The organism is Klebsiella sp. 141240, from assembly GCF_050600805.1.
Classification (GTDB): Bacteria; Pseudomonadota; Gammaproteobacteria; order Enterobacterales; family Enterobacteriaceae; genus Klebsiella; species Klebsiella aerogenes.
Genome location: NZ_JAQIRK010000013.1, coordinates 1 through 57405 on the forward strand (window position 1 = coordinate 1; position 57405 = coordinate 57405).

General features: G+C 55.1%; 52 protein-coding genes, 1 rRNA gene and 1 riboswitch (1 of these 54 only partly in view). Of the genes, 33 read left to right on the forward strand and 20 right to left on the reverse strand.

Annotated features, from left to right (window positions below; all coding sequences use genetic code 11):
* The first annotated feature begins 166 nt into the window (after window positions 1-166).
* The 5 genes from rrf to aceK all read left to right on the forward strand — a co-directional run bounded on the left by rrf (window position 167) and on the right by aceK (window position 6633).
* Window positions 167-282, forward strand: a 5S ribosomal RNA gene (gene rrf / locus PGQ95_RS19750).
* A 338-nt stretch (window positions 283-620) separates the two neighbouring features.
* On the forward strand, window positions 621-1550 hold the full coding sequence (metA, locus tag PGQ95_RS19755; protein WP_045396850.1) for a homoserine O-acetyltransferase MetA: 930 nt from the start codon (window positions 621-623) through the stop codon (window positions 1548-1550).
* A 260-nt stretch (window positions 1551-1810) separates the two neighbouring features.
* Complete coding sequence (gene aceB, locus PGQ95_RS19760; protein WP_087859663.1) at window positions 1811-3412, forward strand: malate synthase A; 1602 nt, start codon at window positions 1811-1813, stop codon at window positions 3410-3412.
* Window positions 3413-3443: 31 nt separating this feature from the next.
* The gene (aceA, locus tag PGQ95_RS19765; protein ID WP_430919100.1) at window positions 3444-4748 is read left to right on the forward strand and encodes an isocitrate lyase; all 1305 of its coding nucleotides are present in this window, start codon (window positions 3444-3446) and stop codon (window positions 4746-4748) included.
* 100 nt (window positions 4749-4848) lie between these two features.
* Complete coding sequence (gene aceK, locus PGQ95_RS19770; protein WP_430919102.1) at window positions 4849-6633, forward strand: bifunctional isocitrate dehydrogenase kinase/phosphatase; 1785 nt, start codon at window positions 4849-4851, stop codon at window positions 6631-6633.
* Between the two features lie 51 nt (window positions 6634-6684).
* Here the strand turns inward: aceK and iclR are convergent, their stop codons facing one another.
* Window positions 6685-7515: a glyoxylate bypass operon transcriptional repressor IclR gene (gene iclR, locus PGQ95_RS19775; RefSeq protein ID WP_020079887.1), complete on the reverse strand. Its 831-nt coding sequence runs from the start codon at window positions 7513-7515 to the stop codon at window positions 6685-6687.
* 195 nt (window positions 7516-7710) lie between these two features.
* On the opposite strand from iclR, the gene metH reads away from it, so the two are divergent.
* Window positions 7711-11394, forward strand: coding sequence for a methionine synthase (gene metH, locus PGQ95_RS19780; protein ID WP_411326038.1), 3684 nt, complete (start codon window positions 7711-7713; stop codon window positions 11392-11394).
* A 294-nt stretch (window positions 11395-11688) separates the two neighbouring features.
* A complete protein-coding gene (locus tag PGQ95_RS19785) occupies window positions 11689-13320 on the forward strand; it encodes a Na/Pi cotransporter family protein (RefSeq protein ID WP_015368796.1) in 1632 nt (543 codons plus the stop codon).
* Window positions 13321-13389: 69 nt separating this feature from the next.
* Here the strand turns inward: PGQ95_RS19785 and pepE are convergent, their stop codons facing one another.
* Window positions 13390-14079, reverse strand: a complete 690-nt coding sequence (pepE, locus tag PGQ95_RS19790; protein WP_047046472.1) for a dipeptidase PepE — start codon at window positions 14077-14079, stop codon at window positions 13390-13392.
* A 146-nt stretch (window positions 14080-14225) separates the two neighbouring features.
* On the opposite strand from pepE, the gene PGQ95_RS19795 reads away from it, so the two are divergent.
* Window positions 14226-14471 carry a YmjA family protein gene (locus tag PGQ95_RS19795; RefSeq protein WP_020079884.1) on the forward strand — a complete coding sequence of 82 codons (246 nt, stop codon included), beginning with the start codon at window positions 14226-14228 and terminating at the stop codon, window positions 14469-14471.
* A gap of 61 nt (window positions 14472-14532) precedes the next feature.
* Window positions 14533-15408 (forward strand): 23S rRNA pseudouridine(2604) synthase RluF, encoded by an 876-nt coding sequence (rluF, locus tag PGQ95_RS19800; protein ID WP_213317898.1) that lies wholly within the window; start codon window positions 14533-14535, stop codon window positions 15406-15408.
* On the opposite strand, the gene PGQ95_RS19805 is transcribed toward rluF, so the two are convergent.
* From PGQ95_RS19805 to lysC, 3 genes are all read right to left on the reverse strand, one after another.
* Window positions 15405-15677, reverse strand: coding sequence for a DUF3811 domain-containing protein (locus tag PGQ95_RS19805; protein ID WP_020079883.1), 273 nt, complete (start codon window positions 15675-15677; stop codon window positions 15405-15407). The genes rluF and PGQ95_RS19805 overlap by 4 nt on opposite strands.
* A gap of 124 nt (window positions 15678-15801) precedes the next feature.
* Window positions 15802-16731 carry a ketopantoate/pantoate/pantothenate transporter PanS gene (gene panS, locus PGQ95_RS19810; protein WP_048229785.1) on the reverse strand — a complete coding sequence of 310 codons (930 nt, stop codon included), beginning with the start codon at window positions 16729-16731 and terminating at the stop codon, window positions 15802-15804.
* Window positions 16732-16828: 97 nt separating this feature from the next.
* Window positions 16829-18178, reverse strand: a complete 1350-nt coding sequence (gene lysC / locus PGQ95_RS19815) for a lysine-sensitive aspartokinase 3 (RefSeq protein WP_087858850.1) — start codon at window positions 18176-18178, stop codon at window positions 16829-16831.
* A 183-nt stretch (window positions 18179-18361) separates the two neighbouring features.
* Window positions 18362-18595: riboswitch (Lysine riboswitch) on the reverse strand.
* 340 nt (window positions 18596-18935) lie between these two features.
* On the opposite strand from lysC, the gene pgi reads away from it, so the two are divergent.
* Window positions 18936-20585, forward strand: a complete 1650-nt coding sequence (pgi, locus tag PGQ95_RS19820; protein ID WP_020079879.1) for a glucose-6-phosphate isomerase — start codon at window positions 18936-18938, stop codon at window positions 20583-20585.
* 49 nt (window positions 20586-20634) lie between these two features.
* On the opposite strand, the gene PGQ95_RS19825 is transcribed toward pgi, so the two are convergent.
* The 4 genes from PGQ95_RS19825 to PGQ95_RS19840 form a co-directional block, all read right to left on the reverse strand.
* Window positions 20635-21114, reverse strand: coding sequence for an acyltransferase (locus PGQ95_RS19825; protein ID WP_259925762.1), 480 nt, complete (start codon window positions 21112-21114; stop codon window positions 20635-20637).
* Window positions 21115-21233: 119 nt separating this feature from the next.
* The gene (locus PGQ95_RS19830) at window positions 21234-21569 is read right to left on the reverse strand and encodes an AzlD domain-containing protein (protein ID WP_430919105.1); all 336 of its coding nucleotides are present in this window, start codon (window positions 21567-21569) and stop codon (window positions 21234-21236) included.
* Entirely contained in the window at window positions 21562-22302 is a 741-nt protein-coding gene (locus tag PGQ95_RS19835) for an AzlC family ABC transporter permease (RefSeq protein WP_015368777.1), read from the reverse strand. Before PGQ95_RS19835 ends, PGQ95_RS19830 begins: the two co-directional genes overlap by 8 nt.
* 83 nt (window positions 22303-22385) lie before the next feature.
* The gene (locus PGQ95_RS19840) at window positions 22386-23663 is read right to left on the reverse strand and encodes a serine dehydratase subunit alpha family protein (RefSeq protein WP_430919108.1); all 1278 of its coding nucleotides are present in this window, start codon (window positions 23661-23663) and stop codon (window positions 22386-22388) included.
* A gap of 364 nt (window positions 23664-24027) precedes the next feature.
* Here PGQ95_RS19840 and psiE point away from each other — a divergent pair, with 364 nt between their 5' ends.
* Window positions 24028-24438, forward strand: coding sequence for a phosphate-starvation-inducible protein PsiE (gene psiE / locus PGQ95_RS19845; RefSeq protein WP_015368775.1), 411 nt, complete (start codon window positions 24028-24030; stop codon window positions 24436-24438).
* A 193-nt stretch (window positions 24439-24631) separates the two neighbouring features.
* Here the strand turns inward: psiE and malG are convergent, their stop codons facing one another.
* From malG to malE, 3 genes are all read right to left on the reverse strand, one after another.
* Window positions 24632-25522 carry a maltose ABC transporter permease MalG gene (gene malG / locus PGQ95_RS19850; RefSeq protein WP_015368774.1) on the reverse strand — a complete coding sequence of 297 codons (891 nt, stop codon included), beginning with the start codon at window positions 25520-25522 and terminating at the stop codon, window positions 24632-24634.
* Between the two features lie 14 nt (window positions 25523-25536).
* Window positions 25537-27081 (reverse strand): maltose ABC transporter permease MalF, encoded by a 1545-nt coding sequence (malF, locus tag PGQ95_RS19855; RefSeq protein ID WP_113374990.1) that lies wholly within the window; start codon window positions 27079-27081, stop codon window positions 25537-25539.
* Window positions 27082-27210: 129 nt separating this feature from the next.
* A complete protein-coding gene (malE, locus tag PGQ95_RS19860) occupies window positions 27211-28401 on the reverse strand; it encodes a maltose/maltodextrin ABC transporter substrate-binding protein MalE (protein WP_087858845.1) in 1191 nt (396 codons plus the stop codon).
* A gap of 27 nt (window positions 28402-28428) precedes the next feature.
* Here malE and PGQ95_RS19865 point away from each other — a divergent pair, with 27 nt between their 5' ends.
* The 6 genes from PGQ95_RS19865 (at window position 28429) to ubiA (ending at window position 33901) form a co-directional block, all read left to right on the forward strand.
* Window positions 28429-28605 (forward strand): hypothetical protein, encoded by a 177-nt coding sequence (locus PGQ95_RS19865; RefSeq protein WP_015368771.1) that lies wholly within the window; start codon window positions 28429-28431, stop codon window positions 28603-28605.
* 166 nt (window positions 28606-28771) lie between these two features.
* Window positions 28772-29881 (forward strand): maltose/maltodextrin ABC transporter ATP-binding protein MalK, encoded by a 1110-nt coding sequence (gene malK, locus PGQ95_RS19870; RefSeq protein ID WP_015368770.1) that lies wholly within the window; start codon window positions 28772-28774, stop codon window positions 29879-29881.
* Between the two features lie 99 nt (window positions 29882-29980).
* Window positions 29981-31279, forward strand: a complete 1299-nt coding sequence (locus PGQ95_RS19875; RefSeq protein WP_015368769.1) for a maltoporin — start codon at window positions 29981-29983, stop codon at window positions 31277-31279.
* Window positions 31280-31385: 106 nt separating this feature from the next.
* Entirely contained in the window at window positions 31386-32333 is a 948-nt protein-coding gene (malM, locus tag PGQ95_RS19880; protein WP_047066997.1) for a maltose operon protein MalM, read from the forward strand.
* Window positions 32334-32521: 188 nt separating this feature from the next.
* Entirely contained in the window at window positions 32522-33019 is a 498-nt protein-coding gene (gene ubiC, locus PGQ95_RS19885; RefSeq protein ID WP_087858843.1) for a chorismate lyase, read from the forward strand.
* A gap of 12 nt (window positions 33020-33031) precedes the next feature.
* Window positions 33032-33901 carry a 4-hydroxybenzoate octaprenyltransferase gene (gene ubiA, locus PGQ95_RS19890; protein WP_045396790.1) on the forward strand — a complete coding sequence of 290 codons (870 nt, stop codon included), beginning with the start codon at window positions 33032-33034 and terminating at the stop codon, window positions 33899-33901.
* Window positions 33902-33952: 51 nt separating this feature from the next.
* Here ubiA and plsB read toward each other — a convergent pair whose 3' ends face one another.
* Entirely contained in the window at window positions 33953-36376 is a 2424-nt protein-coding gene (gene plsB / locus PGQ95_RS19895; RefSeq protein ID WP_087858842.1) for a glycerol-3-phosphate 1-O-acyltransferase PlsB, read from the reverse strand.
* A gap of 130 nt (window positions 36377-36506) precedes the next feature.
* On the opposite strand from plsB, the gene PGQ95_RS19900 reads away from it, so the two are divergent.
* The 4 genes from PGQ95_RS19900 to PGQ95_RS19915 all read left to right on the forward strand — a co-directional run bounded on the left by PGQ95_RS19900 (window position 36507) and on the right by PGQ95_RS19915 (window position 39387).
* Entirely contained in the window at window positions 36507-36875 is a 369-nt protein-coding gene (locus PGQ95_RS19900) for a diacylglycerol kinase (RefSeq protein WP_087858841.1), read from the forward strand.
* A 122-nt stretch (window positions 36876-36997) separates the two neighbouring features.
* Complete coding sequence (lexA, locus tag PGQ95_RS19905) at window positions 36998-37606, forward strand: transcriptional repressor LexA (protein WP_015704040.1); 609 nt, start codon at window positions 36998-37000, stop codon at window positions 37604-37606.
* A 70-nt stretch (window positions 37607-37676) separates the two neighbouring features.
* On the forward strand, window positions 37677-39002 hold the full coding sequence (dinF, locus tag PGQ95_RS19910; RefSeq protein WP_430919110.1) for an MATE family efflux transporter DinF: 1326 nt from the start codon (window positions 37677-37679) through the stop codon (window positions 39000-39002).
* A 175-nt stretch (window positions 39003-39177) separates the two neighbouring features.
* Window positions 39178-39387 (forward strand): CsbD family protein, encoded by a 210-nt coding sequence (locus PGQ95_RS19915; RefSeq protein WP_015704042.1) that lies wholly within the window; start codon window positions 39178-39180, stop codon window positions 39385-39387.
* 80 nt (window positions 39388-39467) lie between these two features.
* On the opposite strand, the gene zur is transcribed toward PGQ95_RS19915, so the two are convergent.
* On the reverse strand, window positions 39468-39983 hold the full coding sequence (gene zur / locus PGQ95_RS19920) for a zinc uptake transcriptional repressor Zur (RefSeq protein WP_045379090.1): 516 nt from the start codon (window positions 39981-39983) through the stop codon (window positions 39468-39470).
* A gap of 114 nt (window positions 39984-40097) precedes the next feature.
* Here zur and PGQ95_RS19925 point away from each other — a divergent pair, with 114 nt between their 5' ends.
* From PGQ95_RS19925 to pspG, 3 genes are all read left to right on the forward strand, one after another.
* Entirely contained in the window at window positions 40098-40586 is a 489-nt protein-coding gene (locus tag PGQ95_RS19925; protein ID WP_430919113.1) for a cupin domain-containing protein, read from the forward strand.
* Between the two features lie 102 nt (window positions 40587-40688).
* Window positions 40689-41687, forward strand: a complete 999-nt coding sequence (gene dusA, locus PGQ95_RS19930; RefSeq protein WP_087858839.1) for a tRNA dihydrouridine(20/20a) synthase DusA — start codon at window positions 40689-40691, stop codon at window positions 41685-41687.
* 141 nt (window positions 41688-41828) lie between these two features.
* The gene (gene pspG, locus PGQ95_RS19935; RefSeq protein WP_045396775.1) at window positions 41829-42071 is read left to right on the forward strand and encodes an envelope stress response protein PspG; all 243 of its coding nucleotides are present in this window, start codon (window positions 41829-41831) and stop codon (window positions 42069-42071) included.
* Between the two features lie 193 nt (window positions 42072-42264).
* Here pspG and PGQ95_RS19940 read toward each other — a convergent pair whose 3' ends face one another.
* Entirely contained in the window at window positions 42265-43248 is a 984-nt protein-coding gene (locus PGQ95_RS19940; protein WP_213794922.1) for a quinone oxidoreductase, read from the reverse strand.
* Between the two features lie 432 nt (window positions 43249-43680).
* Between PGQ95_RS19940 and dnaB the strand changes: the two genes are divergently transcribed.
* The 6 genes from dnaB (at window position 43681) to PGQ95_RS19970 (ending at window position 49455) form a co-directional block, all read left to right on the forward strand.
* Complete coding sequence (dnaB, locus tag PGQ95_RS19945) at window positions 43681-45096, forward strand: replicative DNA helicase (protein WP_015368755.1); 1416 nt, start codon at window positions 43681-43683, stop codon at window positions 45094-45096.
* Between the two features lie 31 nt (window positions 45097-45127).
* Entirely contained in the window at window positions 45128-46207 is a 1080-nt protein-coding gene (gene alr, locus PGQ95_RS19950; RefSeq protein WP_430919115.1) for an alanine racemase, read from the forward strand.
* 184 nt (window positions 46208-46391) lie between these two features.
* Entirely contained in the window at window positions 46392-47585 is a 1194-nt protein-coding gene (gene tyrB / locus PGQ95_RS19955; RefSeq protein ID WP_430919117.1) for an aromatic amino acid transaminase, read from the forward strand.
* A 240-nt stretch (window positions 47586-47825) separates the two neighbouring features.
* Window positions 47826-48539 (forward strand): acid phosphatase AphA, encoded by a 714-nt coding sequence (gene aphA, locus PGQ95_RS19960; RefSeq protein ID WP_015368752.1) that lies wholly within the window; start codon window positions 47826-47828, stop codon window positions 48537-48539.
* Between the two features lie 142 nt (window positions 48540-48681).
* On the forward strand, window positions 48682-49098 hold the full coding sequence (locus tag PGQ95_RS19965) for a secondary thiamine-phosphate synthase enzyme YjbQ (protein ID WP_271032794.1): 417 nt from the start codon (window positions 48682-48684) through the stop codon (window positions 49096-49098).
* A gap of 3 nt (window positions 49099-49101) precedes the next feature.
* Window positions 49102-49455 (forward strand): MmcQ/YjbR family DNA-binding protein, encoded by a 354-nt coding sequence (locus PGQ95_RS19970; protein WP_087858835.1) that lies wholly within the window; start codon window positions 49102-49104, stop codon window positions 49453-49455.
* Window position 49456: 1 nt separating this feature from the next.
* Here the strand turns inward: PGQ95_RS19970 and PGQ95_RS19975 are convergent, their stop codons facing one another.
* From PGQ95_RS19975 to uvrA, 3 genes are all read right to left on the reverse strand, one after another.
* Window positions 49457-49774: a hypothetical protein gene (locus PGQ95_RS19975; RefSeq protein ID WP_430919119.1), complete on the reverse strand. Its 318-nt coding sequence runs from the start codon at window positions 49772-49774 to the stop codon at window positions 49457-49459.
* Entirely contained in the window at window positions 49774-50181 is a 408-nt protein-coding gene (locus PGQ95_RS19980; RefSeq protein WP_430919121.1) for a hypothetical protein, read from the reverse strand. The genes PGQ95_RS19975 and PGQ95_RS19980 overlap by 1 nt, the downstream gene beginning before the upstream one ends.
* A 142-nt stretch (window positions 50182-50323) precedes the next feature.
* Window positions 50324-53149, reverse strand: a complete 2826-nt coding sequence (gene uvrA / locus PGQ95_RS19985) for an excinuclease ABC subunit UvrA (protein WP_045396741.1) — start codon at window positions 53147-53149, stop codon at window positions 50324-50326.
* 254 nt (window positions 53150-53403) lie between these two features.
* Here uvrA and ssb1 point away from each other — a divergent pair, with 254 nt between their 5' ends.
* The gene (gene ssb1, locus PGQ95_RS19990; RefSeq protein WP_015368746.1) at window positions 53404-53928 is read left to right on the forward strand and encodes a single-stranded DNA-binding protein SSB1; all 525 of its coding nucleotides are present in this window, start codon (window positions 53404-53406) and stop codon (window positions 53926-53928) included.
* 80 nt (window positions 53929-54008) lie between these two features.
* On the opposite strand, the gene PGQ95_RS19995 is transcribed toward ssb1, so the two are convergent.
* Window positions 54009-55589 (reverse strand): transglycosylase SLT domain-containing protein, encoded by a 1581-nt coding sequence (locus PGQ95_RS19995; RefSeq protein WP_430919123.1) that lies wholly within the window; start codon window positions 55587-55589, stop codon window positions 54009-54011.
* 451 nt (window positions 55590-56040) lie between these two features.
* Here PGQ95_RS19995 and iraM point away from each other — a divergent pair, with 451 nt between their 5' ends.
* Window positions 56041-56400 carry an anti-adapter protein IraM gene (gene iraM, locus PGQ95_RS20000; protein WP_213317916.1) on the forward strand — a complete coding sequence of 120 codons (360 nt, stop codon included), beginning with the start codon at window positions 56041-56043 and terminating at the stop codon, window positions 56398-56400.
* 64 nt (window positions 56401-56464) lie between these two features.
* Here the strand turns inward: iraM and PGQ95_RS20005 are convergent, their stop codons facing one another.
* Entirely contained in the window at window positions 56465-56746 is a 282-nt protein-coding gene (locus PGQ95_RS20005) for a YjcB family protein (protein ID WP_015704055.1), read from the reverse strand.
* A gap of 550 nt (window positions 56747-57296) precedes the next feature.
* On the opposite strand from PGQ95_RS20005, the gene PGQ95_RS20010 reads away from it, so the two are divergent.
* Window positions 57297-57405, forward strand: the beginning of a protein-coding gene (locus PGQ95_RS20010; RefSeq protein ID WP_113375004.1) for an EAL domain-containing protein. 1496 nt of this gene lie beyond the right edge of the window; only the first 109 of its 1605 coding nucleotides appear in the window; the start codon lies at window positions 57297-57299; its stop codon lies off the right edge, out of view.

The following is a 57405-nucleotide window of genomic DNA, read 5'->3' on the forward strand; positions in this document are numbered from 1 at the left end:
TGATAGGTCGGGTGTGTAAGCGTAGCGATACGTTGAGCTAACCGATACTAATGAACCGTGAGGCTTAACCTTACAACGCCGAAGATGTTTTGGCGATTTGAGATGATTTTCAGCCTGATACAGATTAATCAGTGCGTCGTTATGACGGGCTGGTAAACAGAATTTGCCTGGCGGCGATAGCGCGGTGGTCCCACCTGACCCCATGCCGAACTCAGAAGTGAAACGCCGTAGCGCCGATGGTAGTGTGGGGTCTCCCCATGTGAGAGTAGGGAACTGCCAGGCATCAAATAAAACGAAAGGCTCAGTCGGAAGACTGGGCCTTTTGTTTTTGTGTTTTGCGGCCAGACGCGCCGCCATCTCCCCGGTGGCGCTGCGCTTACCGGGGCTACAGACCGCGTAGCAACCAGTAGCCCGGGAAAGGCGCCTCGCGCCGCCCCCGGGGAAAGCGACCATATCAATACTTCCCCGGCCTGCACTGCCTGCGTGAGATCCAACCTTTTAAATCCTCCTTGAAACTTTCTCACCTTCCACTTGCAGACTCGACATTTTGCTTATTCCTGGTTATTGTCAGCTATCTGGATGTCTAAACGTTTATACGTATGTAATGGGGTGATACAGCTATGCCAATTCGGGTGCAGGACGAGCTACCGGCCGTCAATTTCTTGCGCGATGAAAACGTCTTCGTGATGACGACATCGCGTGCCACCACTCAGGAAATCCGCCCGCTGAAGGTGTTAATTCTCAATCTAATGCCAAAGAAGATCGAGACGGAGAATCAGTTCCTGCGGCTGCTGTCGAACTCGCCGCTACAGGTCGATATCCAACTGCTACGCATCGATGCGCGTGAGTCGCGTAATACGCCGACGGAGCATCTGAATAACTTTTACTGCAACTTTGACGACATTCGCGAGCAGAACTTCGATGGTCTTATTGTTACCGGCGCGCCGTTGGGGCTGGTTGAATTTAACGATGTCGCCTACTGGCCACAGATCAAACAGGTACTGGAGTGGGCTAAGGATCACGTCACGTCAACACTATTTGTCTGTTGGGCGGTACAGGCGGCGCTGAATATTCTTTATGGTATCCCCAAGCAAACTCGTACCGAAAAGATCTCTGGCGTTTATGAACACCATATTTTGCACCCGCATGCGCTGCTGACTCGCGGGTTTGATGACACCTTCCTTGCGCCTCATTCGCGCTATGCCGACTTCCCGGCCGGGCTGATTCGTGATTACACCGACCTCGACATTCTTGCTGAAACCGAAGATGGCGATGCCTATCTTTTCGCCAGCAAAGATAAACGTATCGCTTTTGTTACCGGTCACCCTGAATACGATCCGCATACCCTGGCAAGTGAATACTTCCGCGATCTGGAGGCTGGTTTAGCGCCACAGCTTCCGGACAACTACTTCCCGAATAACGATCCAAACAATAAACCGCGGGCGACCTGGCGCAGCCATGGCAATCTCCTATTTGCTAACTGGCTTAACTATTACGTCTACCAAATCACACCATACGATCTGCGTCATATGAATCCAACGCTGGATTAATCTACCAGCGCGTACGATCCTAAAGCGTTTCAGCATCTCGCCTCAGGCACCTTAGGGTGCCTTTTTTATTTCCGAAAATCACTTCCCCTTCTATTTAAACTTTAATTTCTTTGTTATCAAAGTGTTGAATTGATTTTAAATTAAAAATGGAAATTGTTTTTGATTTTGAAAAATTCTTGAGTAGTCTTAATTGTGCTGAGCGAAAAGCAGACAACGATCTTTCGCTCGCGCTACCAGGATCAACCAAGAGGAGCTGCACAATGACGCACCAGGCGACAATGACCGATGAACTGGCCTTCAGCCAGCCTTATGGCGAGCAGGAGAAGCAAATTCTGACTGCGGAAGCGGTGGAGTTCCTGACGGAACTGGTGAGCCGTTTTATGCCTGAGCGTAATCAGCTGTTGGCGGCACGCGTCCTGCAACAGCAGGCCATTGATGGTGGTAATCTTCCTGATTTTATTTCGGAAACGGCTTCCATTCGTAATGGTGACTGGAAGATACGCGGTATTCCGGCCGATTTGCAGGACCGCCGCGTAGAAATCACCGGTCCGGTTGAACGCAAGATGGTAATTAACGCCCTGAATGCTAACGTTAAAGTCTTTATGGCTGATTTCGAAGACTCGCTGGCGCCGGATTGGCACAAAGTGATTGATGGCCAAATCAATCTGCGCGATGCGGTCAATGGCACCATCAGCTACACCAACGAAGCGGGGAAAATTTATCAGTTGCAGCCCGATCCCGCGGTACTGGTCTGCCGCGTTCGCGGCCTGCATCTGCCGGAGAAGCACGTTACCTGGCGTGGTGAGGCGATTCCCGGCAGTTTGTTCGATTTTGCGCTCTATTTCTTCCACAACTACCAGGCGCTACTGGCGAAAGGGAGCGGCCCCTATTTCTATCTGCCGAAAACCCAGTCCTGGCAAGAGGCGGCATGGTGGAGCAAAGTCTTCAGTTTCACCGAGGATCGTTTTGAGCTGCCGCGGGGCACCATTAAGGCCACGTTGCTGATTGAGACGCTGCCGGCAGTATTCCAGATGGATGAAATCCTGCATGCGCTGCGCGACCATATTGTTGGCCTGAACTGCGGGCGCTGGGACTATATCTTCAGTTATATCAAGACGCTGAAAAATCACCCCGACCGTGTCCTGCCGGATCGCCAGGTGGTGACGATGGATAAACCTTTCCTGAGCGCCTATTCACGCCTGCTGATTAAGACTTGCCATAAGCGCGGCGCCTTCGCGATGGGCGGTATGGCGGCGTTTATCCCGAGCAAAGATGCCGAACGCAATCGTCAGGTGCTAAATAAAGTCACCGCCGATAAAGAGCTGGAGGCCAACAATGGCCACGATGGCACCTGGATTGCGCATCCGGGCCTTGCGGATACGGCGATGAACGTCTTTAACCGCGTACTGGGTGAACATCCTAACCAGCTGTTTGTTACCCGCAATGACGACGCGCCGATTACAGCCGAGCAGCTGCTGGCTCCCTGCGAGGGCGAGCGTACTGAAGCCGGCATGCGCGCCAATATCCGCGTAGCGGTGCAGTACATTGAGGCCTGGATCTCCGGCAACGGTTGCGTACCGATTTACGGCCTGATGGAAGATGCGGCGACGGCTGAGATTTCGCGTACCTCTATCTGGCAGTGGATCCATCACCAGAAAACCCTGAATGACGGCACACCGGTTACCAAGGCGCTGTTCCGCCAGTGGCTGGCTGAAGAGCTGATGGTGATTCAGGAAGAGTTGGGGGAACACCGCTTCAGCCACGGTCGCTTTGACGATGCGGCGCGGCTGATGGAGCAAATCACCACTTCCGACGAACTGATCGACTTCCTGACTCTGCCAGGTTACCGCCTGTTGGCGTAATTCACCCCATCACAATATGGAGCATCTGCACATGAAAACCCGTACCCAACAAATCGAAGAATTAAATAAAGAGTGGACGAACCCGCGCTGGGAAGGCATTACCCGCCCATACAGCGCGGAAGAGGTGGTGAAGTTACGCGGCTCGGTGAACCCGGAATGCACGCTGGCGCAGCTTGGCGCGGCGAAAATGTGGCGTCTGCTGCATGGTGAAGCGAAAAAGGGTTATATCAACAGCCTTGGCGCGTTAACCGGCGGTCAGGCGCTGCAGCAGGCGAAGGCGGGCATTGAAGCCATCTACTTGTCTGGCTGGCAGGTCGCCGCCGACGCCAACCTGGCCTCCAGTATGTACCCGGATCAATCGTTGTACCCGGCTAACTCGGTGCCGTCGGTGGTTGATCGGATCAATAACACCTTCCGTCGCGCCGATCAGATCCAGTGGGCGGCGGGGATTGAGCCGCACGATCCGCGTTTTATCGACTATTTCCTGCCGATCGTCGCCGATGCGGAAGCCGGTTTTGGCGGCGTGCTGAACGCCTTTGAGCTGATGAAATCGATGATTGCGGCCGGTGCAGCGGCCGTGCATTTCGAAGATCAGCTGGCGTCGGTGAAGAAGTGCGGACATATGGGCGGCAAGGTGCTGGTGCCGACACAAGAGGCGATTCAGAAGCTGGTCGCCGCGCGCCTGGCGGCGGATGTGATGGGCGTGCCGACGCTGCTTATCGCCCGTACCGACGCCGATGCCGCTGACCTGATTACCTCGGATTGCGATCCTTACGATCGCGAGTTTATCTCCGGCGATCGCACCAGCGAAGGTTTTTATCGCACCCATGCCGGAATCGAACAGGCAATCAGCCGCGGCCTGGCCTACGCCCCTTACGCTGACCTGGTATGGTGTGAAACCTCCAAACCGGACATTGAACAGGCACGCCGTTTTGCCGAGGCGATCCACGCCCGCTTCCCGGGCAAGCTGCTGGCCTATAACTGCTCGCCATCTTTTAACTGGAAGAAAAATCTCGACGATAAAACCATCGCCAGCTTCCAGCAGCAGCTGTCGGATATGGGCTATAAATTCCAGTTCATTACCCTGGCGGGTATCCACAGCATGTGGTTCAACATGTTCGACCTGGCTCACGCCTACGCGCAGGGCGAAGGCATGCGTCACTATGTCGAAAAGGTTCAGCAGCCGGAGTTTGCCGCCGGGCCGGAAGGCTACACCTTCGTCTCGCATCAGCAGGAAGTGGGCACCGGGTACTTCGACAAAGTGACCACCATTATCCAGGGGGGGACCTCGTCGGTAACGGCGCTGACCGGCTCGACCGAAGAATCACAGTTTTAAGCAATGCCCGGTGGCGCTGCGCTTACCGGGCCTACAAAAGTGTAGGCCGGATAAGCTAACGCGCCATCCGGCATGATGTTGTGCCGGATGGGGGAAAGCGATGACGCGTGGCCTGGAACTACTGATTGCCCAAACCATTTTACAGGGATTCGACGCCCAGTACGGGCGTTTTCTGGAAGTCACTTCCGGCGCACAGCAGCGCTTCGAACAAGCGGACTGGCACGCCGTGCAGCAGGCGATGAAGCAGCGTATCCACCTCTACGATCACCACGTGGGTCTGGTGGTAGAACAGCTGCGCTGCATTACCGAAGGGAAAAGTACCGACGTCGATTTTCTTCTGCGGGTGAAACAGCAGTACACCCAACTGTTGCCGGATTACCCTCGCTTTGAAATTGCGGAGAGCTTTTTCAACTCGGTCTACTGCCGACTGTTTGACCACCGCTCGCTGACCCCCGAGCGGCTCTTTATTTTTAGCTCCCAGCCGGAACGTCGTTTTCGCACGATTTCGCGACCGCTGGCGAAGGACTTTTATCCCGAACGCGGCTGGGAATACCTGATGCATAACCTGCTTGCCGATTTGCCGCTGCGCCTGCCGTGGCAAAACAAAGGGCGTGATATCGGTTATATCGTCAGTCATTTACGTGAAGCTCTCGGTGGAGAACTGTTGTCGCAGTCGCATCTGCAGGTGGCGAATGAGCTGTTTTATCGTAATAAAGCCGCCTGGCTGGTAGGTAAACTGGTTACGCCGATGGCGACGCTGCCGTTCCTGCTGCCGATACATCGTAGCGATGACGGAGAGCTATTTGTTGATACCTGCCTGACGACCCACGCCGAGGCGAGTATCGTCTTTGGTTTCGCCCGCTCCTATTTCATGGTCTACGCGCCGCTGCCCGCGGCGCTGGTTGAATGGCTGCGCGAGATTCTGCCGGGAAAAACTACCGCCGAGCTGTATATGGCGATTGGCTGTCAGAAGCATGCTAAAACGGAAAGTTATCGCGAGTACCTGCACTATGTTACCCGCAGCGATGAGCAGTTTATCGAAGCGCCGGGCATCCGTGGGATGGTGATGTTGGTCTTTACCCTGCCGGGATTCGACCGGGTATTTAAGGTGATTAAAGACCGCTTTTCGCCGCAAAAAGAGATGACCGCCGCCCACGTTCGTGCCTGCTATCAGCTGGTCAAAGAACACGACCGCGTCGGGCGAATGGCGGATACTCAGGAATTTGAAAACTTTGTGCTCGATAAGCGACAAATTGCGCCCGAGCTGATGGCGCTGTTGCAGGCGGAAGCGGGGAATAAGTTGACCGACCTCGGCGATCGCATTGCCATCAGTCATCTTTATATTGAACGACGGATGGTGCCGCTCAATATCTGGCTGGAGCAGGTGGAAGGCCAGGCGCTGCGCGACGCGGTAGAAGAGTACGGTAATGCCATTCGCCAACTGGCGGCCGCCAATATCTTCCCCGGCGACATGCTGTTCAAAAACTTCGGCGTCACGCGCCACGGACGGGTGGTATTCTACGATTACGATGAAATTTGCTATATGACCGAGGTGAATTTCCGCGACATTCCGCCGCCGCGCTATCCGGAAGATGAGCTGGCCAGTGAACCCTGGTATAGCGTGTCCCCAGGCGATGTCTTCCCGGAAGAGTTTCGCCACTGGCTGTGCGCCGATCCGCGAATCGGGCCGCTACTGGAGGAGATGCACGCGGATTTGCTGCGTGCCGATTACTGGCGCGAATTACAGACGCGAATTAAAAACGGGCACGTGGAAGATGTTTACGCTTATCGGCGTAAGCAGCGTTTTAGCGTGCGCTATGGCGCCGACAGTAGGCCGGATAAGGCGTTTACGCCGCCATCCGGCAAGGTGCGCCGATCTGCCTGATGGCGCTACGCTTATCAGGCCTACTTAAAATGCCCCTCTGGGGCATTTTTATTATTTAACCCCGCCGTATGCCAACGTGACTTCCTTGGCGGCCTTAATGACAAGCGCGCCAAGCTCGGTCACCCGATCATCGGTCATGCGTGAAATCGGCCCGGAGATGGAGATTGCGGCGAACGGCTCGCGGTGTTCGTCGTAAATGCAGGAAGCGATACAGCGCAGCCCCAGCGCATGTTCTTCATCATCAAATGAATAGCCGCGTTTACGCGTCTGGGCCAAATCCTCTTTTAAATGTACCGGAGAAACCAGGGTGGCGTGGGTGTAAGCATGCAGCCCTTTCCGATGTAGCAGCGTGGTGACCTCTTCTTCGCTCAACTGCGACAGAAACGCTTTTCCGGCGCCTGACGCGTGCATCGGCAATTTGCCGCCAATCGGCGCCGACATGCGCATCAGCTGCGTACATTGCACCTGGTCGATGATAATCGCCTGATGATCGCTTTTATCCAGTACCGCCAGGTTGACCGTTTCGCCGGAATCTTCCATCAGCTGGCGCAGAATAGGATGGACGATGGCCAGCAGATTGCGGCTTTGCAGGAAGCTGCTGCCGACGACAAACGCATGCGCGCCAATCGCCCAGTGCCCCAGCTCGCCGACCTGGCGCACAAAACCGAGCTGCTGCATGGTGGTAAGCAGACGATGGGTGGTGGAGTTAGGTAGCCCCGCCTGCTGCGCCAGTTCGGTGAGCGCGACGCTGCTATGCGATTCAGAAATCCATTCAAGCAGTTTCAGACCGCGGGTAAGCGACTGCACTTGCCCGCCAGCCTGAGCTGCAGGGGCGGCAGCGGCGGGTTTTCTGCCGCGTTTGGCGGGAACCGGGGTAGCCATGATGAACTCCTTTTTTCTGTATCGTGGAAATGATTTTCGTTTTATTTGGCGATAATGCAATCACAACCAGACTGATCGGAGGAGTGAAGTTGAACTTGTCTCATGTTGCTGCAGGTTTCCTTTTCCGGCAGGTTGGTTTATGCCAGTATGGTTTGTTGGCTTTTTGGTCTGAGTTGAGCGCTGTCGGGAGTCTGTGTGAGTAACAAAGTAGAACAATTACATCAGCAGTTAAGAGAACGCATTCTGGTTCTGGACGGGGGCATGGGCACCATGATCCAGGGCTATCGTCTGAGTGAGCAGGATTTCCGCGGCGAACGCTTTGCCGATTGGCCGTGCGACCTGAAAGGCAATAACGACCTGCTGGTGCTCAGCAAGCCTGAGGTCATCCGCGAGATCCACGACGCCTATTTCGCCGCCGGCGCGGACATTATCGAGACCAACACCTTCAACTCGACAACCATCGCGATGGCGGATTACCAGATGGAATCCCTGTCGGCAGAAATCAACTTTGCCGCCGCGAAGTTGGCTCGCGCCAGCGCCGATGCATGGACCGCGCGTACGCCGGAAAAACCGCGCTATGTGGCGGGGGTGCTCGGGCCGACCAACCGCACCGCTTCTATTTCTCCGGACGTCAACGATCCGGCATTTCGGAATATTACGTTCGATCAGCTGGTGGCCGCCTATCGTGAATCCACCAAAGCACTGGTGGAAGGCGGCTCGGATCTCATTCTGATTGAAACGGTCTTTGACACCCTGAACGCCAAAGCGGCGATTTTCGCGGTCAAAGAAGAATTTGAGGCGCTTGGCGTCGAGCTGCCGATTATGATTTCCGGCACTATCACCGATGCCTCCGGACGTACACTGTCCGGGCAGACGACCGAAGCGTTCTATAATTCGCTGCGCCACGCCGATGCCCTGACCTTCGGCCTGAACTGCGCGCTGGGGCCAGATGAGCTGCGCCAGTACGTGCAGGAGCTTTCGCGGATCGCCGAATGCTACGTTACCGCGCACCCGAACGCCGGCCTGCCGAACGCCTTCGGCGAATATGATTTGGATGCCGACACCATGGCGGCGCAAATTCGCGAATGGGCGCAGGCAGGTTTCCTTAATATTGTCGGCGGCTGTTGCGGCACCACCCCGGAACATATCGCCGCCATGAGCCGGGCGGTAGAGGGCTTGCCGCCGCGCCAGCTGCCTGAACTCCCGGTTGCCTGCCGTCTGTCGGGCCTGGAGCCGCTGAACATCGGCGACGATAGTTTGTTCGTCAACGTGGGCGAGCGGACCAACGTTACCGGCTCCGCTAAATTTAAGCGCTTAATCAAAGAAGAGAAATACAGCGAAGCGCTGGACGTGGCGCGTCAGCAGGTGGAAAGCGGCGCGCAGATTATCGATATCAACATGGATGAGGGGATGCTCGATGCCGAAGCGGCGATGGTGCGTTTCCTCAACCTGATAGCGGGTGAACCGGATATTGCCCGCGTGCCGATTATGATCGACTCCTCCAAGTGGGAAGTCATCGAAAAAGGGCTCAAGTGTATTCAGGGCAAGGGCATCGTTAACTCGATCTCGATGAAAGAGGGCGTCGAACTCTTTATTCATCACGCTAAGCTGGTTCGCCGCTACGGCGCGGCAATGGTGGTCATGGCCTTTGATGAAGTGGGCCAGGCCGATACCCGCGAGCGCAAAATCGAAATTTGCCGTCGCGCCTACAAAATCCTCACCGAAGAGGTCGGCTTCCCGCCGGAAGATATTATCTTCGACCCCAACATTTTTGCCGTCGCCACCGGTATTGAAGAGCACAATAACTACGCTCAGGACTTTATCGGCGCCTGCGAAGACATTAAACGCGAGCTGCCGCATGCGCTGATTTCCGGCGGCGTCTCCAACGTGTCGTTCTCGTTCCGCGGTAACGATCCGGTACGTGAAGCGATCCACGCCGTCTTCCTCTACTACGCTATCCGCAACGGTATGGACATGGGCATCGTCAATGCTGGCCAACTGGCGATATACGACGATCTGCCGGGCGAGCTGCGCGACGCGGTTGAAGATGTGATTCTTAACCGCCGCGATGACAGCACCGAAAGATTGCTTGAGCTGGCGGAAAAATATCGCGGCAGCAAAGTGGACGACGGCGCTAACGCTCAGCAGGCGGAATGGCGCAGCTGGGACGTGAAAAAACGTCTTGAATACTCGCTGGTCAAAGGGATTACCGAATTTATCGAGCAGGATACGGAAGAGGCGCGCCAGCAGGCCGAACGGCCGATTGAGGTGATTGAAGGGCCGCTGATGGACGGCATGAACGTGGTCGGCGACCTGTTCGGCGAAGGCAAAATGTTCCTGCCGCAGGTGGTAAAATCCGCGCGGGTGATGAAACAGGCGGTGGCCTACCTCGAACCTTACATCGAAGCCAGCAAAGAACAGGGCTCCAGCAACGGTAAGATGGTGATCGCCACCGTGAAAGGCGATGTGCACGATATTGGTAAAAACATCGTCGGTGTAGTGCTGCAGTGCAACAACTACGAAATTATCGATCTCGGCGTGATGGTGCCGGCAGAGAAAATCCTGCGTACCGCGCGCGAAGAAAACGCCGATCTGATTGGCCTCTCCGGGCTTATCACGCCGTCGCTGGACGAAATGGTCAACGTGGCGAAAGAGATGGAGCGTCAGGGCTTCACCATCCCGCTGCTGATTGGCGGGGCGACGACCTCGAAAGCCCATACCGCGGTGAAAATCGAACAGAACTACAGTGGCCCGACGGTCTACGTGCAGAACGCCTCGCGTACCGTAGGGGTGGTCTCAGCCCTGCTGTCGGCAACCCAGCGCGATGATTTTGTCGCCCGTACGCGTAAAGAGTATGAAACGGTGCGTATTCAGCACGGGCGCAAAAAGCCGCGCACGCCGCCTGTGACTCTGCAGGCGGCGCGGGAAAACGATCTGGCGTTTGACTGGGAGAGCTACACGCCGCCGGTAGCCCACCGTCTGGGCGTGCAGGAGGTGGAAGCCAGCATTGAAACGTTGCGTAACTACATCGACTGGACGCCGTTCTTTATGACCTGGTCGCTGGCGGGTAAATATCCGCGTATCCTGGAAGATGAAGTGGTGGGTGAAGAGGCGCAACGCCTGTTTAAAGACGCCAACGATTTGCTGGATAAACTCAGCGCCGAAAAAACGCTCAACCCGCGCGGCGTGGTCGGGTTGTTCCCGGCCAACCGCGTTGGCGACGACGTGGAAATCTATCGTGATGAAACCCGCACCCACGTGCTGACGGTCAGCCATCACCTGCGCCAGCAAACCGAAAAAGTCGGCTTCGCGAACTACTGCCTCGCCGATTTTGTCGCACCGAAGCTGAGCGGTAAAGCGGACTATATCGGGGCTTTCGCGGTGACCGGCGGGCTGGAAGAAGACGCGCTGGCGGAAGCCTATGAAGCGCAGCACGACGACTATAACAAGATCATGGTCAAAGCCATCGCCGACCGCCTGGCGGAAGCCTTCGCCGAGTATCTGCATGAGAAGGTGCGTAAGGTTTACTGGGGCTATGCGGCCAATGAGAACCTCAGCAATGAAGAGCTGATCCGCGAAAACTACCAGGGGATCCGCCCGGCGCCCGGTTACCCGGCCTGCCCGGAACACACCGAGAAAGCGACCATCTGGGAACTGTTGGATGTGGAAGCGCATACCGGCATGAAGCTCACCGAGTCCTTCGCCATGTGGCCTGGCGCATCGGTTTCCGGCTGGTACTTCAGCCATCCTGATAGTAAGTACTTCGCCGTAGCGCAGATCCAGCGCGACCAGGTGGAAGATTACGCCCTGCGTAAAGGGATGACGGCGGCGGAAGTTGAGCGTTGGCTTGCACCTAACCTCGGCTATGATGCTGACTAACGAAATATGTTTCGTTACAACAAACAGGGCGCTCTTTGAGCGCCTTGAGGTTGATGACAATCCTCATGCAACCGTTGGACTTACCGATTGCGCCAGATAAAAAACATGGAAAATCAATTTATTGATTTTCGGCTGATAACCACAAAGAAGGAAAAACCACGCTTTTTCCTTCTTTGCCAGCAGTCAGACAGGGCGCTCTTTGAGCGCCTTGTCTCTTTATTGAAGTTAACCCCTTATACTGAAGGGAGGTTTAAACCTCAGGAACACTTATAACGATAAGGAGAAGCTGATTCTGTGTTAACGCTGCTACACCTACTTTCCGCCGTAGCCCTACTGGTGTGGGGGACCCATATTGTGCGTACTGGCGTGATGCGCGTCTTTGGCGCGCGCCTGCGTACCGTGCTCAGCAGTAGCGTGGAGAAAAAACCGCTCGCCTTTTGTGCGGGGATTGGCGTCACCGCGCTGGTGCAGAGCAGTAACGCCACCACCATGCTGGTGACGTCGTTTGTGGCCCAGGATCTGGTCGCGCTGGCGCCAGCGCTGGTCATGGTGCTGGGTGCGGATGTGGGGACGGCGCTGATGGCGAGGGTACTGACCTTCGACCTCTCCTGGCTATCGCCGCTGCTGATATTTATCGGCGTTATTTTCTTCCTCGGGCGTAAACAGACCCGCGCGGGTCAGCTTGGGCGGGTCGGTATCGGTCTTGGGCTTATCCTACTGGCGCTGGAGCTCATCGTCCAGGCGGTGCATCCGATTACCCAGGCCAACGGCGTCCAGGTGATTTTCGCCTCGCTGACCGGCGATATCATGCTGGATGCGCTGATTGGCGCCGTGTTCGCCATTATCAGTTACTCCAGCCTGGCGGCCGTGCTGCTGACCGCAACGTTAACCGGCACCGGGGTGATCTCTTTCCCGGTGGCGCTATGCCTGGTCATCGGCGCTAACCTCGGCTCAGGCCTGCTGGCGATGCTCAACAACAGCGGCGCCAATGCGGCGGCGCGGCGGGTGGCGCTCGGCAGCCTGCTGTTCAAGCTGGTGGGGAGCTTGATAATTTTGCCATTTGTGCACGTACTGGCGGATGTCATGCACAAATTGCCGCTGGAAGAGTCGGAGCTGGTCATCTACTTCCACGTCTTCTACAACCTGATTCGCTGCGTGGCGATGGTGCCATTCGCCGGGCCGATGGCGAACCTGTGTAAACGCCTGATCCGCGATGAGCCGGAGCTGGATAACCATCTCAAGCCGAAGCATCTGGATCCCTCGGCGCTGGATACGCCGGCGCTGGCGTTGGCCAATGCCGCCCGTGAGACCCTGCGTATCGGCGACGCCATGGAGCAGATGCTGGAAAGCCTGCGCAAGGTGATGCACGGCGAGCCGCGCGAAGAGAAAGAGCTGCGACGGATGGCGGACGATATCAACGTTCTGTATACGGCGATTAAGCTTTATCTGGCGCGGATGCCGAAGGACGAGCTGGCGGAAGAGGAGTCTCGCCGCTGGGCGGAAATTATCGAGATGTCGCTCAACCTGGAGCAGGCGTCTGACATCGTCGAGCGAATGGGCAGCGAAATCGCCGATAAATCTCTGGCGGCGCGGCGCGCATTTTCCGTCGAGGGGTTAAAAGAGTTGGATGCGTTATACGAGCTACTGCTCAGTAACCTGCAGCTGGCAATGTCGGTCTTCTTTTCCGGCGACGTGCCGAGCGCCCGTCGGTTGCGCCGCAGTAAGCACCGTTTTCGTATTCTTAACCGCCGTTACTCGCACGCGCACGTTGACCGCCTGCATCAGCAAAACGTGCAGAGTATCGAAACCAGTACGTTGCATCTGGCGCTGTTGGGCGATATGAAGCGTCTGAACTCGCTGTTCTGCGCTGTTGCCTATAGCGTGATGGAGCAGCCGGATGAAGACGACGAGCGGGATGATTATTAGCTGAATGTACGCAGGGTAACCCGGATAAGGCGCAACGCGCCGCTATCCGGGTAATGTTCGCCAACCAGCCTAGAAACGGTGGCCCGCAGCCAGGGTTACCGCTTCTTCTCCTGCTTTGAACAACAGCGTCGGGTTCGGGCCGCCGAGCGTGGCGTGTCCGTCGCTGACCTGAATCCAGTTCCCCTCCGGCAGGCCAATCACCGTTAATTCCGGCGCCACGACCAGCAATTCGCGAATACGTTGCTCACGGGTCTCACCCTGATGCCCGGTCGGCAGCGCGTTGGTGAAGTGTGGATTAATCTGCAGCGGGAACAGCCCTAACGCGTCAAACCCCTGAGGATCGACAATCGGCATATCGTTGGTGGTGCGAATGGTCGGGCAGGCGAGGTTAGATCCCGCGCTCCAGCCGATATACAACGCCCCGCGTTTGACGACATCGACAATCGGCGCCAGCAGCCCGCGGCTGCGACACTCTTTCAGAAGCTGGAAGGTGTTTCCGCCGCCGACGATGACCATCTCGGTACTTTCAATGGCGGCGATAGGGTCGGCGACACTGTGGATACCGGTCACGCTGACGCCCATCGGCGCCATGACTGCGGCGGCTTTGGCGGTGTAATCATCCCAGCTTTGCGTCACCCCGGCGAAGGGAATAAATACCGCCGAACGGCGGCCTTTGACCTGGCCGGCAATCAGCGGCAGCGCATGTTCCATCCAGGCTTTGCCCGGCAGCGTAGAGTTACTCAGTAACAGCAGTTCCATCTTTTCATCCTGTGTAAGCATGTCATTTGGCGCAGATTCTATCATTGGCCCGGCGTCGGGGCGCTGATATGGCTCACGGTGCAGGCAAGCTGAATGTTATTATCGGGGCCGAAAAACGCAGACGCTAACTCCCCCGGAGACGACCTATGAACAATGAAATACCGCTGAAATATTATGACATCGTGGATGAGTACTCAACGGAGTGCGCAGAAGCGGTAAAAGAGTCCGAGCGCGATTGTCTGGCGCATTACTTTCAACTGCTGATTACGCGCTTAATGAATAACGAGGAGATCAGCGAGGAAGCGCAGCAGGAGATGGCCCGTGAAGCAGGCATTGCCGAACAGCGTATCGACGATATCGCCAATTTCCTCAATCAATGGGGTAATGAATAACGCCATCCCTGTTTTTTATCGCCAGTAAGGTGAGGTATATTTCGCTGTCAAAGGAGAAACTATGCTGACCGACTCATCTACTCGTTTAAACAAATACATCAGCGAAAGCGGGATTTGCTCGCGCCGCGAAGCGGACCGCTTTATTGAACAAGGCAACGTCTTTATCAACGGCAAGCGCGCCGCCATTGGCGATCAGGTGAAGCCTGGCGATGTGGTGAAAGTGAACGGTCAGCTGATTGAGCCGCGAGAAGCCGATGATTTGGTGTTGATTGCGCTGAATAAGCCGGTAGGTATTGTCAGCACCACCGAAGATGGCGAGCGCGATAATATCGTCGACTTCGTGAACCACAGTAAACGCGTGTTCCCGATTGGCCGTCTCGATAAAGACTCCCAGGGGTTAATTTTCCTGACCAACCACGGCGATCTGGTGAACAAAATCCTGCGCGCTGGCAACGACCACGAAAAAGAGTATCTGGTCACCGTTGATAAACCGGTTACCGATGAATTCATTCGGGGCATGGGAGCGGGCGTACCGATTCTCGGTACCGTGACCAAGAAATGTAAGGTCAAGAAAGAAGCGCCGTTCGTGTTCCGCATTACGCTGGTTCAGGGGTTAAACCGTCAGATCCGCCGCATGTGTGAGCATTTCGGCTATGAAGTCACGAAGCTGGAGCGGACGCGCATTATGAACGTTAGCCTGACGGGCATTCCCCTGGGTGAGTGGCGCGATTTAACCGATGATGAGCTGATCGACCTGTTCAAGCTGATTGAAAACTCCTCTTCCGAAGCGAAGCCAAAAGCTAAACCGAAGGCCAAAGCGGCGACCGCCGGGATCAAGCGCCCGGTGGTGAAGATGGAAAAAACCAACGATAAAGGCCGCCCGGCCTCGAACGGTAAACGTTTCGCTCAGCCGGGACGTAAAAAGAAAGGCCGCTAACGCCTGCCGCGGGTCGGCGTATTCGCCGACCACGAAAATGTCGCCTCTTTGTCTACTTTGTAAGCCTGCTGTTTTTTCGCCTGGCGGGCTTTCTTCGCTTCCGCTTCGCGCAGCGCCATCAGCTTATCGATATATTCCTTTTTTACGCTGTTCGTTTCCGCATTGCTCAGCGGGCGGCCGTGCGCGATACGCGCGCGGTCCAACAGCGTTTTCAATTCGCGCTGTTCGCGCTCGGTCATCTCTTTTTGTGTAATGCGGGGGAGTGCCATGGTGGTGCCCTCAATCAGACCAGAGAGTCCAGTGTACGGCAATAGGTGAATTACCGATAGCTGACCCTTGCGAGAATGCAAGGGGAGGGAAGACACGTCCGGGCATTTGCCCGGACGTATACGATTAGCGCTGGTTGCCTTTTTTGGTTGTCGGCTTACCGGACCAGTAACCCGCCAGCAGCGAGCCGGAAAGGTTATGCCATACCGAGAACAGCGCGCCGGGCAGGGCGGCCAGCGGGCCGAAGTAAATTTTCCCGAGGGCCGCGGCGAGGCCAGAGTTCTGCATACCCACTTCGATAGCCAGAGTGCGGCAGGTGGATTCATCAAAACCGAACAGGCGCCCGCCCCAGTAGCCGCCGAGCAGGCCGATGGCGTTATGCAGAATGACCGCCACGATGACTACCAGGCCAACCGAGGCGATATGCGATGCCGAACCGGCGACCACGGCGCTGATAATCGCCAGAATGCACAGCATGGAGAAGGCGGGAAGGAACGGCTCCACCGCCTTCACCACTTTTGGCAACAGGTGATGAACAATCAGACCGAGGCCGATTGGGATCACCACGATTTGCAGGATGCTTAGCAGCATACCCATCACATCGACCTGAATGTGCGCATCAACGTACAGGCGCGTCAGAAGCGGCGTGGCGACCACGCCAACTAGCGTAGAAACGGAAGAGATAGTTACCGACAGCGCGACATCGCCTTTCGCCAGATAGATCATGACGTTGGAAGCGGTTCCGCTGGCGACGCTGCCGACCAGCACCATCCCGGCGGAGAGCTCTGGCGGCATGTGGAACAGCAGCGCCAGTATCCAGGCGGCGAGCGGCATCACCAGGTAATGCAGAAAAATTCCCGCTGCGACCGGCGCCGGTCGTGACAGCACGCGCTTAAAATCGTCCAGCTTCAAATGGACGCCCATGCCGAACATAATCAGCATCAGCAGCGTGGTGACCCACGGGCCGATAGGGGTAAAAGTGGTTGGCGTGTAATAAGCCAATACGGAGAGCAGCAGCGCCCATAACGGGAACAGCCGCGTAAGCGTGGCGAGCATAGTGTATTCCTTGCGACAGTGTTTGTTGTGTTGGTGTTGTTATAAAAAAGCCGGGTTCGAGCCCGGCTATAGGTATTTTTTATCGCGCAAAAGAATATTATTCAAACAAATTATGATGCAGCTTCTGCACCACTTTCTCCGCGTCGTCGCCAGGCACCAGGAAGCACAGGTTGTGGCTGGATGCGCCGTAACAGATCATGCGGATATTGAACGGTTCCAGTACGCCAAACACCTCTTTACCGACGCCGCAGGCTTTCGATAGCTCGTTGCCGATCAGGGCGACCAGCGCCAGATTTTCTTCCACTTCGACGCGGCACAGCGAAGAGAGCTCGGTCAGCAGCGCCTGGGTGAGCAGAGTGTCGCCAGCGGAGGTTGAACCGGTGGTGTCCATGGTCAGCGCAATACTCACTTCCGAGGTGGTGATCAGATCGACGGAAATATTATGCCGCGCCAGAATACCGAACACTTCTGCAAGGAAGCCGCGGGAGTGCAGCATATGCAGGCTGTGCAGGGTCAGCAGCGTTTGACGACGACGCAGCGCCAGCGCGCGGAACAGCGGTGGATTTTCGGTTTTATGACAGACCATCGTGCCGCCGGCTTTAGGTTCTTTGCTGGAGCCGACGAATACCGGGATATCGCTACGTACGGCCGGCAGCAGGGTGGCCGGATGCAATACCTTGGCCCCGAACGTGGCCATCTCCGCGGCTTCAGCGAAAGCGATCACATCGATGCGTTTCGCCGCTGGCGCGACGCGCGGATCGGTTGTGTAGATCCCAGGGACATCGGTCCAGATATCGACACGGCTGGCGTTTAAGGCTTCGCCGAGCAGCGCGGCGGTGTAGTCGCTGCCGCCGCGGCCAAGGGTGGTGGTGCGGCCTTTGGCTTCACTGCCGATAAAGCCCTGGGTAATCACCAGGCCTTCTTCCAGCCGTGGCGTGAGTTGTTGCTGCGTCAGTTCCGCCAGCGCGGCGATATCTGGTTCGGCGCGGCCGAAACGATCGTTGGTGCGCATCACTTTACGTACGTCGAACCACTGCGCCGCAATACCACGCTCGCGTAGGATCTCAACGAACAGTAAGGTGGACATCAGTTCGCCGTGGCTCACCAGTTCATCGGTCAAGGCTTCCGAGCTGGCCAGCGAGGCGGCTTCCGCCAGGGTAGTAATGTTTTCCAGCAGACGCTCGATCTCTTCGCGAATAACGTTGGGATAACGTAAACGCTCCAGAATATTGAACTGGATTTGGCGCATTTCATCGAGCTTAGCGAAACGTTCGGTGGGTTCCAGCCCTGCCGCTAAAGCAACTAAGATATTGGTAACGCCAGCCGATGCGGATAACACCACTACGCGGGTATTCGCATCCAGCAGCGCGACGTCGACGCTACGATTCATCGCGTCGAAATCGGCCACGCTGGTGCCGCCGAACTTAGCAACAACTAAATCTGTCATAACAACCTCGTGTCAGGGGGCCTGACTTATTAAAACGATTCCTGAACAACCGCTCCTGGTTCGGGCTGGAAATAACCGGAGCGCTACAAAATGTCTTAATAAGCCAGGCCAAATTAACTCAGCCATGGCACAAGGGAAGAGCGAAAAGTAGGGTGGGCGCAGAGCGATAAACAAACTACGATGTCACCCAGAAGTGCTCCACCTTGTAGACCCGTTCGCCGATGACGCGCATCGGTTCGCGAGTATGAAACGCCCGACTGCGAACGCTTCTGGTGACAACCCAGGGGATTCAGCCCCTGTGGCCGGCGACAGACTTAACCAGATGCCTGTGCGCCTCGGCGTTGCTCCCCCTCACGTATTTTCCCCGGACTGGTTCCTCCAATACGGTTACCTGGGCAACGCACCTCTTCTGGCAATTACTGACGTCTTTCACTATGCCTGGGGAGAGACTGGTCATTATACCCCCCAACGATACTCTTCGCTGTAGCGTGAAATGCGCGAGCAATACATACCTACGGTTCCGTAGGCAGTTCAGCTATATAAAGGCTTCCGGACGGGTATGTCAACGACAGGGTTATGCGGATTTTTCATGCATCGGCGGATAACAGAAAAAAGCCTAATGATCGCTATAATATGGGAGCTCTTTACCCTATTTCTGACCCCCGTCAACGGCATAACACAAAAATCATCACAATTTTCCGCCGCTGAGGCTACAATCGACCGAAGTCACATTTTTCAAATCAGAAGAGTATTGCTAATGAAAAATATCAACCCAACGCAGACAGCTGCATGGCAGGCATTACAGAAACACTTCGATGAAATGAAAGACGTCACTATCAGCGAGCTTTTCGCCAAAGATAGCGATCGTTTCTCTAAATTCTCCGCTACTTTTGACGATCTGATGCTGGTGGACTTCTCCAAGAACCGCATCACTGAAGAGACGCTGTCTAAGCTGCAGGATCTGGCGAAAGAGACCGATCTGGCCGGCGCTATCAAGTCGATGTTCTCCGGCGAAAAAATTAACCGTACCGAAGACCGCGCGGTACTGCACGTCGCGCTGCGCAACCGCAGCAATACGCCAATTGTGGTTGACGGCAAAGATGTGATGCCGGAAGTCAACGCTGTACTGGAGAAGATGAAAGCCTTCTCCGAAGCGATTATCTCCGGTAGCTGGAAAGGCTACACCGGTAAACCGATCACCGACGTGGTGAACATCGGTATCGGCGGTTCAGACCTCGGCCCGTTCATGGTGACCGAAGCGCTGCGCCCGTATAAAAACCATCTCAACATGCACTTCGTTTCTAACGTTGACGGCACTCATATCGCCGAAGTGCTGAAAGCGGTGAATCCGGAAACCACGCTTTTCCTGGTGGCTTCTAAAACCTTCACCACTCAAGAAACCATGACCAACGCCCACAGCGCGCGTGACTGGTTCCTGGCGACCGCGGGCGACGAGAAACACGTGGCGAAACACTTCGCGGCGCTCTCCACCAACGGTAAAGCGGTTGGCGAGTTCGGCATCGATACGGCTAACATGTTTGAATTCTGGGACTGGGTTGGCGGTCGTTACTCCCTGTGGTCCGCCATCGGCCTGTCTATCATTCTGTCCGTTGGCTTCGATAACTTCGTCCAGCTGCTGTCCGGCGCCCACGCCATGGACAAACACTTCTCCACCACCCCGGCTGAGAAAAACCTGCCGGTACTGCTGGCGCTGATTGGCATCTGGTACAACAACTTCTTCGGCGCCGAAACCGAAGCGATTCTGCCGTACGATCAGTACATGCACCGCTTTGCCGCTTACTTCCAGCAGGGCAACATGGAATCCAACGGTAAGTACGTTGACCGTAACGGCAACGTTGTGGATTACCAGACTGGCCCAATCATCTGGGGCGAGCCGGGGACTAACGGCCAGCACGCGTTCTATCAGCTGATCCACCAGGGCACCAAAATGGTACCGTGCGATTTCATCGCCCCGGCTATCACCCATAACCCGCTGTCTGACCACCATCAGAAACTGCTGTCTAACTTCTTCGCCCAGACCGAAGCGCTGGCCTTTGGTAAATCTCGCGAAGTGGTTGAGCAGGAATATCGCGATCAGGGTAAAGACCCGGCTCAGCTTGAGCACGTGGTGCCGTTCAAAGTGTTCGAAGGCAACCGTCCGACCAACTCCATCCTGCTGCGTGAGATCACCCCGTTCAGCTTGGGCGCATTGATTGCGCTGTATGAGCACAAAATCTTCACCCAGGGCGCGATCCTCAACATCTTCACCTTCGATCAGTGGGGCGTTGAGCTGGGTAAACAGCTGGCTAACCGCATCCTGCCGGAACTGAAAGATGGCGCGGACGTTAGCAGCCACGACAGCTCTACCAACGGTCTGATTAACCGTTATAAAGCCTGGCGCGCATAAGCGCTGCGCAATTAAACCTTAATGCCGACCCTCGGGTCGGCATTTTTATTTATAGCCGCCGCAGCAGCCTCGCCGGGTTGCCCGCCCAAACGCCTTTCTCGGTGATGGATTTTGTCACCACGCTCCCGGCGCCGATGACCACGCCATCGCAGATACTCACCGCCAGAATGGTGGCGCCGCTGCCGATAGACACGTCATTGCCGATTTCAATGCGCCCCCAACTGTCGCGGTCGGCATTCGGTTTGCCATCGCGGAACATGTCGTTGGCGAACATCACGCCGTGGCCGATAAAACAACGTTGGCCGATGGTGACGTACTCGCAGATAAAACTGTGGGACTGGATTTTGCTGTCCGCACCGATGCGCGTGTGCCCCTGAATCTCGACGAACGGCCCGACGAAGACATTATCGCCGAGCTGGCAATCATAGAGGTTGGCGGGCTGGTATATGACCACGTTTTCGCCGCAGATGACGTTGCGAACGCCGGTATCGCGAAGCGTAAAAGGGGGAATATTTGGCTTATTCGACATGCTGCATTCCTCGTTCGGATCTCATCGTATAGTGCCTGCAAAATGAGCAATGAGGAACGGCGAAAAACGGTGGGGAAGGATAGCGGCAGGCGCGTCAGCGGTGGTAATAATCATACGGTTTATCCTTCAAACGGTTGCATAAAATAATTCAACAACACCAGCGAGCCGACGCCGCTCACCACCACCCACACCAGGCCTAAACGGAAGCTGGCGAGCGTGCAGATAATGGCGGCGATCACCTTCGGATTCTTTAAGTCGAACTCCATGCTGGAATTCACGCTAAGGATCTGAATGGTGATAATGGCCGGCAGGACGGTGACCGGGACGAAGCGCAGCGTTTTCGTCACCCGCTCGGACATCTGGATTTTTCCGGCCAGGCCGATAAACGAAAATCGGATCAGGAAGGTCACGGCGGCCATACCCAAAGTCAGGGCGATAAAGTAGCTATTATTCATGTTCCAGCGCCTCCACGAGCGGCATGTCGGATTCGGCAATCGCTGCCTGTTTACGTTCTTCAGCCAGGTCGACGCACAGCCCGGCGAGCACGCCAAGTACTGAGGCGACGACAATACCCAGGGAGTAGGGCAGGATGACCAACAGCACGCCGGAGACGGCGGCCACCACGGCGGCGACGGTACAGGCCTGGCTTTTTATTTGCGGCACCACGATGGCGATAAAGGCGGCGACCATGGCGAAATCCAGACCATACTTTTCAATATTCGGGAAGGAAGCGCCGACCAGCGCGCCGAGGAAATCGGCCAGTACCCAAATCGCCCAGAAGGTGATCATCGCCGAGCCATAAAACAGATACTTATCCTGCTTATTGCCTTCCATCTCTTTGACGGTGGTGGCGTACACTTCATCGGTCAGCGCGTAGGACATAAAGCATTTTTTAAAGAACGATGCTTCACGGACGGTACCGGAAATAGAGGCGCTGTACAGTACGTGACGTAGGTTAATTATTAATGTGGTGAATATAATAACCCCGAGCGTGGCGCCGGTTTTTAGCATATTTAATGCCAGCATTTGCGCGGAACCGGCAATAACAATCGCCGACCACGCCGTACTCTGCCAGACGCTCATTCCGGCGCTGACGCTTAATGCGCCGACAATAAATGAAAATGGAAAGTCGCCGATGCACAGCGGCATAATGGCGCTGGCGCCACGGAAGATGACTTTTTTATTCATCTGCTATACCTGCTAATTTATAAATAATAATGTGGGTAGGGTAGGTTAATCAGGGCCTGAATATTCAGGCCCGTTAAATATTATTATTTAGCGACCATAATGCTAATAATTTCTTTATCGGTGAGGGTCATTGGTTTAATCACCAGGCGGCACAGGTTATTAATAGTCTGCTCGACATCGGCGCAGACAATACCATCATTGGCGCCAGCGCAGCTATTTTGCATCGCCATCAGTACCGCCTTAAACGCGCTGGATACCACGGACGAGACTTTCATCGCACAGCTATTAGAGGCGCCATCACAAATCATGCCGGTAATATCGCTGACCATATTAATAATCGCGGTATTAATGGTGTTGATATCGCGGGTAAACAGCCAGGCCATCCCGGCGGCGGCGCCCATGGCGGCGGTTGAGGCCGCGCATAGCGCAGATAAGCGCGTATAACGAGAATGAATTGAGATGGCGGTGAGATGAGATAGAGACAAAGCGCGCGCCAGGGTCTCTTCATCGACGCCGAGATGCTCTGCAACCACCACTACCGGCATGGTTGCCGTAATGCCCTGATTACCCGAACCGAAGTTAGACATTGCGACCACCGGCGCGCCGCCCATGCGGGCATCTGAAGCGGCGACGGTGTTGATGATCACCTTGCTTAACAGATCGTTGCTCATCAGGCCGTTTTTCACGGCGTCAGAAAAGGTACCGTTAATGTTCAGGCCATATTTTTTGGTTTTGCCTTCTGCCGCCAGCGCGGAGTTTAAGCGCGCGGCTTCAAGAATAAAGCGAATATCATTAAAGTCGGCGCTATTAATAAATTCGTAAGCCTGCTGTAGCGAAAAATTGGGCAGCGTTTCGTGCCGGGCGCGCGCATTCTGTTTTTCGCTTAGTGGTTGCGGCTGGCCATTAATATAAAGCTCGACCACGTTGGTGTGGGTTCCTTTCACCACGACGCGGCAGGTATTCTCGTCATCTGAGAGAGTTAGATCCAGATGAATAAAGTCCGGGGTCTCTTCGACGGCAATATCAACGGCATGATTGGCGATCAGTTTCTGCGCCATTTCGACGTGTAGCGGGGTGATATCTTCCAGCGTTTTTAATCCCTTTTGCGGGTTGCCGCCAAATGCGCCAATTGCGGCGGCCAGCGCTACACCGCAAACGGTGGTGCCGGGAATAGTGACGCCCATCGCGTTTTTATAGAGATTGGCGGAAATAAAACCGCTAATGTTAGTACAAGGGTTTTCTAAATATTGTGCGGCGTAGGCGGCAGCGAAGGAAATAGCGACAGGTTCAGTACAACCTAAAGCCGGGGCAACTTCTTGTTTGAGCCATTTTACGTACAGGGAAGCGTTATCGGAGTCCATAATGATTTAATGTCCAAAATTAAATTTTATTCAACTGCGATAATGCTAAGACAAAGGATGAGAAAAATCTTACCCTAATAGCCATATAAATAATGCGGATTAGAGAAAAATTTTATCTTGTGGCAGGTTTTAAGATATAACTGTTTCAAATGGTAAATATTTTAAATTTCAGTTGGTTATTTGGTTTTGTCCTAAGCGTAACGGATGATTTGGTTAACTTGCTCACAGCGTTGCGGGAAGTAAAATTTTCTCTTAGTTGCATTTACCGCGTTGAAGGACCGATGCTGCTCGCAAAGCGAAGTAGATCTGGATCACACTTTTGCGCTATACAGATCAACAACGTTCATGCATTTGAGGTGTCACTATGCCGTCGGTATATCGTCCGCTGGTTAATTTTGTTGCGAAGGCCATGCAGGCCGTGCTGAACCTGGCGCTGCTGTGTCTGGGAATCATTCTGGTGGTGTTCCTGGGAAAGGAGACCCTGCATCTGGCGCACGTGCTGTTTACGCCGGAGCCGGTGAGTAAGTACAAGCTGGTTGAAGGGCTGGTGGTCTATTTTCTCTACTTCGAGTTTATCGCGCTGATTGTGAAATACTTTGAGTCCGGTTTTCACTTCCCGCTGCGTTATTTCGTCTATATCGGTATTACCGCGATTGTGCGGCTTATTATCGTCGACCATGAGTCGCCGATGGCGGTGCTGATTTACTCTGCGGCGATCCTTATCCTGGTGATTACCCTGTGGTTGTGTAATTCCAACCGTCTGAAACGGGAATAAAAAAAGCGGCCTCCAGGGCCGCTTGACCGACAATCACAAATGAAATTTATGTAGGGTCCAGTAGAGGATTGCAGTGGCATTTGCCCTACTTTTTCAGGGAGAGGTGGGCTGCCGTACCCGGTTGGGGTCGCGTACCACATCCCACCCTCTCTGAAATTTGGGGCGATAAAACAAGGGACTAACATGATGAAACTTAACCTTTCACCCCGCCCGCCGTCAGGCCGTTAACCAACCAGCGCTGAGCCAGCAGGAAGACGACGGTAATCGGAATCGCCGACAGTACTGCCGCGGCGGCGAAGTCACCCCACAGGTAGTTCTGCGGATTGAGATACTGCTGCATCCCGACAGCCAGGGTATAGCTGTTTACATCGCGTAGCAGCAACGAGGCCACCGGCACTTCGGTAATCGCGGCGATGAACGACAGAATAAACACGACCGCCAGAATCGGTACCGACAGCGGCAGCAGCACCAGGCGGAAAGCCTGCCATGGAGTGGCGCCATCCAACGCGGCCGCTTCTTCCAGTGAGCCATCGATAGTTTCGAAGTAGCCCTTAATTGTCCAGACGTGCAGCGCGATACCGCCCATATAGGCGAAGATCACCCCGCCGTGAGTGTTGAGGCCGACGAAAGGCAGATATTGACCGAGGCGGTCGAACAACGCATACAGCGCCACCAGCGACAGCACCGCCGGGAACATCTGGAAAATCAGCATCCCTTTGAGCAGCGTCGCTTTACCCGGGAAGCGCATACGGGCGAAAGCGTAAGCGCAGGTGGTGGAGAGGGCGACGATGCCGATCGCGGTAATCCCGGCGACCTTAATTGAGTTCCACAGCCAAAGCAGTACCGGGAACGGCGGCGGCGTTACCCGGCCATCGGCGTGTTCGACGCTGAAGCCTAATGCCAGACGCCAGTGCTCCCATGAGATGGTATCCGGGATCAGACTGCCGGTCGCGAAGTTGCCTTCGCGCAGCGAGATAGCGATAACCATCAGCAGCGGAAACATAATCGCGGCGATAAAAATCAGTAGCAGGAGATGCGTGGTAAATAAACGTAGCTTCTGCGATTTGGGTTGGACCATAGCCATTGTCGTTATCTCCCTTAATCAAACTTCATGCGCGTGGCTTTCAGATTCACAATCGCTAACGCCCCAACCAGCAGGAAGATAAGCGTGGCGATAGCCGCCGCCAGGCCGAAGTCCTGACCGCCGCCGCCTTCAAAGGCGATACGATAGGTGTAGCTCACCAGCAGGTCGGTATAACCGGCCGGCGTGGTGGTGCCGAGACGGTCCGGGCCACCGTTGGTTAACAGTTGAATCAGCACGAAGTTGTTAAAGTTAAAGGCGAAGCTGGCAATCATCAGCGGCGTGAGCGGTTTGATCAGCAGCGGTAGCGTAATTTTAAAGAAGTTCTGGAACGGGCCCGCGCCATCCATCGCCGACGCCTCGTACAGATCGTCCGGAATCGCCTTCAGCAGCCCCATGCACAGAATCATCATGTACGGGTAGCCCAGCCAGGTGTTGACGATGATGATCATCGTGCGTGCGGTGGTTGGGTCGCTAAACCAGGCTGGTTTAATGCCGAACAGCGCGCTCAGCATCATGTTGATTTCACCAAAGCTCTGGTTAAACAGCCCTTTGAAAATCAGTATTGAGATAAATGACGGCACTGCATACGGCAGAATCAACAACACGCGGTAAATCGCTTTGCCCTTCAACGCTTCCCACTGCACCAGGCAGGCCAGCACCATTCCCACGGCGACGGTCAAAATCACCGTCAGCACCGAGAACACCACGGTCCAGACGAAAATGGCGAAGAACGGTTTCTGGATCCCTTCATCCTGGAAAACGCGGGTGAAGTTATCCCAGCCGATGGTAACGGTATAACCCGGGCTCAGCTTCTCATTGCCCCAGCTGCCATCGGCATTGATGGATTGATAAAAGCCGATGTCGGCGTTAGGGCGATATTTTACGCCGCTTTGGTTGTTAGTGAGCGTGCCGTCGTTGGCCAGCGCGTACAGCGGTTGGGTACCGGAGAACTGGCGCAGTGAACTCATAATCACTTTGCTTTCATCCGGCAGCACGGCGGTCAGTTGGTTCAGCGCGGCGCGGTTCTGGGTGATTACGCGTAAATTCGCGCGTTCGCCTTGCGGCAGGACATCGGCTTCTTTTAACGCCAGCTTCTGCTCACCGCCAAATTTAAAGGCTTCGGAGAGATAATTTTTACCGCTTTCACCGTCCGTCAGCGCCAACTGCCACTCATCGCCCGCCGGGTAGAGTGAGAAGTTATAGGCTTTGCCGGCCTGGAAAGAACGGTCCATCAGTACCTGCTGGGCGCGTTCGAAGGTGAGCTGGTTGGTGCTGCTGTAGTTAGTGAAGGCGATGGCAATGGTACAGATCAGCGGAAACAGAACAAACAGCCCCATCCCGGCGAGACCCGGATAAACATAGCGCCAGGCGTAAGCCTTGCGATTAGAAAAAATATACAGGCCAACCGAGCTTAAAATCAGCGTCATGATGGCGAACAGGTACTCCCCCTGGGCGTACATTAAAACAACAAGGTAACCCACCAGCAGGCACAGCAAACCAATCACAGACCATGTGAGTTGCGGGCTTTGCCACCAGTGTTTCTTTTTAACGGCATCCATGGGGATCATCCTCTACAACGTTAAATATCTGTCGACAAAAGTGCCTGATGGCGCTGCGCTTATCAGACCTACTGGGTGCGTAGGCCGGATAAGGCATTTATGCCGCCATCCGGCACGTGTGCGACGGTATTACTTGGTGATACGGCCCTGTGCATCCTTCAGTGCGGCATCGACGGTCTGACGGCCGCTTGCGGCGTTGATAACCGCGGTACGGACGGCATACCAGAATGCAGACATCTGCGGAATGTTCGGCATGATTTCGCCTTTCTGCGCGTTAGCCATGGTGGCGGCGATACGCGGGTCTTTTTCCAGCTTCTCCTGGAAGGATTTCAGCGCCACGGCGCCCAGCGGTTTATCGTTGTTCACCGATTCCAGGCCCTGATCGGTCATCAGGTAGTTTTCAAGAAACTCTTTCGCCAGTTCTTTATTCGGGCTGGCGGCGTTAATCCCGGCGCTCAGTACGCCAACGAATGGTTTAGACGGTTTGCCTTTGAAGGTCGGCAGCAGAGTAACGCCGTAGTTAACCTTACCTTTGTCGATGTTCGACCACGCCCACGGACCGTTGATGGTCATCGCGGTTTCGCCTTTGTTGAACGCCGCTTCCGCGATGGAGTAGTCGGTGTCGGCATTCATGTGTTTATTCTTGATGAGGTCGACCAGGAAGGTCAGACCGGCTTTTGCCCCGGCGCTATCGACGCCGACGTTTTTCACGTCGTATTTGCCGTTTTCAAACTTAAACGCGTATCCGCCATCGGCGGCAATCAGCGGCCAGGTGAAGTACGGTTCTTGCAGGTTGAACATCAGCGCGCTCTTACCTTTCGCCTTCAGCTCTTTATCCAGCGCAGGGATCTCTTCCCAGGTTTTCGGCGGGTTCGGGACCAGGTCTTTGTTATAAATCAGCGACAGGGCTTCCACTGCCACCGGGTAAGCGATCAGTTTGCCGTTGTAGCGTACGGCATCCCAGGTGAACGGATAGAGTTTGTCCTGGAACGCTTTATCCGGGGTGATTTCCGCCAGCAGACCGGACTGCGCGTAGCCGCCAAAACGGTCATGCGCCCAGAAGATGATATCCGGGCCGTCGCCGGTCGCCGCAACCTGCGGAAACTTCTCTTCCAGCTTATCCGGATGTTCTACGGAAACTTTAATGCCGGTATCTTTTTCGAACTTTTTACCCACTTCAGCGAGGCCGTTATAGCCTTTATCGCCGTTAATCCAGATAACCAGCTTACCTTCTTCAATTTTTGCGAGGGCAGAGGCGGAAAACATCATCGTCGTCAATGCAGACAGCGCGAGGATGCGAGCGCCAGTTTTGATTTTCATATACCCGTCCTATTTGGTGATGTGCTCGTGGATACACTTGAGTGGTTTAACGCTGATGAGTTTCCTTTTTTAACAACCTCTTTCCATCCTCCCTATGTCTACGCCCCGCCCGCCGTTTATGTGATCCGCATTGCAGAAATGCCGGTAATGGGCCCTGGAGCACATAAAAAAGCCACCGTTTTTGTCGCTTCGATCACGAAATGACCCTTTGCCGGGAACTTCCGGCGGCGAGAGGAAATTTCTCATCCTCCCGTCTCCTCCCCCATCAAAAACCCGGGGGGTGGAGGATTTGCCAACGCAATGAATGCCGCATAGTCAGCCCATCTTGAATGTGTCTTTAAGTGACAGGTTGTAACGAAGGGAGAAGGGCATGGCGAGCGTACAGCTACGAAATGTAACGAAAGCCTGGGGCGACGTGGTGGTATCTAAAGATATCAATCTCGAGATCCAGGATGGGGAGTTCGTCGTGTTTGTAGGACCGTCGGGCTGCGGCAAATCCACCCTGCTGCGTATGATTGCCGGACTGGAAACGGTCACCAGCGGCGATCTGTTTATTGGCGATACCCGAATGAACGATGTGCCGCCCGCCGAGCGCGGTATCGGCATGGTATTCCAGTCTTATGCGCTCTATCCCCACCTTTCCGTTGCCGAAAACATGTCTTTTGGCCTGAAGCTGGCCGGGGCGAAAAAAGAGGTGATTAACCAGCGCGTGACTCAGGTCGCCGAAGTGTTACAGCTGGCGCACCTGCTGGAGCGTAAGCCGAAAGCGCTCTCCGGCGGCCAGCGTCAGCGCGTGGCCATTGGCCGTACCCTGGTCGCCGAGCCGCGGGTTTTCCTGCTTGATGAACCCCTGTCCAACCTTGATGCCGCACTGCGCGTGCAGATGCGTATCGAAATCTCCCGTCTGCATAAGCGCCTTGGCCGCACGATGATTTACGTCACCCACGATCAGGTGGAAGCCATGACCCTGGCCGACAAAATCGTGGTGCTGGATGCCGGCCGCGTCGCGCAGGTCGGGAAACCGCTGGAACTCTATCACTATCCGGCAGACCGCTTTGTCGCGGGCTTTATTGGTTCGCCGAAGATGAACTTCCTGCCGGTCAAAGTCACCGCGACCGCCATCGAACAGGTACAGGTCGAACTACCGAACCGCCAGCAGGTCTGGCTGCCGGTAGACAGCGCTCACGTTCAGGTCGGCGCCAATATGTCTTTGGGTATCCGCCCTGAACACCTGCTGCCGAGCGACATCGCCGATGTCACCCTCGAGGGCGAAGTGCAGGTGGTCGAACAGCTTGGTCACGAAACGCAAATTCATATCCAGATCCCCGCCATCCGTCAGAACCTGGTGTACCGCCAGAATGACGTGGTGTTGGTAGAAGAGGGAGCCACATTCGCCATCGGTTTGCCGCCGGAGCGCTGCCATTTATTCCGTGAGGATGGCACCGCTTGTCGTCGGTTGCATAAAGAGCCGGGCGTATAAGGTTCCCCATTAAAAGAAGACGCGAACCCAGCGCGCAGCCAACGATGCGGCGGCCGACGGGGAAGTGTTCAAAGAAAAGCAATGATCTCAGGAGATAGAATGATGATTACTCTGCGCAAACTTCCACTGGCGGTAGCCGTTGCGGCGGGCGTGATGTCTGCCCAGGCGCTGGCTGTCGATTTCCACGGTTACGCCCGTTCCGGTATTGGCTGGACCGGCAGCGGCGGCGAACAGCAGTGCTTCCAGGCCACCGGCGCTCAAAGTAAATACCGTCTCGGTAACGAATGTGAAACTTACGCTGAACTGAAACTGGGCCAGGAAGTGTGGAAAGAGGGCGATAAGAGCTTCTACTTCGATACCAACGTTGCCTACTCGGTATCGCAGCAGAACGACTGGGAATCTACCAGCCCGGCCTTCCGTGAAGTTAACGTGCAGGGTAAAAACCTGATCGACTGGCTGCCGGGATCAACCCTGTGGGCCGGTAAGCGCTTCTATCAGCGTCATGACGTTCACATGATCGACTTCTACTACTGGGATATTTCCGGTCCTGGCGCCGGTATCGAAAACATCGATCTGGGCTTCGGTAAACTCTCTCTGGCCGCCACTCGTTCTTCTGAATCCGGCGGCTCGGCAACCTATGCTGACCGCGATCCGCTGACTGGCGAACGCGTTTACGATCATCTGGTACCGAACGACGTCTTCGACGTGCGTTTAGCGCAGATGGAAACCAACCCGGGCGGTACGCTGGAGCTGGGCGTGGACTATGGTCACACCAACGTGCCGGATGACTACTACCTGCAGCCGGATGCATCGAAAGATGGCTGGATGTTCACCGCTGAACATACCCAGAGCATCCTGAAAGGCTACAACAAGTTTGTTCTGCAGTACGCGACCGACGCCATGACCTCCAACGGTAAAGGCGTACCGCAGGGCGGCAGCATCAATAACGATGGTTCCATGTGGCGTGTGCTTGACCACGGCGCGGTCTCTCTGGCGGACGATTGGGACATGATGTACGTCGCCATGTACCAGGACGTCAACCTGGACAACAACAACGGTACCAAATGGTGGACCGTCGGCGTACGTCCTATGTACAAATGGACGCCGATCATGAGCACCCTGTTGGAAGTCGGCTACGACAACGTCAAATCGCAGAAAACCGGCGACAGCAACAACCAGTACAAAATCACCCTGGCGCAACAGTGGCAGGCGGGCGACAGCATCTGGTCCCGTCCGGCAATTCGTCTGTTCGCCACCTACGCGAAGTGGGATGAGAAGTGGGGTTACACCGATAGCGGTGTTGCCATGCGCGATACCTCTGGTACCGGCATCAACACTTCCAGCCGCGGCGACAACGATGAGTGGACCTTCGGCGCCCAGATGGAAATCTGGTGGTAATGCAATCCGCATCATGATGAGTAAAGAGGGGCGGCAGCCCCTCTGTTTTCGGCCCAGCGCGCTATTGCCTGGCTAACGCTCGGCCATAGGAATTGAGGTGATAACAATGAATATGAAGAAAAGTCTCGTTGCCCTCTGCCTGTCCGCCGGCCTGCTGGCCAGCGTACCCGCAGTCAGTTTTGCTGATGTCAATTTCGTGCCGCAGAATACCTCTGCCGCGCCGTCAATCCCGGCTTCCTCGCTGCAGCAGTTGACCTGGACGCCGGTCGATCAATCGAAAACCCAAACCTCCAAAGTGGCGATCGCCGGACAAACGTTGAATGTCCCCGGTATCGCCGGGCCGGTGGTGGCCTATAGCGTACCGGCCAATATCGGCGAGTTAACCCTGACGCTGACCAGCGAAGTCGACAAACAGACCAGCGTCTACGCGCCAAACGTGCTGATCCTCGATCAGAGCATGACGCCGTCCGCCTTCTTCCCGAGCAGCTATTTTACCTATCTGGAGCCGGGCGTAATGAGCGCCGACCGCCTGGAAGGAGTAATGCGCCTGACGCCGGCGCTGGGACAGCAGAAAATTTATGTGCTGGTGTTTACCACTCCTCAGGATCTGCAGCAGACCACTAAATTAATCGACCCGGCGAAAGCCTACGCGAAAGGCACCGGTAACGCGGTGCCGGACATTCCGGATCCGATCGCTAAACATACCACTGACGGCACCTTGAGCCTGAAGGTGAAAACGTCTTCGAGTTCCAGCGTGCTGGTGGGCCCGCTGTTTGGATCTTCCGGCCCTGGCCCGGTGACCGTCGGCAATACCGCGGCGCCGGTCTATAACGCCCCGGCCGCTGCGCCTGTTGTCGCGCCGGCTGCTGCCGCCCCAGCGGCGAAAAGCGAACCGATGCTTGACGATACCGAAACCTACTTCAACAACGGTATCAAGAAAGCGGTGAAACAAGGCGATATCGACAAAGCCCTGAAATTGATGAACGAAGCTGAGCGCCTCGGCTCGAAATCTGCTCGTTCCACCTTTATCAGCAGTGTAAAAGGCAAGGGGTGACCGTCTCCCCACAATGCTGATGTTTAGGCACAGCCTTTAGGTGCGTCCGCCTGGACGCACTTTTTTTTATCGCGCAGCGGCAACTGTTGCATGCCTGTTGCGCGGATGATCGTATATTGACGTTTGCCCGCCCTCAAAACGCTATTCTGCGATACAATGCCTGCACGTTTTGTACCGGAGAATCAGGCATGCCACATCCTGCGCTTACGCAACTGCGTGCGCTGCGCTATTTTGCCGCCATACCCGAGCTGGACGCGCCGCTGCGCGACTGGCTGTTGCTGGAAGACTCAATGACCAAACGCTTTGAGCAACAAGGGAAAAAGGTCACCGTGACCATGATTAACGAAGGTTTCGTCGGGCGCGACGCGCTGGCTGGCGAAGAATCCCTGCTGCCGGAAGAAGCGCGTTATTGGCTCCGGGAGATCATTCTTTGCGCCGATGGCGAACCCTGGCTTGCCGGTCGTACCCTCGTGCCGGAATCGACGCTATGCGGCCCGGAATTAGCCCTGCAGCAGCTGGGGCAGACGCCGCTGGGCCGGTATCTGTTTACATCGTCGACGTTAACCCGTGATTTTATTGAGATTGGTCGTAGTGCACAGCTGTGGGGGCGACGTTCCCGTCTCCGGCTGAGCGGCAAACCGCTGCTGCTGACAGAGCTTTTTCTGCCTGCATCGCCATTGTATTAAGAGGAAGAGAAAATGGAGTGGAGTCTGACGCAGAATAAGCTGTTGGCGTTTCACCGCCTGATGCGTACTGACAAACCAATCGGCGCGCTATTGCTGCTGTGGCCGACGCTGTGGGCGTTATGGGTGGCGTCACCCGGGGTGCCGCCGTTGTGGATTCTGGCGGTGTTTGTCGCTGGCGTCTGGTTGATGCGCGCCGCCGGCTGCGTGGTGAATGACTATGCCGACCGTAAATTTGATGGTCACGTTAAGCGTACGGCTCGTCGCCCGCTACCAAGTGGCGAGGTCACGGAAAAAGAAGCGCGGATATTATTCGCGGTGCTGGTAGGGCTCTCCTTCCTGCTGGTGCTGACGCTCAATACCATGACCATCCTGCTGTCGGTCGCGGCGCTGGCGCTAGCCTGGGTTTATCCTTTTATGAAGCGCTATACCCATCTGCCGCAGGTGGTGCTGGGCGCAGCCTTTGGCTGGTCGATCCCGATGGCTTTCTCGGCGGTGAGTGAAGCGCTGCCGCTCAGCTGCTGGCTGATGTTCCTCGCTAATATTCTGTGGGCGGTCGCTTACGATACCCAGTATGCGATGGTCGATCGCGACGATGATGTCAAAATTGGCATTAAGTCGACGGCGATCCTGTTCGGTGAAAACGATCGTTTGATTATCGGTATTCTGCAGGTTGCCGTGCTGGTATTGATGGGCGCGGTGGGCTGGCTGAATGGGCTGAACTGGGAATTCTACTGGTCGCTGTTTATTGCGGCAGGATTGTTTGTCTGGCAGCAGAAGCTTATCTTCAAGCGCGAACGCGATAACTGCTTCAAAGCGTTTATGAATAATAACTACGTTGGGCTGGTGCTGTTTCTCGGTCTGGCGATGAGTTACCTGCAGTAAATCCTTCTTTCCCCGACTCGCGCCGCGAGCCGGGGAACAGAAGCCGCAATATTATGCGTCGTCCTGAGCGGCGCTCTCAATCGTCAAACGTACATCTGACGTAATCAAATCCGCCAGCATCTGGTAGACCTTCAGGGTCTCTGCCGGCTCGGCATCGCCGGTATCGCTGATGTAGCCTTCGTCACGCAGGGTCAGCACCAGGGTACTGAACACCGCCTTATCGAAGAACTCCGGCGCGTTGATACCGTGCAGTACCGACAGACGCTGCGCCATGGTGCGGCTCTCTTTTTCCAGCGTACTGCGGTTGATGGACGGGTTGGCGCTCAACAGCCAGAAGGTGATCGCGTAGCGCTGTAACGTCTCGCGCGCGCCGGCGGCCAATAGCTGCAGGGAACGAGAGTGCGCCGGGTTGACGCTCATCTCATCGCCATTCAGGACCACCAGGCCCTGACGCTGCATTTCCGCCATCAGCGCATCGATAACGCCCGCCAGTTCTGCTTTTTCCCAGCGCAGGAACAGCTCGGCTTTCAGGAACGGATAGAACATCTCGACATGACGCAGCACTTCGCTACGGGAGATGCGGCGATGCTGGGTCACGATAGCGGCCAGCAGCGACGGCATCACCAGCATATGGGCGATGTTGTTGCGATAGTAGGTCATCAGCACCGCCTGCTCGCGCGGCAGGATGATGATATCGCCGATGGTGTCTTTCTCGACTTCGAACTTGTTCATCTGCAGCGCGTGGTCGATAAGCTCGCTGGCGGAAGCCGTCGGCGCGGTCGAATCGGTGGAGTACGGCACGTTACGCAGCAGGTCGAGGTAGCAATCCAACTGCTGGGTCAGCTGCTCACGGGTCAAAGAACGCTGACGCGACGCCAGAAGCGCCGTACAGCACAGGTTCATGGCGTTGGCCGCCCCGGCATTGTTGATGCGCACCATCAGATCGGCGGCGATATTATTCACCGTCGGCGTCAGCCAGGAAGGGCGGACGGCTTCTATAGGATCGATGGCTTCGCGCCATTCCGGCACGTGCTGATTGAGGTAGGTCATCAGCGGCAGCGGCTCGCCGAAGTTAACGTAGCCCTGGCCGAGATTACGCAGCTTGCTGAGGCCGCGCACCATCTGCGGCAGGCTCTCTTTTTCTTTTGTCGCGCCGCGCAGCTCTTTGGCGTAGGTACCGACTTCCATCACGTGCTCGTAGCCGATATAAATCGGTACCAGGGTGATGGGGCGGCTACCGCCGCGCAGCATCGCCTGGATAGTCATCGACAGGGTGCCGGTTTTCGGATCCAGCAGGCGGCCGGTACGGGAACGCCCGCCTTCGACAAAGTATTCCACCGAATAACCACGGCTGAACAGCTCGCCAAGATATTCGCGGAATACCGTGGAGTAGAGCTTGTTGCCCTTAAAGGTACGGCGAATAAAGAAAGCGCCCAGGCGGCGGAAAATCGGCCCGGCCGGCCAGAAGTTGAGGTTTATGCCGGCGGCGATATGCGGCGGCACCAGCCCCTGATGATAAAGCACATAAGAGAGCAGCAGGTAGTCCATGTGGCTACGGTGACAGGGCACATAGACAATCTCATGGCCGTCATGCGCCAGCTGGCGTACGCGCTCGGCGTTATGCACGTTAATCCCCTGATACAGACGGTTCCAGGTAAAGCCCAGAATACGGTCAGTCAGGCGGATCATTTCATAAGAGAAGTTAGCGGCAATCTCTTCCATCAGCGCGATGGCGTTCTGCTGGGCCTTCTCGTGAGAAATCTTCTTGCTGCGCGCTTCATCTTCTACCGCGCGGGCGATAGCTTTCGATGCCAGCAGCTTGTTGAACAGATCCTGGCGGGCAGGGAGGCGCGGGCCGACGGCGGCCAGACGTTGACGGGCGAAGTGCATACGCGCCACGCGGGCCAGCTTCTGGGCGATGATTTTATCGGTCCCGTGCTCATCCGCCATGCGGCGCAGAGAGACAGAAGGCGAGAAACGCACGAAGCTATCGCGGCCAAGCCAGGAGACGGCGAAGAATTTCTGAATACCGTTAAGCATCCGCAGCGGCGGATTCTCTTCGCCTTTTTCACGACCCGGCGCGCGGCCGAACATGACCGACACCGGTACCATTTGCACGTCGAGGTCGGGATGATTACGGTGCAGATCCAGGTAGTCGTGGAAAAGCTTGATGGACTCTTCTTTCGGCGTGTAGTAGGTAAACACGCGCGGACCGCCGTGGATGAAAACGTAGCGCGGCAGCAGTGTGCCGTCGATTTCCAGCGGTTCAAAAGGGTCGGGTAAATCATGCGCCAGGCACTGGGCGCGCAGGGTCAGCAGGTCCGCCTTGGAGTTATAAGGCAAGACGTACATTATCGGACGCGAGGTATCGAGCCCTAATTCCTGAGCAGGTTCTGCCGGAATAGACTTGCTTTTTACCAGCACCCGTAATGGTAAATTCAGTAATTTATAGTAAATTCGTTGCCAGCCGGACATAAACGATGTGAAGCCTCTGGTTAATCATGCAAATGCGCGGCAAGAATAACAGAAAGCGTACAAAATTTCCGTTGTCACACGGCAAACACGTACACTCAGCGACGTCATTTACATTAAAAGGTTCTTTTTGATGGCCAATAATACCACTGGGTTAACCAGAATCATTAAAGCAGCAGGTTATTCCTGGAAAGGTTTCCGCGCGGCGTGGGTGAACGAAGCCGCTTTCCGCCAGGAAGGCGTCGCCGCTATTGTGGCCGTGGCGATAGCCTGCTGGCTGGATGTCGATGTCATTACGCGAGTCCTGCTCATTGGCTCGGTCCTGTTAGTGATGATAGTCGAAATTCTAAACAGCGCGATTGAAGCGGTGGTTGACCGAATCGGGCCTGAGCATCATGAGCTTTCCGGGCGCGCCAAGGATATGGGCTCGGCGGCGGTACTGCTGGCGATAATCATCGCGTTGATCACCTGGACTATGCTTTTGTGGTCGCATTACCGCTAAGTCTTGTCGGCAACGCTCGCAAAACGCAAAGAATCTCCTGATTTTTATATGATATGTGGTTCCAAAATCACCATTAGCTGTATATACTCACAGCATAACTGTATATACACCCAGGGGGCGGAATGAAAGCGTTAACGACCAGGCAGCAAGAGGTGTTTGATCTCATCCGGGATCACATCAGCCAAACGGGCATGCCGCCGACGCGTGCGGAAATTGCTCAGCGCTTGGGGTTCCGTTCCCCGAACGCGGCGGAAGAACACCTCAAAGCGCTGGCGCGTAAAGGCGCGATTGAAATCGTCTCCGGCGCTTCACGCGGCATTCGTCTGCTGACGGAAGAAGAACATGGCCTGCCGCTGATTGGCCGCGTCGCCGCGGGCGAGCCGCTGCTGGCGCAGCAGCATATTGAAGGTCACTACCAGGTTGATCCAGCGATGTTTAAACCGAATGCCGACTTCCTGCTGCGCGTTAGCGGGATGTCGATGAAAGACATCGGTATCCTCGACGGCGATCTGCTGGCGGTGCATAAAACTCAGGACGTGCGTAACGGCCAGGTCGTCGTCGCGCGTATCGATGAAGAAGTCACCGTAAAACGTCTGAAAAAGCAGGGCAACGTCGTTGAACTGCTGCCGGAAAACAGCGAGTTTTCCCCAATCGTCGTCGATCTGCGCCAGCAGAGCTTCACCATTGAAGGTCTGGCCGTCGGCGTGATCCGTAACGGTGAGTGGCTGTAACTCCCGTCCTAACGCAGCGTCATCATGATGCATGACGCTGCGATGTTCCTCCTCTGTCTGGTCCCTCTTCATGCTGCTCAACGCCGCCGATAAAGCAATGTGGCGCCTCGCGCTACCGATGATTTTCTCTAACATTACCGTTCCGCTGCTTGGGCTGGTCGATACTGCCGTTGTCGGCCATCTCGATAGTCCCGTCTATCTTGGCGGCGTCGCCGTCGGCGCGACGGCGACCAGTTTCCTCTTTATGCTGCTGCTGTTCCTGCGAATGAGCACCACTGGCTTAACCGCTCAGGCCTATGGCGCCAAAGATCCGCAGCGCCTGGCGCGCGCGCTGGTGCAACCGCTGATCCTGGCGCTGGCCGCCGGGCTGCTCATCGTTCTGTTCCGCATGCCGCTCATTGACCTCGCGCTGCATATCGTCGGCGGCAGCGAGGCGGTACTGGAACAGGCCAGGCGGTTCCTGGAAATCCGCTGGCTCAGCGCCCCGGCGTCGTTGGCCAACCTGGTGCTGTTAGGGTGGCTGCTTGGCGTGCAGTACGCTCGCGCCCCGGTCATCCTGCTGGTGGTCGGCAACTTGCTGAATATCGTGCTCGATCTGTGGTTGGTGATGGGGTTGCATATGAACGTGCAGGGGGCGGCGCTGGCGACGGCGCTGTCGGAATACGCCACCTTTATCATCGGCCTGCTGATGGCGAAACGGGTGCTGGCGCTGCGTGGCGTGACGTTTGCCATGTTGAAGGAGGCGTGGCGCGGCAATATGCGGCGCCTGCTGGCGCTTAACCGCGACATCATGCTGCGCTCGCTGCTGCTGCAGCTCTGCTTTGGCGCCATCACCGTCTTCGGCGCCCGTCTTGGCAGCGACGTGGTGGCGGTCAATGCGGTACTGATGACCATGCTGACCTTTACCGCATACGCGCTGGACGGTTTTGCCTATGCCGTCGAAGCCCATTCCGGGCAGGCCTACGGCGCGCGTGACGGTAGCCAACTGCTGGAAGTCTGGCGCGCGGCCTGTCGGCAATCGGGAATGGTCGCGCTGGCGTTCGCGCTGATCTATAGCTTGGCGGGTGAGCATATCGTCGCGCTATTGACCTCTATCCCATCATTGCAGCAGCTGGCAGACCGCTATCTGTTCTGGCAGATGATCCTGCCGGTGATTGGCGTCTGGTGTTATCTGCTGGATGGCATGTTTATTGGCGCGACGCGCGGCGCGGAGATGCGTAATAGCATGGCGGTAGCCGCCGCGGGGTTTGCGGTAACGTTGCTCTCTGTGCCCATGCTCGGCAACCACGGCCTATGGCTGGCGCTGGCGGTGTTCCTCGCGCTGCGTGGAATTTCGCTGGCGCTCATCTGGCGCCGCCACTGGCAGCGTGGCACCTGGTTTAATTCACCCTCCTGAATGTAAGTATCCCGGCTGAGCGCAGCGCGAGCCGGGAAAATTCCCCCAGCGTTTTCAATCGGCATGATGGTTAAAAATTCCGAATAACGAATCGTCGTCAGCATTGTCATCTATAGTTATTACCATGTCCGGAACAAAACGGGCTGTTAACCCACCGAATCATGAGGACGTAATGATGAATAAAGACGAAATCAGCGGTAACTGGAAACAGTTGAAAGGTAAAGCCAAGGAACAGTGGGGTAAACTGACCGATGACGATATGACGGTCATTGAAGGGAAGCGCGATCAGCTAGTCGGTAAAATTCAGGAACGCTACGGCTATGCGAAAGATCAGGCCGAAAAAGAGGTGTCTGACTGGGAGCGTAAGAACGATACGCGCTGGTAGCGAATTCTGTTTTGACCCCCTGTTTATGCCTGTCTAACGGCATAGCGATATGCCGTAGCTTCCCGCTGACGTCGCCCGACTCAGCGGGCTTTCTTTTTAATCTGGATAGTATGATCGTGATGGCAGTGTTCGCGGGCGCTGCAGGCTTCGACTTCCACGCAGGCCGCGCACAACCCATGCGCTTCAATCACATTATGCCGTAGAGCAAAGCCCATTCTGGCCGCCAGCGTATGCATGATATCTTCTACGCCTTCCGCACACTCTTCTTTGACCACGCCGCAGCGATCGCAGATAAACATCGCCGAACTGTGGGTGGGCTGATCGAAAAGGTGGCACAGCACATAGCTGTTGGTCGATTCCACTTTGTGCACAAAACCTTGCTCCAGCAGAAACTCCAGCGCGCGATAGACCGTCGGCGGCTTCGCCTGCGGCTCTTTTTCACGCAGCAGATCCAGCAGATCGTAGGCGCTAATCGCCCCTTGCTGCAGGCTCATCAGACGCAACACTTCCAGACGCTGCGGGGTCAGGCGTACGCCACGTTGCACGCAAAGCTTTTCAGCCTGCGCTAACATTTCTTGCGAAGTGGTGTTATCCATGAGCATCCTCTGGTTGCGTGATGTTGAAACTGTTACTTTATCACGAACCAGGTAAAACGCCGAGATCCTGCAAGCTTTGCTATACCTGATGTATCTCATTTTCGGGAGAAAACGATGAAACGACCTGATTGCATTCGACATTGGCGCGAACTGGAAGGTGCGGATGATTCCACCTACCCCGATAGTCACGAGTTTTTTTCTATTGGCGCGCCTCTTGCCCGCGGCCTGCGGCTAAATCGGCTGGGCATCCATCATGAACGCTTACCGCCGGGACGAAGAACCTCATATCCGCATGCGGAAAGCGATGAAGAAGAGTTTATCTATGTGCTGGAAGGTTTTCCGGAAGTCTGGATCAATGGCTATCTATGGAAGCTGGAGCCGGGCGATAGCGTTGGTTTTCCGGCGGGAACTGGCGTATGTCATACCTTCCTGAATAATACCGAGCAGGAGGTGCGGCTGCTGGTCGTTGGCGAAGCGAATAAAAAGCACAACCGTATTTACTATCCGTTGAACCCGGGTTATGCCGCGACTCGCCAGGACCGCTGGGTAGATCATCCTCCGCAGTTTTTTGGCCCGCACGACGGTAAACCGCGTAAAATATAGGCCACATTTTCACCATGGTGCGTGGCGTTCGACGCTATGCGCCGTGGTTTGTGTTTGTGCTATAGTAGCGCCCCTTTTTACCCGGATGCTTATTTATTCGCCATGATGCCAGAATCCACGTCTACCGCTTTTGCCGCCCACCGTTTTTCTATCGCGCCCATGCTCGATTGGACCGACAGACATTGCCGCTACTTCCTGCGTCTGCTGTCGCGCCATACTCTGCTGTACACCGAAATGGTCACCACCGGCGCGATAATTCACGGTAAAGGCGACTACCTGGCCTATAGCGAAGAAGAACATCCGGTAGCGCTGCAGTTGGGCGGTAGCGATCCTGCGGCGTTAGCGCAATGCGCGAAGCTCGCCGAGGCGCGCGGCTATGATGAGATTAACCTCAATGTAGGTTGCCCCTCTGACCGCGTGCAAAACGGGATGTTTGGCGCCTGTCTGATGGGCAATGCCGCGCTGGTGGCGGACTGCATCAAAGCGATGCGCGACGTGGTGTCGATTCCGGTTACGGTAAAAACCCGTATCGGGATTGACGATCGGGATAGCTATGAATTCCTCTGCGATTTCATAGAGACCGTTTCCGGCAAAGGCGAGTGTGAAATGTTCATCATTCACGCGCGTAAAGCCTGGCTTTCCGGCCTGAGTCCGAAAGAGAACCGCGAAATCCCGCCGCTGGATTATCCGCGCGTCTGGCAACTGAAACGTGATTTTCCGCATCTGACGATGGCGATTAACGGCGGAATTAAATCTCTGGCAGAGGCTAAACAGCAGCTTGAGCATATGGACGGCGTGATGGTGGGGCGCGAAGCCTATCAAAACCCGGGCATTCTGGCTTCTGTGGATCGCGAGATTTTCGGCGTCGACGGCGCGGATGCCGATCCGGTGGCGGTGGTGCGCGCAATGTATCCCTATATCGAGCGAGAGCTCAGCAGCGGTACCTATCTTGGCCATATCACCCGCCATATGCTGGGATTGTTCCAGGGGATCCCCGGCGCGCGTCAGTGGCGCCGCTATCTCAGCGAAAACGCCCACAAAGCGGGCGCCGATATTAACGTGCTGGAGCACGCGCTGAAGCTGGTTGCCGATAAGCGTTAAACTTTTCGCTAAAAACTGGTCTATTTCGCCACGCCCTACAGCACTGCTGTGGGGCGTTTTGTTTTAATTCAATGAGTTATATCTGGCACGATTCTTGAAATAGCCAATCAGCTATCTGGTTATTTATTTCGGGAGAAGACCATGCTGGAACTCTTATTTGTTATTGGCTTTTTTGTCATGTTGCTGGTCACCGGCATCTCGCTGCTTGGCATTATTGCCGCGTTGGTCGTCGCCACCGCGCTGATGTTCTTTGGCGGCCTGTTCGCATTAATGTTTAAGCTGCTACCCTGGTTGCTGCTGGCGGTGGCCGTCGTATGGGTCATTCGGGCGATAAAATCGCCGACCACAACCCGCTATCGCCGCGAAGATCGCTGGCGCTACTAAGCCATCATTTTGGGGATTGAGCGGTGTGTCACAACCTGAGTAATTTTGCATAAAACAGCGTAGGCATTGCGTATTAAATCTGTCACTATTAGCGCGATAACGAATTCATCGCGCTGTACCCTACATACAGCCGAACAAAAAAAGTCAGGGCCTCCTTCGGGAGGCCCTAAACTTTTCCGGCGATCTCATCCCGTTACGGTAGCAGCAGGCTCGATCCCTCGGTCACCCGGCTTTCCAGGATCTCATGCGCGCGTCTGGCGTCACGCAGGGCGTATTTCTGATTATCCGCCACATCGACTTTGATCACGCCGCTGGCGATCAGCGAAAATAGCTCGTTGCTGGCTTCCGTCAGCTCTTCCCGGTTGGTGATGTAGCCTTGCAGAGAAGGGCGGGTCACATACAGTGAGCCTTTCTGATTGAGGATACCCAAATTCACGCCGGTTACCGGGCCAGATGAATTGCCGAAGCTGACCATCAGACCACGCCGCTGAAGACAATCGAGCGAGGCTTCCCAGGTATCTTTACCTACGGAATCGTAAACCACAGCGACTTTTTTACCGCCGGTGAGCGCTTTGACGCGCTCGGCAATATTTTCTTCGCGATAGTTAATGGTTTCCCAGGCGCCGGCCTGCCGGGCGCGCTGCGCTTTTTGCTCGCTGCCGACGGTGCCGATAAGCTTTGCCCCAAGCGCTTTTGCCCACTGGCAGGCAATCAGCCCCACGCCGCCCGCCGCCGCGTGGAACAAGAAGGTTTCATTGGCTTTTATTTCATAGGTTTTGCGCAGCAGATACCAGACGGTCAGCCCTTTAAGAAACGAGGCGGCGGCCTGCTCAAAGGAAATCGCATTCGGCAAAATCGCCGCTTTATCGGCATGCACGTTATGCACCGAACTATAAGCGCCAAGCGCGGACTGGGCATACACCACCCGATCGCCAACGTTGATATGTTTAACGCCGCTGCCGATTTTAGTAACGATACCGGCGGCTTCAGTGCCCAAACCGCTCGGCAGCGAGGGCGGTGGATACAGGCCGCTGCGGATGTAGGTGTCGATATAGTTGATACCGATAGCTTTGTTTTCTACCTGGATTTCGTGCTCGGCAGGATCGTTAGGGGTAAACTCGACCGCATGCAGAACCTCGGGGCCTCCGTGCGCGGGAAATTCAATTCGTGTTGCCATGTTTGCTCCTGTGCTGTTCTGATGTTATTGAATAAGCTTAACAGTCCGCTGCACAGGTGAGGGATTTTATTGCCGCGGATTTGATGAGGCGTACAAGGATAGCTTGCGGCTGTTGTACGGGCGCAGGAGTGAAGGACATGGAGCGTTTATGCTGAATTATAATTTTGACTACATTATTACCTTGATGGTTATGACGTTAGTGGTAGCGGCAGCGATGGTGTGTTTGATGTTGTTGTCGTTAAAGTCCAATAATCACAGAAAATTTTTTATTTTTGTCTGTGTGGCGATGGTGCTATTGGTTACGATGGCTTTCCATTATGGATGATAGCGTTCATCCATCAATTCCTCTTTCCGAAAACAGCAGTTCTATTGCGGCAACACGTTTGCCGCTATACTGTCACGCTCAATTGCGTATCGGTGAATTCTTAAGTTATGGCAGGAAATAAACCCTTCAACAAACCACAGACAGAACCTCGCGAACGCGATCCGCAGCTCGCCGGGTTGAAAGTCCCGCCGCACTCGATTGAAGCGGAACAGTCGGTGTTGGGCGGTTTAATGCTGGATAACGAGCGCTGGGACGACGTCGCCGAAAGGGTGGTGTCGGAAGATTTCTATACCCGTCCGCATCGTCATATCTTTACCGAGATGGCGCGCCTGCAAGAGTCCGGTAGCCCGATTGACCTGATCACTCTCGCGGAGTCGCTGGAGCGTCAGGGGCAACTGGATAGCGTCGGCGGCTTCGCCTACCTGGCCGAGCTCTCTAAAAATACGCCAAGCGCGGCGAACATCAGCGCGTATGCCGACATCGTGCGCGAACGCGCGGTGGTGCGTGAAATGATTTCGGTGGCCAACGAGATCGCCGAAGCCGGTTTCGACCCCCAGGGGCGCACCAGCGAGGACCTGTTGGATCTGGCGGAATCCCGGGTATTTAAAATTGCCGAAAGCCGGGCCAATAAAGACGAAGGGCCGAAGAACATCGCCGATGTGCTCGATGCCACCGTCGCCCGTATTGAACAGCTGTTCCAACAGCCGCATGATGGCGTCACCGGGGTGAATACCGGCTATGACGACCTCAATAAAAAGACCGCCGGGTTACAGCCTTCGGATCTGATTATCGTCGCCGCGCGTCCATCGATGGGTAAGACGACATTTGCGATGAACCTCGTGGAAAACGCAGCGATGCTGCAAGATAAGCCGGTATTGATCTTCAGTCTGGAGATGCCATCCGAGCAGATCATGATGCGTTCTCTGGCCTCGCTATCGCGCGTCGATCAAACCCGTATCCGTACCGGCCAACTGGACGATGAAGACTGGGCGCGGATCTCCGGCACGATGGGTATCTTGCTGGAAAAACGTAATATCTATATCGATGACTCCTCCGGCCTGACGCCGACCGAAGTGCGTTCGCGCGCCCGCCGTATCGCCCGCGAGCACGGCGGTATCGGTCTTATCATGATCGACTACCTGCAGCTGATGCGCGTACCGTCGCTCTCCGACAACCGTACTCTGGAGATCGCCGAAATCTCCCGCTCGCTGAAGGCGCTGGCAAAAGAGCTGCAGGTGCCGGTGGTGGCGCTGTCGCAGTTGAACCGCTCTCTGGAACAGCGCGCCGATAAACGTCCGGTCAACTCCGACCTGCGTGAATCCGGCTCTATTGAACAGGATGCCGACTTAATCATGTTCATCTATCGTGATGAGGTTTATCACGAGAACAGCGATTTAAAAGGTATTGCTGAAATTATCATTGGTAAACAACGTAACGGCCCGATCGGTACGGTACGACTGACCTTTAACGGCCAGTGGTCGCGTTTCGATAATTATGCCGGCCCTCAGTATGACGATGAGTAAACCTCCGTCTGTCTTTTTTTAAGGAATTCAAATGCAAGCGGCAACTGTAGTTATCAACCGCCGCGCTCTGCGACACAACCTGCAACGCCTGCGTGAACTGGCTCCTGCCAGCAAACTGGTTGCGGTGGTGAAAGCGAACGCCTACGGACACGGCCTCCTTGAGACCGCGCGAACGCTGACCGACGCCGACGCCTTCGGCGTCGCCCGCCTGGAAGAGGCGCTGCGCCTGCGTGAAGGGGGCATTACCCAACCGATATTGCTGCTGGAAGGCTTCTTTGAAGCGGCGGATCTGGCGCTGATTTCCGCGCAGCAGCTGCATACCGTGGTACATAGCCCGGAACAGCTGGCGGCGCTCGAACAAGCGGAACTGGCCGAACCGGTTACCGTCTGGATGAAGCTGGATACCGGTATGCATCGTCTTGGCGTACTGCCGGAACAGGCCGAAGCGTTTTATCAGCGGCTAAGCCGGTGCAAAAATGTTCGCCAGCCGGTGAATATCGTCAGCCATTTCGCCCGTGCCGATGAGCCGGAATGCGGCGCGACCGAGCGTCAGCTGGATATTTTCACCACCTTTACCGAAGGGAAACCGGGGCTGCGTTCTATTGCCGCCTCGGGCGGGATCCTGCTGTGGCCGCAGTCGCATTTCGACTGGGCGCGGCCGGGCCTCATTCTCTACGGCGTTTCTCCACTGGAGAACCACTCTACCGGTGAGGATTTTGGCTGCCTGCCGGTGATGTCGCTGACCTCCAGCCTGATTGCGGTGCGCGAGCATAAAGCCGGGGAGCCGGTGGGCTATGGCGGCACCTGGATTAGCGAGCGCGATACTCGCCTTGGGGTAGTGGCGATGGGTTATGGCGACGGTTATCCGCGCGCCGCGCCCTCCGGCACGCCGGTGCTGGTCAACGGCCGCGAAGTGCCGATTGTCGGTCGCGTGGCGATGGATATGATTTGCGTCGATCTCGGTCCTCAGGCACAGGATAAATCCGGCGATCCGGTTGTGTTATGGGGAGAGGGGCTCCCCGTTGAGCGCATCGCGGAAATAACGAGAGTGAGTGCTTACGAACTTATCACCCGACTGACCTCCAGGCTGGCAATTCGTTACCTCGACTAACTACGGTCAGTGGCATATTTCCCCGATTACGCTACGCTTATCGGGGTAATGAGCAGGGGCGGCGCGCGGCGTCGCCCATGTTTGCAGCGATCTTTGTCGATAACTTACCAACATCCCCTCGACCTTCCCCAACTTCCGGTTTATTGTGTAAATACCTGCTTTCGTAAACCTGGAGATACATCTCGTGTTTCAAAAAGTTGACGCCTACGCCGGCGACCCCATTCTCTCCTTGATGGAGCGTTTCAAAGAAGATCCGCGTAGTGACAAAGTGAACCTCAGCATCGGTTTGTACTACAACGAAGACGGCATTATTCCGCAACTACAGGCCGTGGCGGATGCCGAAGCACAACTCAATGCTCAGCCGCACGGCGCTTCGCTGTATCTGCCGATGGAAGGGCTCAATAGCTACCGCCACGCCATTGCGCCGCTGTTATTTGGCGCCGACCATCCGGTGCTGAAACAAAATCGCGTAGCGTCAATTCAAACCCTGGGTGGCTCCGGCGCGCTGAAGGTTGGTGCCGATTTCCTCAAGCGCTACTTCCCGCAGTCGCACGTATGGGTTAGCGACCCGACCTGGGAAAACCACATCGCCATATTTGAAGGGGCTGGATTCGAAGTAAGTACTTACCCCTGGTTCGATGATGAGAGCAACGGCGTGCGTTTTGAAGCCTTCCTCGCCAAACTACAGACGCTCCCTGAGCGCGATATCGTGCTGCTGCATCCGTGTTGCCACAACCCGACGGGCGCCGATCTGAGCAACGCGCAGTGGGATGAAGTCGTTAAGGTGTTGAAAGCACGCAATTTAATTCCTTTCCTCGATATCGCCTATCAGGGCTTTGGCGCCGGTATGGAAGACGATGCCTACGCTATCCGCGCGATTGCCAGCGCTGGCCTGCCGATGCTAGTCAGCAACTCGTTTTCCAAAATCTTCTCCCTGTATGGCGAACGCGTCGGCGGTCTGTCCATTGTCTGCGATGATGCGGAAACGGCAGGCCGCGTGCTGGGCCAGTTGAAAGCGACGGTGCGTCGTAACTACTCCAGTCCGCCGAATTTTGGCGCGCAGGTGGTCGCGGCAGTATTGAACGACTCGGCGCTGAAAGCCTCATGGCTGGCGGAAGTGGAAGCGATGCGTACCCGCATCCTGGCGATGCGCCAGACGCTGGTAGAGGCGCTGAAAGAGGCCGTTCCCGGCAAGAACTTTGACTACCTGCTGAAGCAGCGCGGTATGTTTAGTTACACCGGTTTAAGCGCGGCACAGGTGGATCGTCTACGCGAAGAGTTTGGCGTCTATCTGATTGCCAGCGGCCGGATGTGCGTGGCAGGACTTAACTCGCGTAACGTCCAGCGCGTGGCTCAGGCGTTTGCCGTTGTAATGTAAGTACTCACTTACTAAATCGCCCTCGCCAGCGTTAAGGCGAGGGCGAATATACTCCGAAGTGTGATCATGCTCTTTTTATATGACATCTGAGCAGAAAATCCTTTCTATCTGTGTGGGCAGGCGTTAAGGTCTTGGTGCATTTATAAGCTCACTCATTATTAAAAATAACAACGAATTGAATTTGCAATCCTGAGTAACGCAGGTTCAGCCGCCCTGTGTACGACGGGTGAAGGGATAAATATGCGTAAGTTAACTTTGGCCATTAGCGCCACCTGTCTGTTGTTCGCTCTTAATAGCTCCGTTGTCGCGCGCGCTTCCACCCCGCAGCCCATTTGGGAAGGGACGAATGTCGCGAAACTTGCCGAACAGGCGCCGATACATTGGGTATCCGTAGCGCAAATCGAAAATAGCCTGCTTGGCCGCGCGCCGATGGCGGTGGGGTTCGATATCGATGATACCGTGCTGTTCTCCAGCCCTGGTTTCTGGCGTGGGCAGAAAACCTATTCTCCGGGCAGCGAAGCCTATCTGAAGAACCCCGAGTTCTGGGAAAAGATGAATAACGGCTGGGACGAGTTCAGTATGCCGAAAGAAGTGGGCCGCCAGCTGATTGCGATGCATATTAAGCGCGGCGACAGCATTTACTTCGTCACCGGCCGCAGCCAGACCAAAACTGAGACCGTCTCCAAAACCCTGCAGGATGATTTCCTCATCCCCGGCGCTAATATGAACCCGGTGATTTTTGCCGGCGATAAGCCAGGCCAGAACACCAAAACCCAGTGGTTACGGGAGAAGAATATCAAAGTCTTCTACGGTGACTCTGACAACGACATCTCGGCGGCCCGCGACGCCGATGCGCGCGGAATTCGCGTGCTGCGCGCGGCAAACTCCTCCTACAAACCGCTACCGATGGCCGGCTCGCAAGGGGAAGAGGTGATTGTGAATTCAGAATATTAAGTCGTGCGGAACACGGCGCTTCTGAACATGAAAAAGGCAGCCGAAGGCTGTCTTTTTTTTGTACGAATTTCAGCGTTTGAGGTTTTACCTTTTCGCTTCTTGCTGCAAACTTAGAAGGATTCACACATTACAGGAGTCGTTTATGTGGCATCAGCAAACCCTGACATTAGGCCCGAAATCTCGTGGTTTCCATCTGGTGACCAATGAAATTATTGGTCAAATTCGCGAACTCTCGAATATCAAGGTTGGCCTGCTGCATCTGTTACTCCAGCATACTTCCGCTTCCCTGACGTTAAATGAGAACTGCGATCCCACGGTCCGTTTTGATATGGAACAGCATTTTCTCAACGCCGTACCAGACAACGCGCCGTATGAACACGATTATGAAGGTCCTGATGATATGCCCTCGCACATTAAATCATCGCTGCTGGGCGTTTCTCTGATGTTGCCGGTGCAAAACGGCAACGTCATGTTAGGGACCTGGCAGGGGATCTGGCTGGGGGAGCATCGTATTCACGGCGGCTCGCGGCATATCGTCGCAACGCTTATGGGAGAATAAAAAATGACCATATCGGATCTACTACAGTACTGCATGGCGAAGCCGGGCGCGGAACAAAGCGTTCATAGCGACTGGAAAGCGACGCAAATCAAGGTCGCAGACGTGCTATTCGCCATGGTGAAAGAAGTGGAGGATAAGCGGCCAGCCGTTGCGCTTAAAGCGAGTCCCGAGCTTGCCGAACTGCTGCGCGAACAGCATCGCGATGTTCGCCCCAGCAGGCATCTGAATAAAGCTCACTGGAGCACGGTCTTCCTTGATGGCTCCCTGCCGGATTCGCAGATTTACTACCTGGTGGACGCCTCTTATCAGCAGGCGGTCGACCTGCTGCCGGAAGATAAGCGGCGGCAGTTAGCGTAGCTTATAGCCCGCCTGCCAGCGCCAGCAGCGCGATATCGAACAGCCTTAATAACGTCGACTGCAGCTGCGCCTGGCGTGCGATGCTCTGGTTGTTGGCGCGAATGCGGGCAATATCGCGCTGACCTTCCAGCAGTAGCCGTAGATCGTCTTCGGTCAGCCAGCCCTGAGCTTTTTGCTGTAATGCCTGCAGTAAAAAGATGGCGCTATCGCGTACTTCGCGCTGCTCATCGCCTAGTACTTTATTCAGTATTGGCATCCATTCGGCGCTATCAATTGCGCAAGCGGACAACAGTGCGCGAATCTCCATGGTTGTCGGCATTATTCCCTCCCTGTTCGCTGACATTCGCCAGCGATAGCCTGTTGATAAAGATAAAGGGTCTGCCGCGTTAAATATTGCGCTTCGGCAGGGGTAAAGGGCGCACCCCGCATCTGGCGATGGGCGTAAACGCGTAAATAGTTACCTTCAAGTAGCCTGAAGTTTTCCTGGCGCAGCGCGTCGCTTTGGGCGATCGCCTGCACAAACTGCTGGCGAATCTGTTCATCTTCATCAGTCAATTGTTGATCGTCATCCGTGGCTGCGGTGGCGATGAACTGCAAATGCAACTGCTTGAGTGTGAGCAATTGCTGATAGGCCGTATCGCTGTAGCGGCCAACCCACGAGCAGGCGCTTAACGCACATAGCGCGGCGGCGATGATAAATAACGGAATGAGGCGTGGTACTCGCATAGTTTTCCCGGTATCGGTGGGCGATAGCGGCTATCAGACGCCAGAGTGAGGCGCCGGGCAAATCACGAAGTCTCAGCGTAAAAAAATGAGATGAAATGAGATGAAATGAGGCCTCTTCCACTGCGGGAAGAGGCCTGAGAGATTACTTCAGCAAGGGCTTCAGGAAGCGCGCCGTGTGCGAGGCTTCACATTCGGCAACGGTTTCCGGCGTGCCGGAAACGAGAATCTCTCCGCCGCCGCTACCGCCTTCCGGGCCGAGGTCGACAATCCAGTCGGCGGTTTTAATTACGTCGAGATTGTGCTCAATGACCACGATGGTATTGCCCTGATCGCGCAGCTGATGCAGTACGTCCAGCAGCTGCTGGATATCGGCGAAATGCAGACCGGTGGTCGGTTCATCAAGGATATACAGCGTCTGGCCGGTACCGCGCTTGGATAGTTCGCGCGCCAGCTTCACGCGCTGGGCTTCACCGCCGGAGAGCGTGGTTGCCGACTGGCCAAGACGAATATAGGTCAGGCCAACATCCATCAGGGTTTGCAACTTACGCGCCAGCGCCGGAACGGCATCAAAGAACTCGCGCGCTTCTTCGATAGTCATATCCAGCACTTCGTGGATAGTTTTGCCTTTGTACTTAATTTCCAGCGTTTCGCGGTTATAGCGTTTGCCTTTGCACTGGTCGCACGGTACGTAGATATCCGGCAGGAAGTGCATCTCAACCTTGATCACCCCGTCGCCCTGACAGGCTTCGCAGCGGCCGCCGCGGACGTTAAAACTGAAGCGGCCCGGCGTATAGCCGCGTGAACGTGATTCCGGCACTCCGGCAAACAGTTCGCGCACCGGCGTGAACACGCCGGTATAGGTTGCAGGGTTTGAGCGCGGCGTGCGGCCAATCGGGCTCTGGTCGATATCGATGACTTTATCGAAGTGCTCCAGCCCCTGGACATCGCGATATGGCGCCGGTTCGGCAATCGTCGCGCCGTTCAACTGGCGCTGGGCGATGGGGAACAGGGTATCGTTAATCAGCGTTGATTTACCGGAACCGGAAACGCCGGTAATGCAGGTAAACAGGCCGACAGGCAGCGTCAGCGTCACATCCTTGAGGTTGTTGCCGCGCGCGCCAGTGAGCTTCAGCACTTTTTCCGGATCGGCGGCGACGCGCTGTTTCGGCACTTCGATTTTGCGTTTACCGCTCATGTACTGCCCGGTGAGGGATTCTGGTACCGCCATAATGGCGTCCAGCGGCCCTTCGGCCACCACCTGGCCGCCGTGCACGCCAGCGCCGGGGCCGATGTCGATAACATGGTCGGCGGCGCGAATGGCGTCTTCGTCATGTTCAACGACAATGACCGTGTTGCCCAGATTACGCAGGTGGATAAGCGTACCGAGCAGGCGTTCGTTATCACGCTGGTGCAGGCCGATGGAGGGCTCATCCAGCACGTACATCACGCCAACCAGCCCCGCGCCAATCTGGCTCGCCAGACGAATACGCTGCGCTTCACCGCCGGAGAGCGTCTCCGCCGAACGAGAGAGCGTCAGGTAGTTCAGACCGACGTTGACGAGGAACTTCAGGCGATCGCCAATCTCTTTCAGCACTTTCTCGGCGATTTGCGCCCGCTGGCCAGACAGCTTCAGGTTATTGAAGAAGTCCATCGCGTGGCCGATGCTCATATCGGAAATGGTTGGCAGCGGCGTGTTTTCCACAAATACATGGCGCGCTTCGCGACGCAGACGTGTGCCTTCACAACTGGCGCACGGACGGTTGCTGATGAATTTCGCCAGCTCTTCGCGCACCGCGCTGGATTCCGTCTCTTTGTAACGGCGCTCCATGTTGTGCAGCACGCCTTCGAACGGATGGCGGCGTACTGACGTGTCGCCGCGGTCGTTCATGTATTTGAATTCAATATTCTCTTTACCAGAACCATACAACACGACTTTATGCACATTAGCGCTGAGGGTGCCCCAGGGCGCTTCGACATCAAACTTATAGTGATCCGCCAGCGACTTCAGCATCTGGAAATAGTAGAAGTTGCGGCGATCCCAGCCGCGGATGGCGCCGCCAGCCAGCGAGAGCTCTGGATTCTGAATCACTCGATCGGGATCGAAATACTGTTGAACGCCAAGGCCGTCGCAGGTTGGACAGGCCCCTGCCGGGTTGTTGAAGGAGAACAGACGCGGCTCCAGCTCGCGCATGCTATAGCCGCAAATCGGGCAAGCGAAGTTCGCCGAGAACAGCAGTTCTTCCGCTTTACTGTCATCCATGTTGGAAACAATGGCGGTGCCGCCGGAGAGCTCCAGCGCGGTTTCGAAAGATTCCGCCAGACGCTGCGCCAGATCGTCGCGCACTTTAAAGCGGTCGATAACCACTTCGATCGTGTGTTTCTTTTGCAGCTCTAATTTCGGCGGATCCGAAAGATCGCAGACTTCGCCATCGATCCGCGCGCGGATGTAGCCCTGACTGGCAAGGTTCTCCAGCGTTTTGGTGTGCTCGCCTTTACGTTCTTTAATGATGGGCGCCAGCAGCATCAGGCGCTGACCTTCCGGCTGAGAGAGCACGTTATCGACCATCTGGCTGACGGTTTGCGCGGCCAGCGGGACGTCGTGGTCCGGGCAACGCGGTTCGCCGACGCGGGCGTACAGCAGGCGCAGATAGTCATGGATTTCAGTAATCGTACCTACCGTCGAACGCGGGTTGTGGGAGGTCGATTTCTGTTCGATAGAAATCGCCGGCGACAGCCCTTCGATATGATCGACGTCCGGTTTCTCCATCAGCGACAGGAACTGTCGCGCATAGGCGGAGAGCGATTCGACGTAGCGACGCTGGCCTTCGGCGTACAGGGTGTCGAAAGCGAGTGAGGATTTGCCAGACCCAGAAAGCCCGGTGACGACAATAAGTTTGTCGCGCGGAATGACGAGGTTGATGTTTTTGAGATTATGGGTGCGGGCGCCCCGAACTTCGATCTTATCCATTCACCTTTCCCGGTAGGTAGATACACGGATTGCCTGGTTTGCTTAAAGGACAAACGGCAGAAACGGCTAATTATGACACAATTTAACCTGTCTGGATATACAGTATTGGAATGGCGCTGCAGTAAGAGGGTGAAAATTTGCATAGCAGCGGCATGTTTTCTGGAATTGGCTTCGCAGCTATCAAATTGCCCCTTTGTGGTGTTAGAATTCCCGGTTTACACTTATACAAAACGTATTATTCAGGAGATTCGATCATGGCCAGCAGAGGCGTAAACAAGGTGATTCTCGTCGGTAACCTGGGGCAGGACCCGGAAGTACGCTACATGCCAAGTGGCGGCGCTGTCGCCAACTTCACGCTGGCAACTTCCGAATCCTGGCGCGATAAGCAAACCGGCGAAATGAAAGAGCAGACTGAATGGCACCGCGTTGTGCTGTTCGGCAAACTGGCGGAAGTCGCGGGCGAATACCTGCGTAAAGGTTCTCAGGTTTATATCGAAGGCCAGCTGCGTACCCGTAAATGGACCGATCAGTCAGGCCAGGACAAGTACACCACTGAAATCGTGGTAAACGTCGGCGGCACCATGCAGATGCTGGGCGGCCGTCAGGGCGGCGGCGCACCGGCAGGCGGCGGCCAGCAGCAGGGCGGTTGGGGTCAGCCTCAGCAGCCGCAGGGCGGCAACCAGTTCAGCGGCGGCGCGCAGTCTCGTCCGCAGCAGCAGGCCCCGGCAGCGCCATCTAACGAACCGCCGATGGACTTCGACGACGACATCCCGTTTTAAGGTTTTCCTTATTACGTACTGCCTGTGCAGTAAACCAACAAAAAGCCCCGATTGTTCGGGGCTTTTTTCATTTCAGGCTCTCAGGCTGCCGGGGCCGAAGCTTCAGGAGCGGTTGGCGGAGCCGCGTCTGGTTGAAGCTTACCTGTTCCTGGCTCGGGTAGCGGGGTGGCGGTCGCTTTTTGTTTACGGGCGATATCATCCATTATCAGTCGATAGGCAATGTAGTATTTATAGATATTGCTGACATAGGTCACCGTCTCAGCGCCGATTTTTTCCGCCGCGAGATTCTCAACGTTGCCAAACCAGATGTTCGGATCGAAGCCGCGTTTTTGGGTTTCCGTACGTAGACGCGCGATACGCGCCGGGCCCGCATTGTAGGACGCGAACGAAAACAGCGCTTTATTAAGCGGCGTCATTGGCTGATCGCCATAGTAATGATCAATCATCCAGCGCATATACTTCACGCCGGCATGAATGTTGGGATCGATTTTCTTAATATCGCCAACTTTTAGTTCCTTGCCGGTCGCGGGCATGACCTGCATCACGCCGATTGCGCCAACGTGGCTGCGTACCGATTGATTGAGCCGCGATTCCTGATATCCCTGGGCGGCCATCAGCAGCCAGTCGACATCATAGCGTTCGCCATATTTTCTAAAAATTTCCACCATCTGCAAAAACTTAGCGCGCTCTCTGTTGGCTGCGGCGTTTTTAACGTAGGTCGCGCTTTTCAGGTAGCGCAGCAGAATCGTGTTTCCCAGGGTGCTGCCTTGACGATTATTCTTCACGAAATTATTCAGCACCGCGAGAAGCTGCGGGTTGTCTTTGCGGACCGCCCAGGCGATGTCGCCGCCATCTCGTAACACAATGTCGTCATGCACCTGAATTTTTGGAAACACCTGTTTCCAGAAAATCGCTTTATGGCGATCCACCACGATCAGGGGTATCAGATCGGCATTGAGCATTTCGAGAAGATCCTCATCCTCGAGCGCTTCAGGTGCTTCCTGCAAAATGACCGGCGGCAGCGCTGCTTTGGCAAAGCGGGCGTTAAGCGCCTGCAAACTTTCGTAATAGCTGGATGAGCGTCGAACAAACACGGTTTTACCGGAAAGCTGCTCCAGGCTTTTTACCTCGGGCGATGATGGCCCCGAAACTAATAGTTCTTTGACATCGCTATAGAGCGGGGTGGTAAAGGCGACCTTTTCCTGACGCGATGAAGTAATCGTGAGATTGGCGGCGGCGATATCCCCTTTGCCTTCATTCAGTGCCTTGAACAGGTTATCCCGCGTCACCGGGATAAAAACGATCCGCACTTTGAGGTGTTTCTGCTTCAGCTTCTTCTCTTTTGCCAGCTTGCTATTGAGATCTTTTTCTAAAGCGATGAAAAGATCGTGGGTGGCGCCGCGTTGGGTACCCTTGTCGATAAAAAAGAACGTTTTGCTGTAGGTTGTCAGCACCCGGATCGCCCGCCGATTGATCATATCGGGAAGATCGCCTTTTCGTGGCTGCATGATGTGATCCATATCGATGGTCAGCTCAGCTTTATCCTTATGCGCCGGCGACGCTTTACTCGTCGAAGCCGCTGAAGCGGAGAAGGCAAACAGTATGGCGAGAAGGCAGCAGGAAACCATCGCCAGGCGACGTTGAAAACCGAAGATGTTCATGATGCGGCACTCTGCAGGGGGATGGTTATATTTTAGTCAATGCAAACGCGCCCCTGTGCCTTTTTCTATCTACCTCCCTCGTGTGCTGCTCGGCGTAGGTGGTATTTGCCTGTTTGCGAGAATTCAAAGGACAGAGGCACTTCTCATACTAGAAAATATTTTCATTTTGCGATTGCTAATTGATTATTCCGCCCACTTGAATATCAAAATGATATTTTTGTCTGCTATTTAAAATATATTGTAAGGTTAGTTATAGTCTTTGCATGGTTTTGTTTTTTTAGTATTAATACATAATTCGTAGAATGCCCGGGTTTGCTTACTTCAAGAGAGGTATAGCCGAGATGTATCAGGCTTGGTCTATATCACAATATTAATCAGCCACCTTGCAGATAACGGCCTGGAGTGCTATCACTAAATTTCCCGTAACAGATTTTACTTACAAGGATGGAAGATGAAATGGACGATTCTTAACACCCTTATCTGCCCGCATACCGGCGTTGCATTCTCGTCAATATCGGGGCTGCGGTTTCTGAAGTTTATTATCTGGTATGAAGCCGATCTTTTATTAATTCCTGGCGAAACCATGAAGCTTTATTCATCTAAAGTTTTAATTAATGATCAATATCATTCATTAAAAATTTATAACATCACGTGTTATGACGATAAACAGTGGGAAACGTTAAGAGAGCGGCCAACCTGTCCGTATAATTTCGAGGTCGCGGAGCCGGAATCTTGTCTTTATCAATCGTATTGTGCGGTTAAGCGCTGCCCGAACGAGCGTCTGCGGCCGATGTTATGCGGACAATATTAGCTTGGGTAGAGAAGAACATCATCGTTGCTGAAAATAAAAAAGCTTCCCGCAGGAAGCTTTTTTATCAGGTCATCATCATTGGCCACTCTGGCGGCGTCTGACTCATGACTTCAACCATGACATCTTTAATGTTGCCCCAGATTTTGGCGACATCCACCATGGTGATACCTAACAAGCCGGTGGCAAACCAGCAGGCGGCAGCCAGACCCAGACAGCTACAAATAATCGCTAAGCCGGCATAGTCGCTTTTACGTAATTGAATATTCAGCGAGCTGGCCAGGAACATCAATACCGCGCTCACCAGGGGCCAGCGCAAAAGTACGACACTGGTAGTAATGGAAGCCATTAACTTATCCTATCTCTCAAAGAAATTCGGGAGCCTTAGACAACCTGGCGCGATTATCAATAATGAGACGCTCTGGCTATCTGGGGGCACTTCAGGGAGTGATGAAACGACAGTTCTGTTTCATCAACTTGTGTGAACTATATCACATTTGTTGATTTATTCACCAGACAAAAAATGACCTTTTTTGACATTTAAAAACCATGTTTTGAATGTGGTTAATTACGCGGCAATGCGTACCAGCTTGTCTGATGGCCGTTTTTCGACGCCGTTAAGGACCGGACCTGGACTGCCGATAATTGATCTACGGGTTTTGTTACTTATTACGAGTAATTGTACGGAGAAACCGAATTAGTAAGTGGCTAGTGTCTTAATTATTACGAGAATGTTTCTCGATCCATCTATAAGTAAGTATGATTCATCATTATTAGGTGTGAGGTTTTTACATAAACGTGTTCGTTGCTGAAATTCGCTGTTTTTTATAACAGTCGGTAATGCCTGGTTTTTGTCCTTATACCGTGATTGAGGCGTATCGCATGGATAAAAAGCGGAAATGAATCGTAACGCGCCGCATAAGGCGTTAAGAATATTCTTCATCATACTGGTGGTTGTACTGCCGGTGGTGTTGGCGTTGTGGTTTGCGCAAATCAGGGCCAAGGAAG

What these genes read in the sequence shown, in the direction of transcription:
- aceK (WP_430919102.1), top strand. Translation starts at nt 4,849, where the DNA reads ATGACGCGTGGCCTGGAACTACTGATTGCCCAAACCATTTTACAGGGA.
- PGQ95_RS19835 (WP_015368777.1), bottom strand. Translation starts at nt 22,302, where the DNA reads ATGAATAAAAAAGTCATCTTCCGTGGCGCCAGCGCCATTATGCCGCTG.
- plsB (WP_087858842.1), bottom strand. Translation starts at nt 36,376, where the DNA reads ATGTCCGGCTGGCAACGAATTTACTATAAATTACTGAATTTACCATTA.
- PGQ95_RS19995 (WP_430919123.1), bottom strand. Translation starts at nt 55,589, where the DNA reads ATGAACATCTTCGGTTTTCAACGTCGCCTGGCGATGGTTTCCTGCTGC.
- iraM (WP_213317916.1), top strand. Translation starts at nt 56,041, where the DNA reads ATGAAATGGACGATTCTTAACACCCTTATCTGCCCGCATACCGGCGTT.
- pgi (WP_020079879.1), top strand. Translation starts at nt 18,936, where the DNA reads ATGAAAAATATCAACCCAACGCAGACAGCTGCATGGCAGGCATTACAG.
- PGQ95_RS19825 (WP_259925762.1), bottom strand. Translation starts at nt 21,114, where the DNA reads ATGTCGAATAAGCCAAATATTCCCCCTTTTACGCTTCGCGATACCGGC.
- PGQ95_RS19940 (WP_213794922.1), bottom strand. Translation starts at nt 43,248, where the DNA reads ATGGCAACACGAATTGAATTTCCCGCGCACGGAGGCCCCGAGGTTCTG.
- PGQ95_RS19975 (WP_430919119.1), bottom strand. Translation starts at nt 49,774, where the DNA reads ATGCCGACAACCATGGAGATTCGCGCACTGTTGTCCGCTTGCGCAATT.
- ubiA (WP_045396790.1), top strand. Translation starts at nt 33,032, where the DNA reads ATGGAGTGGAGTCTGACGCAGAATAAGCTGTTGGCGTTTCACCGCCTG.
- PGQ95_RS19840 (WP_430919108.1), bottom strand. Translation starts at nt 23,663, where the DNA reads ATGGACTCCGATAACGCTTCCCTGTACGTAAAATGGCTCAAACAAGAA.
- dinF (WP_430919110.1), top strand. Translation starts at nt 37,677, where the DNA reads ATGCTGCTCAACGCCGCCGATAAAGCAATGTGGCGCCTCGCGCTACCG.
- PGQ95_RS19805 (WP_020079883.1), bottom strand. Translation starts at nt 15,677, where the DNA reads ATGGCACTCCCCCGCATTACACAAAAAGAGATGACCGAGCGCGAACAG.
- malG (WP_015368774.1), bottom strand. Translation starts at nt 25,522, where the DNA reads ATGGCTATGGTCCAACCCAAATCGCAGAAGCTACGTTTATTTACCACG.
- aceA (WP_430919100.1), top strand. Translation starts at nt 3,444, where the DNA reads ATGAAAACCCGTACCCAACAAATCGAAGAATTAAATAAAGAGTGGACG.
- metA (WP_045396850.1), top strand. Translation starts at nt 621, where the DNA reads ATGCCAATTCGGGTGCAGGACGAGCTACCGGCCGTCAATTTCTTGCGC.
- alr (WP_430919115.1), top strand. Translation starts at nt 45,128, where the DNA reads ATGCAAGCGGCAACTGTAGTTATCAACCGCCGCGCTCTGCGACACAAC.
- malK (WP_015368770.1), top strand. Translation starts at nt 28,772, where the DNA reads ATGGCGAGCGTACAGCTACGAAATGTAACGAAAGCCTGGGGCGACGTG.
- PGQ95_RS19915 (WP_015704042.1), top strand. Translation starts at nt 39,178, where the DNA reads ATGAATAAAGACGAAATCAGCGGTAACTGGAAACAGTTGAAAGGTAAA.
- aphA (WP_015368752.1), top strand. Translation starts at nt 47,826, where the DNA reads ATGCGTAAGTTAACTTTGGCCATTAGCGCCACCTGTCTGTTGTTCGCT.
- pspG (WP_045396775.1), top strand. Translation starts at nt 41,829, where the DNA reads ATGCTGGAACTCTTATTTGTTATTGGCTTTTTTGTCATGTTGCTGGTC.
- malF (WP_113374990.1), bottom strand. Translation starts at nt 27,081, where the DNA reads ATGGATGCCGTTAAAAAGAAACACTGGTGGCAAAGCCCGCAACTCACA.
- PGQ95_RS19875 (WP_015368769.1), top strand. Translation starts at nt 29,981, where the DNA reads ATGATGATTACTCTGCGCAAACTTCCACTGGCGGTAGCCGTTGCGGCG.
- PGQ95_RS19970 (WP_087858835.1), top strand. Translation starts at nt 49,102, where the DNA reads ATGACCATATCGGATCTACTACAGTACTGCATGGCGAAGCCGGGCGCG.
- ssb1 (WP_015368746.1), top strand. Translation starts at nt 53,404, where the DNA reads ATGGCCAGCAGAGGCGTAAACAAGGTGATTCTCGTCGGTAACCTGGGG.
- PGQ95_RS19830 (WP_430919105.1), bottom strand. Translation starts at nt 21,569, where the DNA reads ATGAATAATAGCTACTTTATCGCCCTGACTTTGGGTATGGCCGCCGTG.
- malE (WP_087858845.1), bottom strand. Translation starts at nt 28,401, where the DNA reads ATGAAAATCAAAACTGGCGCTCGCATCCTCGCGCTGTCTGCATTGACG.
- PGQ95_RS19925 (WP_430919113.1), top strand. Translation starts at nt 40,098, where the DNA reads ATGAAACGACCTGATTGCATTCGACATTGGCGCGAACTGGAAGGTGCG.
- iclR (WP_020079887.1), bottom strand. Translation starts at nt 7,515, where the DNA reads ATGGCTACCCCGGTTCCCGCCAAACGCGGCAGAAAACCCGCCGCTGCC.
- psiE (WP_015368775.1), top strand. Translation starts at nt 24,028, where the DNA reads ATGCCGTCGGTATATCGTCCGCTGGTTAATTTTGTTGCGAAGGCCATG.
- rluF (WP_213317898.1), top strand. Translation starts at nt 14,533, where the DNA reads ATGCTGACCGACTCATCTACTCGTTTAAACAAATACATCAGCGAAAGC.
- zur (WP_045379090.1), bottom strand. Translation starts at nt 39,983, where the DNA reads ATGGATAACACCACTTCGCAAGAAATGTTAGCGCAGGCTGAAAAGCTT.
- PGQ95_RS20005 (WP_015704055.1), bottom strand. Translation starts at nt 56,746, where the DNA reads ATGGCTTCCATTACTACCAGTGTCGTACTTTTGCGCTGGCCCCTGGTG.
- lexA (WP_015704040.1), top strand. Translation starts at nt 36,998, where the DNA reads ATGAAAGCGTTAACGACCAGGCAGCAAGAGGTGTTTGATCTCATCCGG.
- dusA (WP_087858839.1), top strand. Translation starts at nt 40,689, where the DNA reads ATGATGCCAGAATCCACGTCTACCGCTTTTGCCGCCCACCGTTTTTCT.
- PGQ95_RS19900 (WP_087858841.1), top strand. Translation starts at nt 36,507, where the DNA reads ATGGCCAATAATACCACTGGGTTAACCAGAATCATTAAAGCAGCAGGT.
- malM (WP_047066997.1), top strand. Translation starts at nt 31,386, where the DNA reads ATGAATATGAAGAAAAGTCTCGTTGCCCTCTGCCTGTCCGCCGGCCTG.
- PGQ95_RS19965 (WP_271032794.1), top strand. Translation starts at nt 48,682, where the DNA reads ATGTGGCATCAGCAAACCCTGACATTAGGCCCGAAATCTCGTGGTTTC.
- ubiC (WP_087858843.1), top strand. Translation starts at nt 32,522, where the DNA reads ATGCCACATCCTGCGCTTACGCAACTGCGTGCGCTGCGCTATTTTGCC.
- dnaB (WP_015368755.1), top strand. Translation starts at nt 43,681, where the DNA reads ATGGCAGGAAATAAACCCTTCAACAAACCACAGACAGAACCTCGCGAA.
- PGQ95_RS19980 (WP_430919121.1), bottom strand. Translation starts at nt 50,181, where the DNA reads ATGCGAGTACCACGCCTCATTCCGTTATTTATCATCGCCGCCGCGCTA.
- PGQ95_RS19795 (WP_020079884.1), top strand. Translation starts at nt 14,226, where the DNA reads ATGAACAATGAAATACCGCTGAAATATTATGACATCGTGGATGAGTAC.
- aceB (WP_087859663.1), top strand. Translation starts at nt 1,811, where the DNA reads ATGACGCACCAGGCGACAATGACCGATGAACTGGCCTTCAGCCAGCCT.
- pepE (WP_047046472.1), bottom strand. Translation starts at nt 14,079, where the DNA reads ATGGAACTGCTGTTACTGAGTAACTCTACGCTGCCGGGCAAAGCCTGG.
- panS (WP_048229785.1), bottom strand. Translation starts at nt 16,731, where the DNA reads ATGCTCGCCACGCTTACGCGGCTGTTCCCGTTATGGGCGCTGCTGCTC.
- lysC (WP_087858850.1), bottom strand. Translation starts at nt 18,178, where the DNA reads ATGACAGATTTAGTTGTTGCTAAGTTCGGCGGCACCAGCGTGGCCGAT.
- uvrA (WP_045396741.1), bottom strand. Translation starts at nt 53,149, where the DNA reads ATGGATAAGATCGAAGTTCGGGGCGCCCGCACCCATAATCTCAAAAAC.